The organism is Corynebacterium sp. HMSC075D04 (genome assembly GCF_001815635.1).
Lineage (GTDB): Bacteria > Actinomycetota > Actinomycetes > Mycobacteriales > Mycobacteriaceae > Corynebacterium > Corynebacterium coyleae.
Window position 1 is genome coordinate 1 of the sequence record NZ_KV821371.1, and the last position, 57,199, is coordinate 57,199.

Genomic DNA, 57,199 nt, shown 5'->3' on the forward strand with positions numbered 1-57,199 from the left:
CACCCCGTCAAATATGTCGTGACTTCGGACACTGTCGGGGACACGCTGTGTTATCTCGAGACATCGTTCCTTCGGTGTCTCGAGATTTTTGTTTGTGGGGTCGTTCCGGGAGTGCAATTCACAGCCCCCTCTTTTGTCGCGCCCGTTGACACGCGGGCGGTATTAGACTTTTTGTTGTCAGGAGGCTTCGGAATGGGCTCTCGGTTCGAAATGGGCTTTGGCGGCGCACTTGCCGCAAGAGAAGAGAATGGAGCGCCATGGGTTCCGCCATGGTGGCAGAGATTCGTGATCGTCCCCTTGGCCGTCCCCGCCATGTATATCGTGTTTCCTATTGACAGGGATAATTTCAACCTAAGCAACTTACTCAAACCGGCCGCGTGGACACTGGGGGTCTACTACATCGTCATTTTGCCAATCTTTGACCTCCGCAGGTATCGCTGGGATAAGAAACACGACGAGTAGCAATAAAGGTGACATCTTGAACGCTTCGACATCCATCGCCTACCACCTCCTCGGACGCGCGTATCGACGACCCGCCACACCGCCCAACACTGACAACCCCACTCCACCCCGGCCGGCATGGTGGCGTCCGTTGATTGAACTCGTCATCGCTCTGGTGCTTTTGGTCACGCTAACGAGCGCGGCGATCGGCCTGTTCTACCTGTACGAGAAGATCGCCCATCCTGAGGTCAGCGCGTTCGCGGAATACTCGTTTTTGGAGCATCCGTATCTCGCAGCTGCAACATTTATTGGGTGGGTGGCGATGATCCCCGCGGGGTTCATCGCTGCCCGAGTGACAGGCCGCGACCCCCGTGCGCTGTGGTCCAGGGAACTGCGCTTTAGGTGGCGCAACTTCGGGCTCGCCTTGCTACCCGCCCTGCTGTTCCTCGGCGCCGAGGGCATCTACGCGGTGGTTATCTCGGACCGGTCCCAGGCGACTTTTACTCCTATGAATGTCGCTGCACTGGCCGTCATCGTCGCGATGGCACCGCTCCAGTCGCTGTCCGAGGAACTCTTTTTCCGCGGCTCGCTTGTGCAGATCACCGGCCAGTGGTTCTCCCCCGCCGTGATTGCGTACTTGATTCCGCTGCTGTTTTTCTTGTCAGGCCACCACTACGAATGGCAAGGCATGGTCAGCGTTACCGTGTTCGCGCTGTGCGCCACCTTCCTCACTCACACAACCGGTGGTATTGAAGCGGCGGCTGCGGTGCACGCCGTTGGCAACACGTTCGCCTACGCGCCGGACGCATTCGGTGTGGACGGGGTTGACTTGGCGGTGTCGTCGTCAAGCGATCTTGCGATCTCTGTAGTGGCCACCGTGGCGGCGACCGCCGGAGCGTATCTGCTCATTAAGCGAGCTACTTCTCAACCAGCAAATTGCCGGTCAAACAATTGTTGACGTGTCACCATTACTCCGTTACAGTCGGCGCCACACGTAACGACATCGAATAAAGGAGACGCAATGACTAACCTGACCGGTACTTACAACCTCGACCCTGCCCACTCCACCATCGGCTTCACCGTGCGCCACGCGATGGTGACCAAAGTCCGCGGCGAGTTCACCGACTTCGATGCAACACTAACCATCGCCGAGAACCCGGCCGAGAGCACCGCGACGGGCACTGTGCGCACCGCGAGCGTCGATACGAACAACGCTGATCGTGATGAGCATGTGCGTGGCGACGACTTCTTCGCCGTCGACAAGCACCCGGAAATGACGTTCACCGCCACCGAGTTCAACATCGATGAGTCGGGAAACGGCTCCGTCACTGGCGACCTCACCATCAAGGGCACCACCAAGCCGATCACGTTTGACGTCGAGACGTTTGGCGTCGAAGAGGATCCGTTCGGCAACACACGCATCGGCTTCGAAGCTCGCACCACCATTAACCGCACGGACTTCGGCATCGACTTCCAGGCACCGCTGAACTCCGGCGGCATGCTGGTCAGCGAGAAGGTCGGCATCGAGATCGAAGGCTCCGGCATCAAGCAGTAGGCCTTATACTCGCCGCCATGGAGCGGAAAGTGTTTACCCGCCATCCAGGCGGTCTACCCGCGGCATTCGTCGCGGGTTTCGTCATTGTGGCAGTCGTCGTTGCAGCGTTGAGCGGCGAACTCTACGGTGCGCTGTTGTTTGGATTCGTGGTGGTGCTTTGGGGGCTCTGGATTTTCTCCCGCAAAGTGGCGCTGGTTCTTGACCACGACTCCCTCACCACCACCCTTGGCAGCCGATCCAGAACCATCTCATATTCGGACATCAAGGACGTGCGCCCCGGAGAAGAACCCAGCCTGATCCACTTCACCGGTATTGCCATGCTGACCGACCAGCCGGACCGCTACGCCGAAGCGGACGCGTTCACCCTCGGCGGGCCCACGGTGCGCATCTGTGTCCGCAATGCAGATGACTGCCTCGTTGCCGTGGCGGATCAAGACCACGTGCAGCGTGCAATTCGCGAAAGAATCGGCGCGTAGCGTGGCGATAGCTGACAACTCCGGTAGATTCGGTTAAGCGAAACCTTAGGTATGGAGAAAAGGAGCCTGGCTATGTTGAAGTCGGTCACGAGACGCGTCGTCAAGCGAAGTGCTGCAGCACTCGGCGCGCTGGCACTCACCTTGTCACCACTGACCGCAACCCCTGCTCACGCGCAGCCGACTTCCCCTGTCATTACGTGGGAGTCGTGCCCGTTCTACGTTGATGCCAAGGGCGCACAGTGCGGCCGCATTTTGGTGCCCATGCACTACGACAACCCCACGGCTGGCGACATTTCCGTTGGCTTTATCAAGATCCCGGCTCAAAATCCGGGTGCACGTCGTGGCGCGATCTTTGGCAACCCAGGTGGGCCAGGTGGCGATGCTTACAGCTTCTTCGGCATGAACGAAGGCATGAAGTGGCCGCAAGAGATGCGCAACGAGTGGGATCTCGTAGCGGTACAACCGCGTGGCCTGATTGGTTCTACTCAGTTGAAGTGCGCTGATCCTGCAATGAACGGCCCTGCCGACATAGCGAAGCTGACATGGGACGCCACGGTCACCCAAGGCGGACTCACCCGCGAACTGTGCGAGAAGCCTCGTCCGGGCTACACCAAGACGATCACCACCTACAACAACGCCCGTGACTGGGACATGGTCCGCTGGGCGCTTGGATACGACACCATCTCAATCATGGGCTTGTCGTACGGCACGTACTTGGGCTCGGCGTACGCGTCGATGTTCCCCAACCGCACCGACAAGGTCGTCCTCGACTCCGCGATGAACCCGAACGACCAGTGGTCGAAGATCCTGCTGGACCAAAAGGGCGGCTACGAACGTGCACTAAACGAGTACTTCGCGTGGGTCGCCGCAAACGACGCAAAGTACCGCATGGGCAATACCCCACTGAAGGCGTACCAGTACTGGTCGAACGTGGTCGTCGCACAGTCCGGCACTAACCCGACCGTGACCCCACCGCCAGCCCGTGTGGGCGACCTTCCGCCTGCACTCGCGTTTGCCGGCCAAGCGGGCGCAGACGCTATGTCGGCTGCCGGCAAGGCCCGTGTAGAGGGCGAAGGCATTATCTCCCGCATGCTCAACCCGGGTGCGAACCAGGTGTCATCACCGCTGCTGCTGGCCACTCGCAATGTGCTGCCCTCGCCTGCGGACTGGGACTCGCTTGCACGGCTCACCAATGGCTCGCTAAAGCAAGACCAGGCCAAGCCGGCGCCTGAGTTGATGAAGTTCCTCCAAGACGAGTCCATCGCCCGCAACGAGTTGCTCGCCGTGCAGACCTGCAACGAGAACATCGCTGCGCCGGACTACGGCCTTATTCCGGAAGCGTTTTGGGCCAACCAGACCGGCGAGGTCATCACCGCCCCTGCTCTGCAGTTCGGCTCTGGTGTGACCTGCAACGGCGCAGCGCCAGTCACGGGCAAGGTGGCGCTCAACGGTTCGAAGCTGAAGACTCGTCCACTGCAGATCAACGCCACGCGTGATCCGCAAACCATGTATGCGGGACGCTTCGGCATCGCCCAGCCGATGGGCTCGCACGTGGTGACGGTTCACGGCCCGGGCCACGGTCACGTCGGGCGCGGCAACCAGGCTGTCGACCGTCAGGTTGTCGAATACCTGCGCACCGGCAACCTTGGACCGGTTGATCAGCCGGGGTACTTCAACCAGGGATAGCCCCGCGCATAGGCGTCAGCCCGTGATGGAGTTCGTAGCGACGAACCACATCACGGGCTGCATTATTTTCTAAAACTCTGTGTTTTAGAACTCTGCCGGCATGATCATCCAAGCAACGATGTATGCCAACAGGCCCGGCATTACCCCGGCGAGTACCAGCAGGATGAAGACCACGCGAACGAGGGTGGAGTCCACCCCGAAGTATTTCGCGATGCCACCGCATACGCCCGCGATGTACTTATCAGTCATCGACCGTTCAAGTCGTTTCGGAGTGTTACTAAAGTTCTGGGAGCTATTCATATAAGACATGCCTCCATCAAACTCCGCTTCCCTCGCTCCGGCAATGGTTCTGGAAACATGTTGCGAGATTTTTACGAACCGTCAGGGGTACGTGGGTCGACTGCGATGACATCGTTCAGCCAGGTTTGAAGTACGTGCCTTTGTTCGTCTGTCAGTTGATCAAAGATCAGACGGCGGACGGTTTCGACGTGATCCGGCACTGCAGATTCCAGGCGTGTGAAGCCTTCATCGGTGATAGTCACCAATACGCCGCGCGCATCGCCCGGACACACCTTCTTCGACACCAATCCGCGCTTTTCCATGCGTGTGACCTGGTGCGACGCACGCGAGCGGTCCCATTGCAGCTCGGCACACAGTTCGCGCAGTCGCATTGTCCGTTCTGGGGCTTCGGAAAGCACCACCAGGATTGAGAACTCGGGAGCAGACATGGCTGCGGTTTCCTGCAGCCGCTCATCGATGGCGTTATTTACATTCTTCGAGGCAGCCAGGATCAGTCGCCAGAGGTGTTGCTCGTCCTCAGTAAGCCAGCGCGGTTGAGTAGCCATAACCGATGATGTTATCCAATCCCCTTATGAATCCCCTTTAAGTCATCCACTGCGTAGGTCCGTGCAGCCGATACGCGGTCGAATCGTTGCGGGAAACACGTGAGCACGAGCACCTGTGAGTGCTTGCCTACCTGGCTAAATAGCGAGTTCATGCGAGCGAGGCGCTCCGGGTCGGTCGCACCCAACGCGTCATCAACAACTACCGGCACAGGAGCACCTGTCCCCTCTCCGGACACCAGGTCTGCGATGGCAAAGCGGGTCAGGATTGCTAACTGCTCCTTGGTGCCTCCCGAGAGTTGATCGAGTGGCACCGTGACGCCATCGACGGTGCGGTCCGTAATCGTCAGGTCATCGCCATAGTTGAAATCTACGCTCGGGCCGAACAGGATTCGGGCACGCTCGCGCACTGCGGCATTAAACGGCGCCGCGTAGCGCGAACGGGCAACGTCGCGGTGGCGGTGCATAGTCTCGCGTAGGAGTTTCACCGCCTCTGCCCGTCGCGTTGCACGGTCAAGGGCGGCTTGGGCGATCTCGAGCTCCGCAGCAGCATGGTCGGCTTGCTCGGCAGTACCGGTGGCCATGTCGATGTATCCGGTGAGCTCGCGGATTCGGTTCTGTGCATCGTTCTTGCGCTTCTCCAGATTGCTCAGACGTGTGGTGGCTCCCTCCAGCAGGGATGCGGCGAATTCGGGATCCGCTTCCGCCAATTCCGCCTTTAGCGCGTCAACAACCTGTTGGGATTCGGTTTCGTCTTCACGCGCTTGCTGGAGAGTTTTGTCCAAATCTTCGGCACGTGTTGTTTCCTCCGCACGGGACAGTTCCGCGGCTGCTGCAGAGGCTTCTGCTGTTTTTGCCTCCAGACGGGTCTCCAGGACGGTCAGCGTGTGTGCTGCGGTTTTGTCTGCGTAGGGTTTCAGTGCGGCTTCGGCAGCGTCCACGTCACGTTCTGCGCTAGCGAGCGCCTTTTGCGCCTCGCGCAACGCTTCCTCTGCGTCTGCTTCGTCCACCTCCGCTACGGCATCGGATGCAGCAGTGTCTTTCAGCGCTGCCGCAAACTCTTCAGCCTGTGCCGACAGTTTGGTCCGCTCGGCACGCAGTTCGTCGGCGGATGCACCGGCGAGGGTGTCGTCGAGACGCTGGCGCGCCACCTTGAGCTCGGAGGCGTACTCCTGAGTGGCGTCGCGGGCGGCACGGGCCTCATCAACGCTGTCGCAACCGGTGGCGGCAAGTGCATCAGCAAATGCGCGTTCTGCCTTCTCTACGGCGCTTTGGGGATCTGCGGTGCCTTGGGCTGCGCGGAACACCACGCCGAATTCACCCAACTGCAACGTGGAGCCCTCGAAGACCGCGACGGTTTCCGTACCGTTGATGGGGCGATCATCGCCATCGACAGTGATCGTCGCATGATCTGCGGTGATCTCTAGTTTTGCCGAGGATGCGTCGCGCAGACGGCGCTGGAGTGTGACCTCGTTTTCTGCCTGTTCAAGGTCCCGAATGTGTTTGTCAGTGACGTCGCGCTCTGGCGCGTTGGAGAGCAGTTCTTTATACGCCTGCTCTACCGTGCCAATGCGTTCGAGCTGCTCGTCGATGGTCTTGAGGCGACGCTTCGCCCGTGCAAGATCCCGCAAGGTCTCTGCATGTTTGGATGCAGTGCGTGCGTCTGTAAGTCGTGTCTTCGCGCCCTCGACATCCGCAAGAAGGGTTGCTATCTTCTCCCCTTCCTCGTTACGGGCTTTTCGTGCAGGCTCAATCTCTTCACGGAGCTGAGCTTCCTCATGTTTGACCAACTCCACGCGCTTCTTCAGGGCGTTGCGGTCTGCTACATCCTGCTCAGCACGTTTGCGAGTGATCGTCGCTCGCTCGAGGCGCTCCTGGGCGGTAGCTGCCTTATCGCGGACCTGGTTCGCCGCAGCGCTTGCCTGCTCGCGCTCACGCAACTCTTGCTCGGCATCAGGCAGTTCCTTGTCGATGCTGTCGATCTCACTCTTGCGTCGCTCAACCTCATCGACGTACTGCGACAGCTGCTGCACTTCCGCTTCGTGTGTTCGCAGCTTCTCGCGGGCATCCTCTACGGCGGTAAACAACGCCGCATAGGGTGCTTTCTTCTTCGGTGGCTGCGCGTTGGTCCAATACTTTCCGTATTCGGCATCAATGGCGCGGGCGAGGTCTGAATCTTCCTCACCGGTTTCGCCTTCTCCGGCTTCCGCGTCAAGGGCACGAGAGATCGTCGGGATACCGGCAGCAGCGATCGCTGGATCGAGGTCCCCCTGGCGGAGAAACAGCGTCTGAGTAAGCGCTGTATCCAGGTGCTCGTCCAGGATCCGCAAAAGCTCATCGTCGGCTTCGCGGCCGGTGAAGTTAGCGCGGACCGGCGTGTGCACCGTCAGCTCTGATTTCTTTCCCTTGAGCCATCGCTTGCGCACGGTAAACGTGGTGCCGCCAATCGTGGCGTTGAGTTCTACCTCTGGTGATTCGTCACGTCCTGCGGGTGCAAGAGCGCGAATCTTCTTGCCGCCGCCAGTGTGACGCTCGTTGAGTACTGCATCAAGCGCGTCCAAGATGGTCGACTTGCCGGCCTCGTTGCGTCCGTGGACAACGATGACGCCTGTATCCGGCAGGTCACGCAGCTCCAGGTGCTCAATCGCACGAACATTGTCGAGGGTCAGCGAATGGATACGCATGATTAGTGGACCTCCTTAGACAGACGGAACAACAAGTTCACGGCATCGCGCGCTGTAGCCTCATCGCCAGCAACACCTATAAGCTCGCGCATCGCCTCCTTGGCGTAACCCGTCAGCGGCAAATTCTCTAGCTCTTCCTCGTCTGGCTCGAGGTGCAGGCTCATCAACCGCTCCCGCTCGTAGAGAGCGGCAAAGACCGGCTCTAACTCGTCTAACTCTCGTTGCAACGTACGGGTTGCTTCCAGGCCAAGCGTGCCGGAGAGCGCATACTTGATCACAGTCCGATCCTTCGCAGGATAGGCCTTCAGATCGTCGATAACCGCGGCAACATCGTCGGCATCGTTGACCTCCCAGAAGCGTGCTTCGAACGTCCAGGTGCCAACCGGAACCTTCTCAACCTCGACTGTGGAGGTCAGACTGTCCTTCTCCACGGTCACGACTAGCGCGTTGCCGGAATCCACTTCCCCGCCCTTCGCGCCAGGTGAACGGTCGAAGTAGTCGGTGGTTTCCGGGGAGCCGGAGAACCACACTCGACCTGAGTCCGACAGTGATTGCGTGGAGTGGGTATCTCCCAACGCCACGTAATCGATCACGCCGCGATCGATTGCCGCATCTAGTTTGGCAATGTCGATAAGCGCCGCCGTCTCCTCGGTGCCATAGCCTTCTGCCTGGCCGTGGCCGACCAAGATGCGCACGTTTTCTGTCGGCTCCAGATTCCGAATCGCCTTCGCGCACAAATCCTCGGAGGCATGCTTGGCCAGCAGTGGCGCACCGACAATCTCCACGCCTTCGCGGACCTCCACGGGCGTGGAGTCTCCCAAGACCGTCACCCCATCAATGTCTGAGGTGAAATTAAAGATGGAATCCGCCACCAACGGGTCGTGGTTTCCCGGCAATAGATACACCGGCACTGGGAGATGCCGCAATGCTTCGAGTGCGCGCCCGCGTGTTTCTTTTTTGAGCGAGTTGTGTTCAAACACGTCGCCTGCAACCACAATAAATTCGGCCCCGCGCTCTTCGGCGATCTCGCCGAGGCGCGTCACCGCGCGGAGCCGGGCTTCGTTGAAACGCGATTGGGCGTCGGCGGACAGGAACTTCCTTGTCATGCCCAACTGCAGGTCGGACGTGTGAATGAATGTCGTGCGCGTCATACCCACAACAACTACCACCCCACCACGACACAGCACACAATATATTCGAACATATGAACTATGAACGCGTGAGGTCGTCGTAAAGATCCTCGATATCTGCTACCGCGCGCAATTGGTCGATGTTGGTAAACGACACAGATTGCATCGCACGGTGCAGCAAGTGGATGTCCGAGTCCTCGATCATCGGCGCGATCTTCGGGCGTGGCAGATCGGGCAGGTCGTGGTCATCCCAGAAGTACGGCGAACCCGGCGCGGAGTTCTCGAGCGCCATGTTGTGTGATTCGCGCCGTTTGCGGTCTTCGAGCGCGTTAAGTGTGATGCCACGCATGGAGAGGATGAGGCTCGGGTCGTCGTCGATAAGTTCGGCAGCGCACTGTGCGAGCGCGACCGCGTGCTTGCAAACTTGGGCGTTGTCCGGGCAGTCGCAGTAAAACCGCACCTCGTCGGGTGAGGAGCAGAGCAGGATGTCAAGGACGTCGTCATTGAGTTCCCCGGCACGGAGGCGCTCGAGGGAACCTGCTTCGCGCACAAGCGAGCCGATGGCTGTTTCGATGTCTTCGCGGCTGCGGTGTGGCAGGACGAGTGTGGTGCGGAAGGGCTCGTTTTGGCTGCCAGCAACGTCTGCGTGCATGCCGTTGGTTACGGCGGTCAGCCCAAGGACGTGCCCGCCGTCGGCGTAGGTGCGGCCGCGTTTGGCGCGCGCGACGTCGGTTTGGCGCACTGCAGCGTTGAATATGCGCATCGCTGGTGCGGATAGCCTGTTGACGCGCGAGGGTTCGCTGGTCTGCGCCCCGGTTTCGGCTGGGCTGGAGACGCGTGTGCGTGCGCCGAAGTTGGCGTAGATGACGTTGTCTTCGCGTGGGCGTTTAGTCATTTTGCCCCCTGTAGCTGATCAGTTGTGCCAGATCATCGGTGTCCAGTTCGGTGATCCAGCCTTCGCCTTGGCCGACGACGGTGCCTGCGAGTTGGGTTTTGCCGTCGAGGATGTCTTGGATGGATTCTTCCATGGTGCCGCGGGTGATGATTTTGTACACGGTAACGTTTTTGTCTTGTCCGATGCGGAATGCGCGGTCGGTCGCCTGGTTTTCTACGGCTGGGTTCCACCAGCGGTCGAGGTGAATGACCATAGAGGCCGCAGTGAGGTTGAGTCCTGTGCCGCCGGCTTTCAGGCTCAGGATCATGGCGCGCGGGCCGTTATCAGTTTGGAAATCTTCCACCATCTTGTCGCGCGCGGTTTTGCCCACGCCGCCGTGGAGGAATGGGATCTTCCCGCCGAGGCGCTCCGAAAGGTACGGCTGGAGGATGTCGCCGAATGCCTTGTACTGGGTAAAGATCAGGACGCGCTGGTCGGTTTCGATAGCGTTGTCCAGCAGTTCCATGAGTTTTTGTACTTTGCCGGAGCGGTGGACGCCTTTGATGGTGACTGGGGAGCCATCGCCAAGAAAGTGCGCCGGGTGGTTACAAATCTGCTTGATGCGCGTGATGGTGGACAGCACCAGCCCCTTGCGCGCAATGCCTTTTCGGTTCTGCAGTTCTTCCTGCATTGTGTCCACGAGCGCCTTGTACAGTGCGGCTTGCTCGGCTGTCATGTCTACGGCGATGACATGTTCTGCCTTTTCGGGCAGGTCGCTGATAATCGCCGTGTCAGTTTTCAGCCGGCGCATGATAAACGGCGCGGTGAGACGCTGAAGCCGCTCGCTCATCTCGAGCGCGACAGGATCTTCGCTGCGGGCCTCGATGACCTTGGCAAAGTGGTTGCGGAAAAACGACTGGGAGCCAAGCATGCCGGGGTTAACAAAGTCGAGGATGCTACGCAGCTCCGACAGTTTGTTTTCAATCGGCGTGCCGGTCAGCGCGATGCGGTGGCGTGCTGGCAGGGCGCGCACGCTTTTCGACGCCTGCGTGCCCGAATTCTTAATCGCCTGCGCCTCATCCAGCACCACGTGATCCCAACGCACCTTGGCCAGGTCTTTCACGTCGCGGGCAACCGTGCCGTAGGAGGAAATGACAATGTCCGCTTCTTCGGCCGCAGCGAACAGCTCGTCGCCTTTGAGCCGTCCCGTGCCGTGGTGGACCCGCACCTTCATACCCGGCACGAAGCGGGCTGCTTCGCGCGCCCAGTTGCCCACTACTGAGGTCGGTGCGACCACAAGCGTTGGTCCGGTCTTCCTGCCGTTCGCCTCTTCCACCGCAAGCAGGGTCAGCAGTTGGAGAGTTTTGCCGAGCCCCATATCGTCTGCAAGCACAGCCCCTAGGTTGTTGCGGGACATGTAGTACAGCCAATCCACACCGCGGCGCTGGTACTCGCGCAGTTCGGCGTTGACAGTCTCAGGGACCTCTACGCGCTCAGGCGCGGGGCGGTCGGTGCCGCCGACAAGCGAGGTAAACCAGGGTGAGCCGGTAAACGCGATCGGGCTATCGTCGCCAGTTTCCAAGGCGAGCTGACGCAGCTCCGCAGCGGAAACCACGCCCTCGCCCTGCGCTTCTTTTAGCCGTTCGTACTCCGCGCGAGCCGCACGTGCGATCTCTGCAAGTTGTTCGGCATCTTCGCTGCCACCGGCTTCTGCAAGACGCGCGTGGATCTCGGCGGCTTCCGCCTCGGCGAGCGCGTTCTTCAGCGTGCTTTCCTTGAGCTTGTTCAGATACTTCGCGGACTTAGACAGATGCTTGGTATCGGCCAGCACCCACTCCCCGCGCAGTTTGATCAGCCCGGTTTTGGAGCGCGCAAGTTCCGCCATCTCATCGTCAGTCAATTCCACTCCGCCGATGGAAAGGCGCCAGTCGTACTTGACCAGCGTGTCAAAGCCCATGCGAGTGACCGTGGCGGAATCGTGCGGGTCCTCGTGACGGGCAAGTTTCAGTTGCGACGACGTCTCCGCCGTCGCCCACGTTCGCGGCAGCATGACGACGAAGCCTTCCGCACGCAACGCGGGCGCAACGTTTTGGACAAACTCGACGATCTGATCAGCCGTGAGCAGCACATCCCAATCACCGTCAGTACGCCCTTGGGCACCATGCAGTGAGGGATCGAGCAGCTCCGACACTGCGATCGCGGAGCGCAACTGGCCACGAAGGTGATCCGCCGACGCGCTATCAAAATCCGCCATGCGAACCGGGCGGGGTGAATCCGCCTGCGAGCGGACCTGGATCCGCACCGGCCACAACGGCTCCGCTGCAGCGGCGTCACTGTTGCTACTGCCGTCGCCGTCGCGGTTGGCGTCAAGATCTGTCAACGGCTCTTGCGGGTCTTCCGCAATGAAGACCAGCTGCAGATTCGCCGCGGTGATCGTGCCGTTCCAATCACCGATCTGCTGTGCCAGGCTCGGTCCGCCGCGACGAAGCGGGGTGTCGAACATCAGCGACAGCACAAAGTCGTGGCGCGGAAACGGACGGCCAGCTTCTGACGTCGCCGTATCACGCAGACGAGTCGAGGCAATCCAGTGCGTAAACGTCGTCGCACAATCCTCGCTTAACTTGTGGTTATTGGCCGTGAGCACGCCGGGGGCCGCGGCGATCATCTCCGCGAGCCAGCCACGCTCCTCAAGACCTGTGCCCAACTGCCACTGTGCAAACCACTGGTTCTGCCGGTACGGCACATGGATCGACACCCGCCCGGCGCGGATGAACTTGGTCAACCCCGCGTACATACGAATGAGCCAATACAGGTCAGGTGCGATCGATTGGCGCTGCGACGGGGTTGCTGCCGGTGATGGCCCGTCGAGATGCACGATGCTCTCCAAGAACCTGATCGCATCCTCGGGCGCGAACTTTGCCACCGGAGCACGCAGTGTTACTTGGCGGCCTTTCGGAGTTTGCAGGAGCAGGAGTTCCCGGTGACGGAACCGGGAATCGTCGAGAAGCGAATGCACAATTGGCGGAAAAGTCCCCTCCGGAATTTGGCCAATCGTCACAATTTTGTGGCCTTCTACCTGCTCAGCCCAAATGACAAGTCCAGCGTCGGACGTCCAGAGCCCGTGCAAAACGTATTTAGGCATACCCACCCTTATACCACCCAACCCGAAATTGACCCCTAAAAGTTTTTAAGGATTATGTGCAACGTAGAGCACCCTTGCGTTAAAGTGTGGCGAACGTTACAAGAAGATTGGAGAAACTATGTCAGAGAGTTTCTGGCTTGTCCTCGCGATCGTCCTCTACTTCGGTGTCATGGTAGCCATCGGATTCTACTCATGGCTACAGACCGAGAAGTACGACGACTACGTACTAGGCGACCGTGGCCTCAATCCGTTCGTCGCGGCGCTTTCTGCCGGTGCTTCGGACATGTCCGGCTGGCTGCTGATGGGCCTGCCCGGCGCGCTGTTCGTCTCCGGCCTCAGTGAGCTCTGGATCGCCATCGGCCTCTTCCTTGGCACGTGGGCGAACTGGAAGTGGGTCGCACCCCGCATGCGCGCCTACACGGAAGTGTCCAACGACTCGATCACGCTGCCGAGCTTCTTTGAAAACCGCACGCACGACCAGTCTCGCGCGCTGCGTTTCACCTCCGCAGTGATCATCATCGTTTTCTTCACGTTCTACGTCTCCTCCGGCATGGTCGCCGGTGGCCGTTACTACGAGTCCACCTTCGACGGTGACTACCTGACCGGTGTGTTGATCGTCGGTTCTGTCACCGTGCTGTACACCTTCATCGGTGGCTTCCTGGCTGTGAGCTACACCGATGCCGTGCAGGGCACCTTGATGTTCCTGGCTCTGCTGATTGTGCCGGTGCTCGCGCTGTTTGCACTCAATAGCCCGTCCGACGTCCTCACGTGGCCGACCTCCCAGCCGTACGGTCCGTGGGAGAACGGTAACCCGAACTACTTCAACATGGTCGCAGGTGTCTCCGCAGCAACGATTATCGGCAACTTGGCGTGGGGCCTTGGCTACTTCGGCCAGCCGCACATTGTCACCCGCTTCATGGCGCTGCGCTCCCCTGCACAAGCCAAGACCGCTCGCCGTACGGGCAGCATCTGGGTATTCATCTGCTTCGCCGGTGCAACACTCACCGCCCTGGTGGGCACCGCCTACTTCGGCCAGAAGTCCGCATCGGTGACCGACCAGTCCGGCTTTGAAACGGTCTTCCTCGACCTGGCTCGCATCATGTTCCACCCGCTGATCGCAGGTATCGTGCTCACCGCCGTGCTGGCGGCGATTATGTCCACGATGTCCTCGCAGCTGCTGGTCACCTCCTCGGCGCTGATCGAGGACCTCTACCGCATCTTTAAGAAGAACCCGAACCACACCACCCTGCTCGTGCTCTCGCGCACGATGGTGGTCGTCGTTGCCGCGATCGGCATGGTCATGGCGCTCAACCCGTCCGACACGATCCTGGGGCTCGTCGGCTTCGCCTGGGCCGGCTTCGGCGCCTCCTTCGGCCCGGTAATCCTGGCGTCGCTGTACTGGCGCAAGCTCACCGCGCCGGGCGCACTGGCCGGCATGATCGTCGGTGCTGTCACCGTGTTTGTGTGGGGTACCTACCTCAGCGACATCATCTACGAGATCGTCCCGGGCGTCGCCTTTGCCACCATCGCCATGGTCGGCGTGTCCCTGGCTACCCGCCCGAAGGAGGGCGTGGCAGAAGAGTTCGATGAGGCTATCGCTGCTACCGACTACGCCCTTGCACACCCGGACGCGACCTTCCAGGAGGCCCTTGAGGCAACCCGTGGGAACCAGGCAGGCTCAACCGCCGTCTAAGGAGGTATGCGTACCTACCTGACAATCCTGGTGATTCTCACCCTCGCGATCGTGCCGTTTCCCACGGCACGATCGCGTTTTTCTATCCCGACTCTCCCTCAGCGCGCGACCGTGCTGGGCTACGACCGCACCGCGTTTGGCCCCGGCTGGGCCATTGATGGCACCGGGTGCACGACACGCGAGCGCATCGTGGTCCGCGACCTTGACAACACGCAATGCGCACCGGACATGCTGCCCGTCGCCCAAGCGCGTGCCGGAGCCGCCGCTACCGGTGTCGACCCGTTTACCGGGGACGTGATGCGTCGCGAAGACATCGAGGTCGACCACATCCTCCCTGTTTCCGCCGCCTGGGACCTCGGCGCGCACCGTTGGGACGAAGCCATGCGCATCGCGTTCTACAACGATCCGCTCAACCTCATCGCCGTATCTTCCGCAGCGAACCAGGCCAAGTCCGACAAACTGCCTTCCGAGTGGATGCCGCCGAATCGCCGAGCCCGGTGCGCGTACGGCACCCGCATCGTGGAGGTGGCCACCCAATACCGCCTTCCGCTACCGGCAGAAGATGTGAAAGTGATCAAACGTGCATGTTCCGGCGTTATGGGACTCGTCGCCAATCAACAACTGTGAGGTAGAGTAGCGCCACATGAATACACTGCTTGTCTTCCTGCACGTGGCCTCTGCCATTTTGCTGCTCGGCCCAGTTGTCGTTTCCGCCTCCATGTTCCCCCGCCAGGCTGAAGAAGCCCGTAACGGTGGCGAAGAAGCGATGGGTCGCGCGTCGGTGCTTTACCGCATCACGAAGACCTACGGCTTGCTTTCCGCGCTTGTTCCGCTGCTCGGCGGTGTTGTCATGTTCGCAGATTGGGCGAGCTACAGCACCAACTACTGGCTGCACTCGGCCATTATCCTGTCCGTGATCGCATGGGCGATCCTGCTGGCTATGGTGATCCCGCAGCAGCGCAAGATGCTGGGCACGATCGGTGCGCTCTCTCCTGATGAGGCCGATCCGACTGATGTCACCGAGGACTTTGAGAAGTCCAAGGCAAAGGCGAACGCTGGTGCCGGCGTGTTCAACGTGCTGTGGGTTCTGGTGCTTGTCCTGATGTTCCTGCCGACGGATCTGTTCTAAACCTCCTCGACGCAAGCAGTTGCCCCGCATCCGCACCGCGCGGATCCGGGGCGATTTTCATGTGCGCAGGTTAGAGAAACTGCATCGCAACGGGGATGGCGGCGATCAAGATCGAGACGATGATGCCGATGATCTCACCGGTAGACAGCGAGCTACTGCTTGTCGACGACCCCTTCTCCCCCTGGACATCCTGCTGCGCCCCCGGCGGGGTGCCTGCCTGGTTGTCCTGTTGGGCGCCTGGATGCCCAGGCACTGGGGCCGGGGCTGGCTTCGTTGGCAGATTCGGCACAGCAATCGGCGGGCGTGTAGTGCCTGGTGTTCCGGGGGTGCCCTCAAACATACTGGTGTCCAGCCCGCCTGCCTTGGCAAAATCAATCTGGAACTGACGATCCGACAGCGTCTCGCCGTCGTGGATTGACGCGGCCCAGCCCACCGGTTTGCCCGTTTGCCTCTTCCCGCCAATCACGATCGAAGGTGCTTTGGCCTCTCCTAGTGCCGCAGCCGACATCACACCGAGGAAGCCCCGTCCCGGTACCCACACTGGTCCGCCGGAATCGCCCTGCTGCCAGCCTTCGAGCTGCACGCCAAAGGATTCCGCAGACCACCCGGCAAACGTGCCGCACAAGATGTTGCGTGTGCCCATGTGACTGGTTTCGCCGTGTGAGCAGACCTCGTCGCCGATCTTCACGTCGTCCTTGGCCAGCACCTTGTCGCCGGAATACGAGTTACCGGCAATTGCCACACCGGCGTCCCATTCGATCCAACCCCAGTCGTTGTAAGGCAGGCGGGTGAAGTTCTTTGATGGGTGGAACGTGCCCATCTCTTCGCTAAACTCCATTGTCGCGCGGTCCATTAGGGACACACGCGCGCCCTCGCTGCCGCAGTGTGCAGCGGTGTAGCTCTTTCGGTTTGCCACATCGTTATAGCCGATGGTGCAGGCCCCGTGGCCCTCGATGTAGATGGCCTTGCCTTGCTCGACAACGGACGGCGTTGCCGCGGTTGCAACCGCTGGGCTCAGCACCAGCGCGGCTGCACCAGCGGCGGCTACGAGGCTACGGACCTCGGTGTTCACCGTGGCGGCGAATCCCAATTTTCTCATTTGTATGACTTTCCTAGGGCACGGGTAACGCGCCTTAGATTACCTGCTCACACCGCAGCGCGCAGGCAAATTCCACGTTCAATCGCGCGGCGACACACCTAGCTGTAGTGCAGCGACGCAGGGCCATGGAAGCCAAGCCCGGTGAACAGGCGCAAGATGGCGTCGATAACTGCCCGGATCCCCTCAGCGACAGGACCAGTCAGCCCCGGCAGGAACGTGTTCTGCGCCCACAGTCCGACAAGGCGCGCATCTGGTACCGGCGGACCGTCCTGCGGCACGACCCCGACGACGAAGTTCTTGCCTTGCACGAGCGGCAACTGACGCGAGGTCCACATGCTGGAGATCACTCCAACGAAACCACGACCGGGCACCCACATCGGCCCGCCCGAATCACCGGGGCGAGTCAAAGGTGCGTTAAGGAGAAACGTGTTATCCGCCGACCCGCCAAAAGAACCGCAGGTGCGTCCACCACCCGCATGCGAGGTTCGGCCGAAGTAGCACACGGTCTCTCCCATTCGAATGTCGTTGGGGCGCACCCAGGCATCGCCTGTGATGCGGTTGCTGTCAAGGCGCACACCTGGATCCCACTGGATTGCAGCCCAGTCGTTGCCCAGGTGGCCGTCGTACGCCCGCGAACGGTACAAGGTGCCCACTGCCCCGCTGCGTGCATTGGTAGCGGGGTCTACGATTTCCACCCGTGCTCCGTTCCGTCCGCAGTGCGCCGCAACAAAACTGCGGTGACGTGCCGGATCGTTGTATCCCACCGTGCACACCCCGGTGCCATGCACCACGACAGATCCACCCTGCGTGACAGTGCGGGTTTGCGCTGACGCCTCCACTGGAAGCACCCCAACCCCAGCGACGAGCGCAATCACGAATGCAGCGATGGTGGACAACAAGCGCGGTTGAAGCATGAAGGCGTGCTCTCTTTACAAAACAAAAACGGGGCCACCCCGGCCGGGCAAATGCTTTCCACACTGTACCCGGTACCAAGGTGGCCCCGTGCCGTTGACGCGCTAAGAACTAGTCGCGATATCCACCGCGATCCCGGTCGCCACGGCCACGGCCGCCGTAACCGCGGTCATCACGGTCGCGCCCGCCACGGTATCCACCGCGGTCACGGTCACCGCGACCACGGCCGCCGTACCCACGATCGTCACGGTCGCGCCCACCGCGGTAGCCGCCACGGCCACGTCCGCCACGATCACGCGGCGGTGCACCATGGTCACGCTGGATGTTGATCAGCTGACCGGAAATGCGGGTGTCTTCCAGACGATCCAGCACAGCGCGGTCAAGGTTCTTCGGCAGTTCCACCAGGGTGAAGTCACCGCCGATGGTGATGCGACCGAAGTCCTTGGAGCTCAGGCCTCCCTCGTTGGCCAGGGCACCCACGATGGCACCCGGGCGCACGTGTTGGCGCTTCCCCACGTCGAGACGATAGGTATCAAAGTTCTCGCTGTCACCACGACGACCACGACCACCACGCTCGCCACGATCAAATCGGTCACGGCCACGACGGTCGTCGCGGTCGAAACGATCGCGGTCACGACGATCACGACGGTCACGCTTGTCGCGCGGCGGCTCCTTCATCAGGAACTCGTCGCCAGCCAACGCCTGGGTAGCAAGCGCTGCGGCAATGTCATCCATCGGCACGTTGTTGGCCGCGGAGTACTCGCGCACCATGGTCTTGAAGATCTGCAGCTCAGAAGCCTCAAGCGACTCGGTGATGGAGTCCATGAACTTGGTCTTGCGGCTCTCGTTGACCTCGTCGACAGTCGGAAGTTCCATCTCTTCGATGGTCGCGTTGGTCACGCGCTCAATCGAGCGCAGCATGCGGCGCTCACGCGGGGTGACAAACAGGATTGCCTCACCGGTACGGCCTGCACGGCCGGTGCGGCCGATGCGGTGGACGTACGACTCCGTACCGTTCGGGATGTCGTAGTTCAGCACGTGAGAGATGCGCTCGACGTCCAGGCCACGGGCTGCGACGTCGGTGGCCACGAGGATGTCCAGGCGGCCGTCGCGAAGCTGATCCACCGTGCGCTCACGCTGCTGCTGCGGAATATCGCCGTTAATGGCAGCGGCGGAGAAACCGCGTGCGCGCAGCTTCTCTGCAACGTCCTCGGTCTCGTTTTTGGTGCGAACGAACACGATCATCGCTTCAAACTCGGTCACCTCAAGAATGCGGGTGATCGCGTCGAGCTTGTTGCGGTGCGCCGTAAACAGGTAGCGCTGGGTGATGTTCGTGTTGGTGCGGGTCTCCGACTTAACGGTGACCTCTTCCGGATTGTTCAGGTAGTCGCGCGAAATCTTGCGGATCGCGTTCGGCATCGTCGCCGAGAACAGCGCAACCTGCTTCTCATCCGGGGTGTCCTCGAGGATGCGCTCGACATCCTCCTGGAAGCCCATGTTCAGCATCTCGTCTGCCTCGTCGAGCACGAGGAAGCGCAGGTTGGAGATGTCCAGCGAGCCCTTCTCCAGGTGGTCGATGACGCGACCCGGCGTACCGACGATCACCTGTGCGCCACGGCGCAGCCCCGAGAGCTGAATGCCGTAGGCCTGGCCGCCGTAGATCGGCAGCACGTTGATGCCGCCCAGGTGATCGGCAAACGATTGGAAGGAGTCCGACACCTGCAGTGCCAGCTCACGCGTCGGGGCGAGCACAAGTGCCTGCGGGTGACGCTTCTTGGGATCAATTTGGGACAGCACCGGCAGCGCGAATGCTGCGGTCTTACCCGTACCCGTCTGTGCCAGGCCGACGACGTCGCGGCCTTCCATCAGCAGCGGGATGGTCTGTGCCTGAATCGGCGAGGGCTGCTCGAAACCGACGCGCTTGACGGCCTCCACAACCTTGTCTGGCAGGCCGAGGGTTTCAAAGCCGTTCTCCGGCTTTACCTCTTCTGCCTTTTCCTCTGCGGTATCTGCAGCGTTATCGCCGTTGTCGGACTCTTCGTCCGCATCCGCGATCTTTACCACGTTGTCTTCAATTTCAATGGCCGCTTCTTCTTGTGCGGCGCCGGTTACCTCAGAAATCTCCGCATCCCTGGTGTCCTCTACTACGGCCTCAACAATCTCGGCCGCGACATCCTGCGGGTTTTCCTGATTTTCCGACACATTCATATCCGGCTCGTTCTCGCCGCCGGTGGCGTTTTCGGAAATGCTCATCGCCTGCCAACACTACGGCATTACCCCCTCAATCTGCTATTTCAACGGTTTTTAAAGAATCAAACCCGCTTTTTCTCAGCAATCATTTAGTATCCAGCCATGACTTCTCCCCTCGCACTGACAGTGCTTGGCCTTGCCATCATCGTGGTGACGGTCGGCCTGCTCCTCAAAGGCAAAACCCATCCGATCGTCGCAATGACGCTGATCCCGATCGTCGGTGCGATACTCACCGGCGCAGGCGTTGCAGAGATTTCGGACTTCTACCTCGACGGACTCGACAGAGTCATGAAGGTCGTGGTGATGTTCATCTTCGCCATCATCTACTTCGGCATTCTTTCGGACGTCGGCCTGTTCGAACCAGTGATTAAGGCGTTGATCCGCGCGACTCGCGGCAAGCCGATTTTGGTCACAATCGGCACTGCTGCCATCGCGATCGTCGCGCACTTGGACGGTTCAGGCTCCACAACATTCCTGCTCACCATCCCCGCGTTGCTGCCGCTCTACGAGGCGATGCGTATGTCGCGCTACGTCCTGCTCACGCTCGTCGCTCTGTCGGCGTCGGTGATGAACATGCTGCCGTGGGGTGGCCCGGTTGGCCGCGCAAGTTCCGTCATCGGCCCTTCCCCGAACGAGATCTGGACCCACCTCTTGCCGGTCCAGGGTGTGGCCATTGTCCTCGTGTTCGTCGTTGCCGCGATCTTCGGCATCATCGAACAGCGCCGTACTGCCAAGCAGGATGGTGATCACCAGTTGGTGGATGTTCACGCGGTTGCAGAAGACTTTTCTCGTCGTCAAGCAAAAGAGCGTGCAAAGTTGGAGTTCACCCAGCGCGGCGGCGCGTGGGTGACGTGGGCGAACACCCTGATCACGCTCGCACTCATCGGCGTGCTGGTGGCGGGTTTGGCCTCGCCGGCGCCCGCGTTCCTCGTCGGCACTGCGCTGCTCATGGCGCTAAACTTCCCGTCGCTCGACGATCAGAGCGATGCTTTACGACGACACGCCCCCACCGCCCTGTCCATGGCCGGCGTCATCCTCGCAGCCGCGATGTTCCTCGGCATCCTGGACGGCACCGGCATGCTGGAGCAGATCGCCCTGTCGCTGATCGCCATCCTGCCGGCGTCTGTCGGTCCGTACATCCACGTGATCATCGGCCTGCTCGGCGTGCCGCTGGATCTGGCAACGTCGACGGACGCGTACTACTTCTCTGTGCTGCCAATCGTGCAGCAAACCGCAGAGGCGTTCGGCGTTTCTGGCATGGGTGCAGCGTCCGCCATGATCGTGGGCAATGTCATCGGCACCTTCGTCAGCCCCTTCTCCCCTGCACTGTGGCTCGCGCTCGGCCTGGCGCGTGCGGAGATGGGCAAGTACCTGCGCATCGCCTTCCCGATCTGCTGGGTGTTCTCGGTGATTTTGGTGCTCGGTTCCTGGGCGGTGGGCGTCTTCGTCTAGAAGAGGCATGCGCCAAGCAACCGAAGCCGGCTCGAGATCTCCCCGCCGGCCAATGCTCTTTCGACCATTTCACACCAGCGCCGTAACCCGGACGCCCCTCAGTGGCTTTCCTAAACTGGGTGGCATGCATATTTCCCGCGCACGCCACACCACATCTTTCGCTGCTACAGCGCTTATTGTCGCCGCAACCTTGACCGGTTGCGGCGATAGCTCTGAGCAGGCCTTACCAGAGCCGACGGTTACAGGTTCAGCACAAAACTCAGACTCCTCTGAACCGACATCGGAAACTCCGGAATCCTCGACCGAGGAGACCACCGAGTCCAAGGCTGACAAGAAAAAGGACAAGAAAAAGGACGAATACACCGACGTTGACCCTTCACGGTTCGAGCACAACGTTGTTGGGCTGGAGTCTGGAGTATTCGGGTGTCGGATCGGCAGGAACCCTGACGACACCCCTGTTTTCTGCCAAGCCAAGTTTGTCGATCCGATCCCACCGGTAGAGCACACCGGTGGCGATCCGAACACCAAAATCCCCAATGTCATTTGGTACAAGCCGGACCGCGGTGGATTCATCACCGCAGTCTCTCCCGGCTCCCAGGGTTACGACATCCAGCCGAACCATCTCAACGAAGGCGAACGTGTCACGATCAATGACGTCGTGATCACCAACCTCAACGGTGGCGGTGTCCGCGTCGAGTATGGCAATGACACCTTCGAGGTCCACGATGGCGTGTACTCCCGCCCGGGCAAGACCCAGAGCATCACCGAAGAACACACGGTGGCAAAGGGCGAACAGTGCGGCACCTCCGACATTCTTGGCACTGAGATGGGCGTGTACGCCCTGGAGGACAACACCACGTGCGATGTCGCAATGATGACGCTTGAGGGATACAAGGAAGCCGCGAAGAACGGTGAGATCCAAGGCAGTGTGTCCGCATGGACGAATGAGAAGAACGGCTGGGGTTGCATTGGCCGTTACCGACTTGGCGACGACGAGGACCTTCCCGAAAACCGCAGAACCGCCTGCACAGATTCGCAGATGAACGGCGCTAAAGCGTTCGAGGGCTCAGGCGGCGTGATCCTGCTCGACCCCTCCGAAGCACACCGTCTGAAAAATTAATTTCGCATTTTCACCCCAAACTCAAGACAGCCGTGTTATGGTTCTCCCCGTGATGAACCGCAACGCATTTTCCGCCACGGCCGACCAGGCCGTCGCTTTCGCGTTGTCGAATACCCAGCCGGCCCGCCTGCATCATCATCTGTAGCGCGGTGTCGGCCGACTTTTCGCCCCTGCGCTAACTGCCCTTCGCAGCAAAGCGCGGGGGATTTTTCGTTAGCGTAAGCATTCGTCGGAACACGCCGCGCACCCGGAGACCCTCCCCCGCGGCGAGCCCCCAATCACTGTGCCACCGCCGGAAGGTCAAACCGGGAAGACGCAGCCCAGCCAGGGCATTGTCATCACCAATATTTTCCCGAAGCGATTCCATTCGCACATTGTCATTTGAAAGAGCACAGTTAATGTCCACCATGACTGCACCTACACAACAAGACACTCCCAAACCGAAACGGCCAGGTTTGACGGCCCGCCACATTCACTTCATCGCCTTGGGCTCCGCGATTGGTACCGGCCTGTTCTACGGCTCCGCCGGCGCAATCCAGGCGGCTGGTCCTTCTGTGCTCCTCGTCTACCTCCTGGGTGGCGCGGTGATGTACTTCATCCTCCGAGCTCTCGGCGAGATGAGTGTGCGTCACCCAGTGCGTGGCTCCTTCGCGGTGTACTGCCGCGAGTACCTGGGTGGCCTCGGTGGTTACATCACCGGTTGGATGTTCGCCTTCGAGATGATGATCGTGTGTCTGGCTGACTTAACGGCAATCACGATCTATATGAAGTTCTGGTTCCCCACAACACCAGCGTGGGTCTGGATCACCGTCACACTGCTGATCATCAGTGCAGCTAACCTTGCCGCTGTCCGTCTGTTTGGTGAGCTCGAGTTCATGCTCACCTTGATCAAGGTCGGCGCTGTGGTCGCCATGATCATCGGTGGCGCTGCAATCCTTATTTTCAACCTTGGCGAGTCCCCGGAGGCAATGGGTATTGACAACCTCTGGAACGACGGTGGTTTCTTCGCTAACGGCTTCTCCGGCATGGCAGCCTCGTTCATCCTCGTCCTCTTCGCTTTTGGTGGCACCGAGATCATCGGTGTCGCGGGCGCTGAGGCTGAGGATCCGGACCGCTCTATCCCGAAGGCAGTCAACACTGTCCCGATGCGCATCCTGATCTTCTACGTACTGTCCATCCTGGTCATCCTGATGATCAACCCGTGGCGCACGATTAACGGTGATGATTCCCCGTTCGTTCAGATCTTCGACACTCTCGGTGTGAGCTGGGCCGCAGCACTGCTGAACGTGGTTGTGCTCAGCGCTTCCCTGTCGGCGATTAACGCTGACTTGTTCTCCACCGGTCGTGTGCTCGCTGGCCTGGCCAAGGAGAACTTGGCCCCGAAGTCGATGGCGCGAACCTACCGTGATGTGCCAGTGATGACTGTGGCGATGCTCATCGTCTCCCTGATCGTCGGTGTGTACCTGAACCAGCGTTACCCGGACATCTTCGGCACTATTGCAGCACTTGCAACCTTTGCCACCATCTTCGTCTGGTTGATGATCCTGATCGCACACATCGCGTCCCGCCGCGAGATGACCGCCCAAGAGGTCAAGGCGTTGAAGTTCCCGGTTCCGTTCTGGCCGTACGGTCAGTGGTTCGCGGTGGCGTTTATCCTCTTCACCTTCGGCACCATGGTGTGGCTGCCTGAGTACCACGTAGCACTTGCAGTCGGTGTCGCCTTCCTCTTCGTAATGACCATCCTGTACTTCGTTACCGGTCGTCCACAGGCTGTCGCCGAAACTGAGTATGAGTACGAGGCGAAGTAGCAAGTACCTCGCCTCCGGCGGCTAGCCCCGCCTTGCCTTGATGGCCTCCCCGTGCGCGGGGAGGCCTTCTTCGTCTGCAAGGGTGATCACGGCATCCGCGACCTCTTCCAGTGCCTCAGCGGAGTACTCGACAATGTTCATCGGTTTGAGGAAGGTGTGCGTGCTCAACCCCGCGGCAAACCTTGCGGTACCTGACGTTGGCAGCACGTGGTTCGAACCTGCTGAGTAATCCCCCAGTGGCACCGGCGAGTACGGTCCGACGAAGATAGCGCCGGCATTGTTGATCTCGCGCGCCACAGCCTGCGCATTCGCGGTGTGGATCTCCAGGTGCTCGGGCGCGTAGACGTTGGTCACGTGCACGGCAGTCTCGATGTCGTCCACAATCAAAATCCCGGACTGCGGGCCTTCCAGCGCGTCGCGCACGCGGTCAGCGTTGAGCGTGATGCCGTAGCGATCAGCGATTTCTTTATCGACTGCCTTTGCCAGCTCCGGAGAATCCGTAATCAGAATCGACGCGGCCTGCTCGTCGTGCTCTGCTTGGGAGATCAGATCGTAGGCGAGATAGACGGGGTCGGCGGTGTCGTCGGCAATGATCGCAATTTCGCTGGGCCCCGCTTCCGCATCGATACCTACCACGCCGTTAACCAGGCGCTTCGACGCTGCGACGAACACGTTGCCCGGGCCGGTGATCATGTCCACCGGTTCGAGGTCGTCGTCACCGTAGGCCATGAGCGCCACTGCTTGTGCGCCACCGACGGCCCACACTTCATCGATGCCCAACAATGCACACGCGGCGAGGATCGTCGGGTGCGGCTGACCGTCAAAATCTGCTTGCGGCGGGGTGCACACCACCATGGACTCCACGCCCGCTTCCTGGGCCGGAATCACATTCATCAGCACACTCGACGGGTATACCGCCTTGCCGCCTGGCACGTACAGGCCTACGCGACGTACCGGACGGAACACTTCCGTGACTACGGCACCTGTTGCGAGTTCGGTCTTGCGCGTAGCTGGCTTTTGCTCAGCATGCACCTGTCGGATCCGGCGAATTGAGGTTTCCAGTGCAGCTCGAACATCAGCGTCCAAACCATCCAATGCAGCCCGCATGGCATCCGCAGAAACTCGAACCGCTTCCGGGCGTACGCCGTCAAAACGTTCCCCGTATTCGAGTGCTGCCTCGGCACCGCGGCTACGGACGTCGTCGACAATCGGCGCGACCTGTTCTGCTGCGGAGCCAACATCGGTGCCCGCACGAGGAAGAATTGCACGCAGTTCTCGTACCGAGGTCTCTCGCCCTCGCAGGTCTGTCACGTTTAGCATGATGCTCCTTTGATTGTCTTGGACATCAATAGATGTTATCCAGCATTCGCCCTTTAAAAAGCGGTTTACCGAAGTAACCTCGAAGCCACCAACCCACCCCGCTGCCCGTAATCAACACATGGAATAATGGTCATATGTTTGTCACTCAAGGTTCAAAAGTTGTCCTTATCGGCGCCGGCGCTGTCGGAACCGCGTACGCCTACGCCATCTTGAACCAGGGTCTGGCAGACCACCTGGCCATTATCGACCTCAACGAGGATCTTGCATGGGCAGAGGTAGAAGACCTCAATCACGCGATCCCGTTTTCTGGCCACCACATGGATGTCACGGTTGGCACGTATGAGGACTGCAAGGATGCGGCACTCGTGGTCAATTGCGCGGGTGTTGCGCAGCGCGATGGCGAGACGCGTCTGGATCTTGTGGCGCGCAATGTGAAGATTTTCGATTCAATCAACAAACAAGTCATGGCCGCCGGCTTCAACGGCATTTACGTCGTGGCCACCAACCCGGTCGATGTGTTGACGTACGTGACCTGGAAGCAGACCGGGCTGCCATCGAATCAGGTCATCGGCGCAGGCACCGTGCTGGATACGGCACGCTGGCGCCACAACCTGGGCCAGTACTTCGACATCGCTCCCTCTGCGGTGCACACCCACATCATCGGCGAGCACGGCGACACCGAACTGCCGGTGTTGTCCTCCGGCTCCATCGGTGGCGTTCCCCTCCCCGCGCTGCTCGAGGCGGAAGCCACCCGCAATCCGGATATTTACACACAGATCGACGAGATGTTTGTGCGGACCCGCGACGCCGCCTACGACATCATCAAACGCAAAGGCAACACGTCCTTCGGCGTCGGCAACGCGCTCGCCCGCATCACCCGCGCAATCCTGCGCAACGAAGACGTTGTCCTACCAGTCTCTGCGCTTCTCGAGGGCGAGTACGGCCTCAACGACATCTACATCGGCACCCCAACCGTGCTCAACCGCGGTGGCGTGCGCAACGTCGTCGAACTTCGTCTCAACGACGACGAAACCGCCAAGTTCCACCACTCCGCCCAAACCCTGCGCGACGTGATCGACAAGGCAGAGATCTAGGAGCATTTGCGTATCGACGACCCCACGCCGACACTCTGTTTAAACTGACCTCATGGTGAAAACGATCGAGGTCGTCGGTGCGGTCATCATCCAAGATGGCCGCATTTTCGCTGCCAAGCGCGGAAAAGGTAAATCCATGGCGGGTTTCTGGGAGTTTCCTGGCGGCAAGATTGAGCCCGGCGAGAGCCCTCAAGCAGCACTTGCACGCGAACTTAAGGAAGAGCTCCGGATCGAAGCGGAAGTCGGCGAGTTTGTTGTGACTACCAGGCATGACACTGGTGATGTTGTTGTGGAACTGTCTACCTACATCTGCGAGCTGGTCTCCGGAACACCCATACTCACCGACCACGAAGAGGTCCGCTGGGTTGCGGCCAACAAGCTCTCAGACCTCACCTGGGCGCCTGCAGACATTCCAACTGTCGAGCTACTGGCAGAAAGGTTTGGGTAGAGCACCAATGCCTATCGACGACGCCTCGCTTCCCCTCGGCGCATATGAGACCCCCGTAACCAAGCGCATTCTTGAGCGGCTCGCTGCTACGGAAGCAGAACATGGTTTTCAGCGCCCCGCATTGGAGGACGCCACAGATCAGCACCGCGAACGCTATACCGACGCCATCACTCGGGTTCTCGCAGATCATCTGACACAGAAGCTTTTGAATACTCGCGAGCCGCTGCAACGCGTCGAACTGATTAACACGCTTGCGGAACTCATCGACCCCGATGATGCGATTGAGTCAGAGACACTGCTCCACGCGGTGTACGAGGCGTCGCTCGGTGAGCCTCCGCGCTTCCAACCAACATCACTGACAGGTGCTTCTCTGCTCACGAACGCCAGTAGTGATCTCAGCATGGCGGCAGAAATTAAACGCGAGATCCGAACCGCCGACAGCGTCGACCTACTCTGCGCGTTTATCAAAAACTCCGGCATCGCAGTCATCCGTGACCAGCTCGAGTATCTCCGCGACAACAACATTCCGTTGCGCGTGATCACATCGACCTACTGCGGCGCATCCGATATCGAGGCGATTAACCGGCTTGTCGAAGAGTTCGGTGCCGAAGTCAAGGTGGGCTATGAGTCACGCGATACGCGACTGCATGCCAAGGCCTGGTTGTTCAGTCGTAATTCAGGCTTCGACACCGCATATATCGGCAGCTCAAACCTGTCCAACTCTGCGCTCATCGATGGCGTGGAGTGGAACGTCCGCGCATCGCGAACCTCCACGCCTGAGATCCTGCGCAAGTTCGAGGCAGTCTTTGAGACGTATTGGAACGACAAGCACTACGCAACCTACGAACCGAAGGCTGACCACGACCGGCTTTTCGAAGCCCTCAAGCGCGAACGTTTTGGCACTACCCCATCCGACCGCATTGAGCTCTCCGGCCTTGAGGTGCAGCCTTGGCCGTACCAACAGGCAATGCTTGAGGCACTGGAGGCAGAGCGCGACGTACATGACCGTCACCGAAACCTTCTCATCGCAGCAACTGGCACTGGAAAGACCGTTGTTGCGGCGTTGGATTACAAGGGGTTGGCTGCGGCGTCGAAAAGCAAGCCTTCGCTCCTTTTCGTCGCGCATCAGCGCGAATTGTTACGACAGGCGATGCGCACGTACCGGGAGGTACTTCGCGACAATAACTTTGGCGAACTGTTTGATGGAACGCACACGCCACGGCAGGGCACACACATCTTTGCCACTATCCAAACGCTGCATAAACACGTGGAAAGCTTCCCTCCTGAGAAGTTCGACGTGGTGGCTATCGACGAGTTCCACCACGCCGAAGCCTCCACATACAAAAAGGTGCTCGACTACCTCAAGCCGAAGGAACTCCTCGGTCTTACCGCCACACCCGAGCGCGGCGACGGCGTCAACGTCCAGCGTTTCTTCGACTATCGCGTCGCCTACGAACTGCGTCTCTGGGATGCACTGCAACTCGGCCTCGTGGCACCAATGCACTACTTCGGCATCAACGACGAGACGGACCTCCGAAGCGTGAAATGGTCGCGCTCAAGCCGCGCTTACGACACCGCTTCACTGAGCGAGTTTTACGTTCGGCTTGGAGATTCCCGCGTAAAACTCATCCTCAGCGAACTCCAAAAACGTGTGTTCGACCTCGCGGAGCTCAAGGCTCTCGGCTTCTGCGTCAGCATCGATCACGCACGATTCATGGCGGAACGGTTTAACCATTTTGGTATTCCGGCTGCAGCCGTTACTTCAAAGACACCACAAATTGACCGTGACCAGGCTATCCAACGCCTCCGCGACGGCGAGCTCAAAGTGCTGTTCACCGTCGACCTGTTTAACGAGGGTGTCGACATCCCCGAGCTCAACACCTTGTTGCTGCTGCGCCCGACTGAGAGCCCGATCATCTTCCTCCAACAGCTCGGCCGCGGCTTGCGCAAGATGCCAGGCAAGGTGTGTACCGTCCTGGACTTCATCGGCGAACAACACACAAACTTCGACTTTGAACGCAGGTATGCAGCGCTCACCGGTCGGCGTGGCAAACGCTTAAAGACGGAGATTGAGCAAGAGTTTCCCTCCCTTCCTGGTGGCACCCATATTCAACTCGACCGAGTCACACAAGAACGGGTACTTCAAAACGTCAAGCGTGTTGCAGGCAATTCAATCGTCAAGATCCGTGAGCTTGTACAGCAAGAAGCGACGACGGATCTTTCGTCATTCCTAGCTAACACTGGTCTTTCACTCGAAGATCTCTACCGCAACCGGGCCGACGGTGGATGGACACGGTTGTTGCGAAGCCAAGATCTTCTCCCTGTCCCCGAAACAGTTTCCGAGCGCGAAGAATTTTTCCTCACTCGGATTCGCTCAATGTTGCACGTCAACGACCCGCTTCGAGCAGAACGATACCTTGCCATTGTGGATGCGAACGGGCCGACGTACGACGCAATGTCGCCTGAGGACCAGACGTTTACCCGCATGTTGGTCACGATGATTTGGGCAAACCAATCGGGAGTCCAACCACCGGAGACTTTCGACGACGCACTGTCAGCTATCCGAAGCGTCCCTTCCTTTAGGAATGAACTTCAGCAGATTTTCGACTACCGCCTTGACCAATCACGCGTGACTCCAAAACCCGTTACTGGCCCCGGCGCACCTGTGCTGTTCACCCACGCGGACTACTCCACCGCTGAGCTGACTGCTGCTGTACGTACCGCTCCCCTGAAGAAGCTTCTCCATTTGCCGCGCGAAGGTGTGTACCACGCCACCGAATCCGATCTGGACCTGTTCTTCGTCACTCTTTCCAAGAACGAAGCGGACTTCTCCGAAACCACCCGCTACGCCGACTACCCAATATCTCCTGATCTGTTCCAGTGGGAATCACAATCGACAACCAAGTTGGATTCCAAAGCTGGCCAGCGATACATCCACCACTTGGAGAACAACCACTCGATCTATTTGTGTGTACGCAACACCCGACTCGATGCTGCTGGAGTTGCACGTGCATTCACGCTCCTTGGCGACGTGTCACACGTACGCCACTCCGGCGAAAAACCGATTCGCTTCGAATGGCAGCTACACAGGCCGATGCCTGCAGAGCTGTATGAACAAGGACGCGCAGTGGTGTAAAAGGCACCCGCATTAGTGCCATAATCGAGATCATGTCTCTGCACTTGATGCGCACAGCCACGATTATCACTTCGCTAGGCCTGGCCCTAACCGCTTGTTCGAGCGAGCCGGAGGACCTTCCCGAGCCTTCCGTTTCTGCTTCAAATTCAGCGGTGGAAAATACCTCACCTGAGGCAGAAGCAGAACAGACCTACACGGATGTACCGGCTGAGACATTCAAGGTGGACCCCCTCGCGTATGCCTTCTTCGGTGCGGCCTCCTCCGAACGTGGATGTGTAGTTCCGACCCGCGAAGAAGCCCAAAACGGGCCAGTCTTCGAATGTAAGATTCGACTCGACGCATCTGAACCTGCATTAGCTGACCTCGGCAATCCCGAGGAAGGCAATATCGCCACCTCAGTGCGCTACGACCCGGTAATCGGCTTCTACACGTTTAGCTCGAAAACAGATCCGTTCGCGATGGACGCTCCCCAGCTCAACCCTGGTGAGCGCGTCACACTTACCGGGTTCACCTTCACTCGCGTGGATGAAGAAACGCTCATCGTGGAACGCGGTCTGAGCAAGATCACTATCAAAGACGGTGAGATCGTCCAGGCTAACCCCGACCCGGACCGCGAGGACTCCACTGATACTTCCGCTGCTGAAGGCACCCGGTGTGGAACCGTAACCGGTACCGAAGGTCCCGACCGTGCTGTCATCGCGCTAAAACAGGACACCGATTGCGTGGCGGCAATGGAAGTAGTCAACGACTACACATCGCCGAACCCAACAGGAGGCGGAGCAACAAGCACCAGTCTTGATTGGACCGCCCCAAACGGATGGGAGTGCGCCCGTGGACACCACCCGCCAGGGCAGCCGTGGAATAACATCAACACCCGTCCGGTGTGCAAGGGAGAAAGCGGCTCCGTTGTGATCATCGAAGAAGACTTGCTCTAACCACCGCATACTCCCCCACCTCCGCGGCGAAGCTGGTGTCGTGGCAGGTGAAGATCACCGCCTGACCGCGTGCCAGGCCCGCTGCGATGAGGGCGTGGGCGCGTTCGCGGGAGGGGATGTCGAGGCCGACGTCGGGCTCGTCGAGAAGAACAAGGTCGCGCCCCTGGGCGAACACCTGGGCAAGCTGTGCGAGCCGGAAGTGCGCTGACGGCAGGTCCAGCGGGTGGGCGTCTGCGTCGAGGCATAACGCGGCGACGGCCTCGTCGTCGCCGATAAACCGGCCCACGGTAGATTCGGCGAGCTGGTCTGCTGCGCGCTGTAGTGCCAGCGACACCGTCACGCCGCGGGTTTGCTCCAAGCCTAGGTTGTCGTCGAGGCCAGCCATCGCGCGGAGGAGCGTTGTCTTGCCAGCGCCGTTGTCGCCACGCAGCCACATAGCCTCACCGGGGCGCACAGTCAGTTGCACCGGTCCGGCGGTGAACGATGGCTCTGACGAGGTGCGGAACTGCCACCACTTGCGCTGTATTTGCCCGCGGACGGCGGAGACCTCGCCAAGGTCGATCGGTTCATCAGTTGCTGTGACGCGGTCAGGCAACTGCAGATTCGGGTTGGGTGGGACGTCCGGCTGGAGAACGCCACCGACAAGTCCGAGTGCGGCCGAGTCGATGTCGCGGAGCCGAGTGCCCAGGATGACCACCTTCGACGGCAGCGAAGCCAGCAGTTCGGTGACGCGGGTGCAGGAGGTTGGGTCGAGGCCGGCGAAGGGGTCGTCGAGAAGCAAGGTGCCCGGCTCAAGCACCGCAACAGCTGCGATGGCGAGGCGTCGCGTTTGGCCACCGGAGAGTTGCGCTGGGTTGCGCTCGGCGAGATCGCTCAGCCCTGCAGCGTGGAGGATTGCCTGGCAACGCTGACGCATCTCGTCGGCGGGTACGCCGCGCTGTTCGAGACCGAGGGCAACTTCCTCGATGACCGTGTCGCGAAGATACGACACGTGCGCAGTGGCGTCCTGCTGGACTACTGCGGCGTGGTCCCACTCGTGGTGCACCTGCGCTGCCAACGTGGTCAGGCCAGCGCCGGAGTTCCCGACCACCTGCACCGCGCGGTGCTCGTTGAGCGTCTGTGTGAGCAATGTCAGATCCACAACACAACCCCCAAACACGCAAGCGGGATGAGGATGCGGGCGACGCGCTGGATGCGGCTGTCGTGGACAGGGCGCAGCACGGTGCGAGGGCCGGTGAGGTCGTAACCTGCGGTCTCTAAGGCTTGGCCGCGAGCACCGGCTTGGGTGAGCAGCTCGGTAAGCACCGGCATGATCAGGTTCGGGACCACGGTTTTTACGGTGATGCGCTCGCCTTTGAGGTGGTTGGCGTCGCGGACGATCCGTGCGCGGTGTGCACCTTGGGGGCCGAGTTGCAGTGTCGTGCCGGCGATGTATCCGATCCTGTTGCCACCCGGTGCTGCCTGCAGCGCCTTGGCCAGATCCGGGGTACGCGACCATGCGACGGCCGCGAGCAGGCTGGCAATCAGTGCGGTGAAGCGTGCGGCTAACTCCCCTGCTGTGGCAAGTCCGTCGCTAGTAAGCAGCGGCGCGATGCGATGCTCACCGTAGGGCGCGTGGATGAGCACCATGGATGCCGCGACCGGAGCTGCAAGTAACGCGGTGGCCGCGATGAGGGCGACGTTGCGGGTCCGCCACGTGCCCAGCACCACCGCCATGGCCAGCACTGCGAGTGAAACTTCTGGCCGGTTCAACCCAAGGACCAGAATCCAGCCCGACGCCCCGATGGCCAAAGCGGTCAACGGGTTGATACGGGTTGAAGAACTCAGCCGGGCTGCCACGGAAGTGCTTTACGCCTCAGGTGTCGATGCTGGCGCGACGGGTTCCTGCGGTGCGAACGCAGCCACAGTGCGCTTCGGCAGCGCCTTGACCGTGGCATAGGCGATGAACAGGACGATGAGCTTATCCACCGGGTCAGAGATGAACGCCTGGGTGGTTACCGATGCGATCAGGGACCCACCCATCTCGCGGAACAGGCTCACCAGCGCACCGGTGCCCACACCGGCGGTACCGCCGTAGACATATGCGGCAACCGGGGCTGCAACCATGCCGCCCACCACGCCGAGCACAAGGCCAAAGCCAACCACGGTGCCAGGGTTACGGAACGCGTTGAAGCGGTGAATGAACACACCCGCCAACCAGCCGACCAAGGCCGCACCGGCGGCGAACGGCAGAGCGGCCGGGTTGACCAGACCCCACACCACGTTGTTCAGCGCACCGGTGGCCATGCCCGCAACCGGGCCGGCCAGGGCTGCGACCAGCACGGTACCCACGGAGTCGAGGTACAGCGGCAGACCAATCGAGCCGACGATCTCGCCGATGACGGAGTTGATGATGATCGCAATCGGAATCAGCCCAAGCGTGCGCGCCGGCAACACCGGGACGATGGCCACGAGTAGCAGCAGGGTGCCCACGCCGTAGCCCGCCAGCAACGTGATGCCAGGACCGGAGCCAGTGACCTGATCCCAGTCAGCGGGGCGGACAAGAACGAAGTAGAGCCAGGTCGCCGCGATAATCAGCGCGCCAAGGGCAACGAGAACGCGACGCAGCGGGGTCCACTGCGCCTTCTGCGAGTTTTGAGAAGTGGTGTGTGACATGGAACTTTCCGTAATTCTCACGGGCAAATGAACAATTGCGCCCCTGCCTATGTCACCTCGGCAGGAACGTTCAGATCAGGCAGTGTAGCAGTTAGTCGTCCGCTTTGAGGTGGCGCAGTTCCATAAGACTCGCATCACCCGCCACCACACGTGCATGGATCTCACAGGCCCATTCGAAGGACTCCCACGCGGCCTCAATGTCCGCGTCGGTGACTAAGCGTGCGTTGGGTTCGCGCTCCCAAATGCCACGCAGATCTGCCACTGAGGTGCCGCGGGTGAGGTCGGAATCGGCCTCGACGGCGATCGTCGTCAAGCAATGCTCGTAGTCCACCGCACCAAGCGCGATGAGCACCGTGAGCAAGTCGTGGATCTGCGCACGATAGCCCTCCCCGACCTCCTCGTGGAACTCGAAGTAGAACCGCACAATGTCACCCACATGCTGGGCAATCGGGCTCGCGCCTAGCTTTGCGACGACCCCCTCCAACCGCTCAGGCTCAAGCACCATCTTCTCCGTCACACCAAGTGAACACAGCGTGATCGGGGTCGGTGTCATGTCGAAGACGTCGGCGGCGGCGTGCGGGTCGACCCAAAAGTTCCACTCCGCCGTCGGCGTGGTGTTGCCCGGGTAGTTCACCGCACCACCCATCACCGTGATGTGCTTCAGGCGCGCAAAGTGCTGCGGGTGGGCGTGGGCGAAAAACGCCAAGTTGGTCATGGGACCAGTGACGATGAGGTGAAGATCGTCTGTGCCACGCTCAATCGCGTCGATCCACAGCGCCTCCCAGTCGTGTTCGACGTGACGCTGCGGCGCGGTGGCATAGCCAAGCCCCGTATCGCCGTGGGTTTCCGGCGTGGTAGTCAGCTCCACCTCAAGCGGCGCCGGTACTCCAGCGGCGAGAGAGATAATCGGCAAACCACACAACGACAGGATCCATGCGGCGTTCTTGGCACACTGGTCGGCGTCGACGTTGCCGGCAGTCGTGGTCACGCACTCAAGCTCATGGATGCCTGCCTGCGTGGCCGCGGTCAGCCAGATGAGGGCTAAGGTGTCGTCGATACCCGGGTCGCAGTCCAGAATTACTCTCATCGTGGCTCCTTCACCATCGTTTCCTTACCGATGATCAGCCACACCACAGCCGCCACCGCACACATTGCACCGCATACGCCGAACGCGGCAGTAAAGCCTGCGGTCTGCGCAATCGCACCGACAACCACAGGTGCGAAAATCTGGCCCGCATCCTGCGTCATCTGGAATGTGGATAACACCTTACCGCCGGAGCGTTCATTGCCAATAATGTCCGCCAACGCTGCCTGAATGGACGGGCTCATCGTGCCGGAAGCCACGCCGGCCAGCACCGACCAGATCATGAGCGGCCAGAAACTCGTCGCCGTGCCAAGCACCGCTGTAAACACCGCAGACATTGCCATGCCCGCGAAGATCATCGGGCGCCGACCGAAGTGATCCGACATGCGCCCGGAGAACTGCAACATGATTGCCATACCGAGCGCGAACGCCGTAAGCGCGAAACCAGCCGCTGCCCCGCCTTGCTCAAACACCGCGGCGGCAAAGAGCGGCAACACCGCCACGCGCGCACCCATATTCACAAACCCATTGGTAAACGCCGCGACCAGCAATCCCCTGTAGGTGGGCACCTTCCAGGCGCTACGCAACCGCATTGCTGGCTTCGCCTTCGGCAACGCCTTCGCACCTGGACGCGGCTGTGTAAGCCACGCGACGAGGCCGGCCGCAATCGCGACCGCCACGCCGTAAATGGCAAATGGGATACGGAAACCCAAATACGACAACGCTGCGCCCACGATTGGGCCGAACACATTGCCCACAAGAAACGCCGAGGCGTACAACGCGTTCGCGCGGCCACGGATCGAAGGATGCGTCACCCGCACAATCAACGCCTGCGCCGACAACGTAAACATCGTCGAGCCGAAACCCGCGATGAACCGCAACGCAAGAATCTGCCAATACGCCTGGGCAAACGCCACGAAGAACGTGGAGACAGCCACGATGCTCAAGCCTGTGAGGTAGATCGGGCGCGAGCCCAGTTTGTCCACCAACACACCCGCGCCGGGCGCACCAAGCAACCTGGCGAGAGCAAACACAGACACGACCGCACCTGCTGCGGCCATGGATACGTTGAAACTTCCCGCAAACTGCGGGAGAACCGGAGCGATTAACCCGTACCCGAGCGCAACAATGAAGGCGGCGCCCGTGAGCACCCAAATGGTGCGGGGTATCGACGGTTTCACCACCTTATTCGCACTCATAAACAGCAAGGTTACACAACGCGTCAAATAGCCGTATCGCCCATATGTTCGAATATGTACCGGGTGGTGTCGGAGCGACTTTTAGTGTTTGAGCCATGAAGTTGAACGCAAAGAATGCCCTGTCCATGTTCCGCACCTCCCCCACTGTGGATGCCGATGCATACGCCAGTGCCGATTCCTTGGCTGCTGAAATCCGAGACCTCTTCCCCGAGAAGCTGCACGCCATCAACGCGATGATCCACCACCCGCGCTCGCTGTCTCGCCCGGCTGCGACCTGGCGGCCACCGGTGATATCGCTACCCCGGATAGACAACGGTCCGACGCTGTCGTTGGCGGTTACGCGGCGGCGTGTTGGCCCGCGCGCCCGCGCTCGTATTCAGGGATACGGGCAGCGCCACATTCCGGCCTACTTGATCGAACTGCGCGTGACCGATGCCGCGGGGGTTCCCGTGGACACGTTGCTTGCCGAGTCCTGGGTGCGCGCGGTCATCCCCGATGATGCTGCCCACACCGTCCACGAAATTCCGGGGGCGAAGGCAGCAAGTTACGTCTGGCTCGTCGACGGGGCGTTCACCCCGATCGAGTCGCCCTCCTCCATGTTCGAAGGACTCAGCGCGGCTTAGTCCTCGTCGTCCTCGTCGAAGTCTTCGTCGTCGAGATCCTCATCATCCTCATCATCGAGGTCCTCGTCGTAGTCTTCGTCGTCTTGGCCGAAGATGTCGTAGACGTCCGGCTCGTCAATCTCGTCGTCGACTGGAAGCAGCTGCGCCTCCCATTCCTCTGCCTGGTCGGCGGCGAGCGACAGCACGTCAAAGAGGCGGTCGAAGTCGGTGAAGCTGCCCAGCTCGAGCTTCTCAGCGTCGGCAACTGCCTCATCATGGATGACGTCAAACAGACGTGCGCGGTCCTCCTCAGACAGTTCCGCATCGCCGTCGGACTCCCACAACTCGCCCTCGGCGTCCTCGATGACATCGTCGTAGTCATCCGGGAGTGCAACGAAGGTCACTGTGGCGCTCGGCACGCCGTTGACGGCTTCGACGACGACCTGCAACTCGGCATTCGCGCCCACTTCGGCGCGCACCTGCTGCGGGTTGACGTGGTCCTGGAAGAACTCGAGATCCCCAATGCGCTCGTCCGTGCTTTCCAGCAGGTCGCGCAGCACTGTTACCACCTGGTCGGTCGCCATGTGCTCAGCAACAGCAGTCACCGCTGCCTCCACGGAGAACACCACAGCGACTAAGACGGCCTCAAACTCTTCGTCGTCCTCGTCCACGTCAGCGGCGGCGATGTACACGTTCGCCGCTGGCAGGTGCGGATCAATTTCCACAAACTGCAATTCCAACGCCGCGGACATGGGGACAAACATCGTGTCCCCGCCTACGCGCGACTCAATACCGTCGCGGTCCAACGCGGCCGCGATGTCCTCGAAAAAGCTCATGACAGTGGGTTCCTTCCGCATTGACCTTCAGACTGGCTTCAGCCTAGCCACGTTCGCTGACGCGTGCCTGGAATTATCATCGCGGATGTCACAAATCCGTCCGGCTAATTCCCCACTCGCGCATGTCAAACGACTCCCACGCGGTGCGTTGCTCCGCTTTCGGGTCGTATTCCACACGTATGCCGTACTCAAACACCGCAGTCGCACGCCCCGGGTCGTCGCCACGCTTAAACCCATAGCTGGGCCACTCCGTACCAGGTGTGCCGGTGTGGAAGAACTCGCCCCAGTGGTACTGCATGAGCCGGCTGATCTCTTGGAACGTGTCTCGCGGCCCGAAGCGATCCAGTTTGGAGGTCACTGTGGCAAAGGGATCGCCATAGACCGCAACCAGGTCAGCTGCATGAATCGCGCCGAGGCCCAACTTGCGCATCGCGGCAGATGCGTAGGCGAAGCGATACATATAGGTCGGCGCGACCATGCGGTGCGCGGTGGCCAGGATGACACTCGGGGCCCAGAACACGGCGTCTGCCATCAACTCCGCAAAGTCGCCGCGTGCGCCGACATCGTCGTACGCCTCGATGACATCCAGCGCATTGTCCGGGTCAAACACGTTCAACGCCCGGCGCGCAGCACGTTGGCGCTGGCGGGAGGTTTGGTAGATGGCTTTGGTGAAACTGGCTTCGTCGGAGTTGGTTCCCACGATCAGTGGCACGCGGGCTTGCTCGCCAGCGTTGAACGTGTCAATGGGGTGTTGGGGCAGGCTGGCACTGTCCAGGGTGGGCATGAAGCTGATGTTGAATTGCAGCGCTTCCTTGCTGTTAAACATCAGTGATTGCCCGGCGCGCACGAGGGTTTCTGCGGGGATGTCGCGCAGCTGGTCAAGGGTGGTGTCTGGTGCGAGCCCGAGTTTCCTGATGAGGGCTTGGACCCACCTGGCGGCTTGGCGCCTCGAGTGGACGCTGGCCGGTGGCGGGGACTGCGCGATTGCGCGGTGGAACAGGCCGCGGGCATCGGGTGCGCACATGAGATGCAGCACGGCAGCACCGCCTGCGGATTCGCCCATGATGGTCACAGCATCTGGGTCGCCGCCGAAGGCTGCGATGTTGTCCCGGATCCACCGCAGGGCGAGGATCTGGTCGCGGATAGCGGGGTTGGCCACGCAGTCGTCGCCAAGCGATCGCACATCGAGGTAGCCGAGCACGCCGAGGCGGAAGTTTAAGGAGACGTAGACAATGTTCGTCGCGGCGGTGAGGCGATGACCTTGGAGGACTTTTTCGTGGCTGGCGCCGGTGACAAAAGTGCCGCCGTGGAAACAGACAACGACAGGCAAGACCTCATCAGTGTCGGGCCTGACGATGTCTAAGTTGAGGCAGTCCTCCGAACCAAGCACCGTGCCACGGATGCCGAAGGTGCCTTGCATGGCGGGTGGGCCGAAGCGTGTGCAGTCGCGCACCCCAGGCCAGGGTTGGACGGGTTTCGGTTCGCGGAACCGGTGAGTACCAGCGGTGTTGGCGCCGAATGGCACGCCACGCCAGGTGCGCATTCCGGTGTGCGGGTCGACTTGACCGCGCACGGCTCCGGCCGTTGTCTGTACGACTGGTTGGCGGCGCGCATTCATGCGTTCAAGCCTAGAGCGTTTCCGCCCGGTCTTCCCGGGATATGAAGTCGTTCTATGCTGTACCAATTACCCATCGCCAGTTCACGGCAGGAGGATAAACGTGTTCGGTAAGAAGAAATCAACGCAGATCGACGAGACGGAGCTCCGCAAGGAAATCAAGGTCGCGCTGCAGGAAAATTCAGCGCAGCTGGAAAAGGACGCGGGCAAACTCGGTCGTGTTTTCATCGGCGCGGTGGACAAGGCCGTGCGACTGCAGACCTCTGTGATCCGCGGGTATGTGGATTGGTTGCGTCGCGACAATCCGGATAAGTCCCCGGCTGAAATCCAGGCGATTATGGATAAGCATCTGAAAAACACCGTCACGGGCACCGGTGCCGGTGTGGGTGCCGCTGCGGCAGTACCAGGCGTTGGCCTGTTCACAGGTGCTGCTGCTGTGGCCGGCGAGTCCGCCCTCTTTCTGGATCTCGCGGCGTTTTACGCCATGTCATCGGCATATTTGCGTGGCGACGACATCTCCGACCCCGAGCACCGCCGCGCCATCGTGCTGACCACGCTGATGGGTACGAAGGGTCTAGCAATCGTGGATACGCTGCTCGGCGAAAACTCCCGCAAGCTGCCTGGCAAGGCCACCCTGTCGCGCTTTTCTGGCCCGACGCTCAATGAGACCAACAACGTGCTGCAGCGCATGGCTATGCGTTCGCTGCGTCGTTCCATGCGTCGCGCCTGGCTGGGCAAGATGCTGCCGCTCGGCCTGGGTGCGATTGCCGGTACGACGGTGAACCGCAAGCTGGCCGGCAACATCATCGATAACATTCAGCAGGCCCTCGGCCCGGTGCCGCTGCAGTTTGCCACCCCGCTCGAGCCCGAAGACACGGCCGATGAGACCGGTCGCATCAAGGGTGGCTTCAACCCGAAGGAATTCGCTGCATGGATTTTGAAGATCTTCCGCGACGGTAAGGACAGTAGCGGGAAGGACAGCAACGACAAGGAACATGAGGACCACTAGCCCACTTCTTACCCAATCGCTCAAGGCGAACCGCGCGCCTGCCGCCGTCGCGTTCGCCGCTGCCATCTTGGCGGCGCTCACCCGCGTGGCCGAGCCCGCTCTTACTGGCCAAGCGATTGATATTGCCACCGGGAATGCGGACGGTTCCGTTGCCCGCGTGGCGTGGCTGATGGTGGCAGTCGCAGCGGCCACCTACGTCCTGAGCATCATCCGGCGCACCACCTCCGGTCGCCTTGCAACGACCTCGCAACACTGGTTGCGCACCAAGATCCTGCGCACACTGCACCGCCTGGACGGGCCGGGACAGGACAAGATCGTGACCGGCCAGATTGTCTCGCGCTCGATCTCGGATCTGAACATGTACCAGACGGTGCTGGACACTCTGGCGATGATGCTCACGCGCATCGTGCAACTGGTAGCCACCTTGATCGTCATGCTGAGCATGGACGTCGCACTGACCGCGATGTCGCTGGCACTGTTGCCTGTGCTCCTTTGGGAGGCCAACCGGTCGCGCAAAACGCTCTACGCAGCAACGTGGGTCAACCAGCACGCCACCGCAGAACTTGCAGAGCACGTCGAACAAACCGTCTCCGGCGTGCGTGTGGTCAAGGCGTTCGGGCAGGAACAGCGCGAGATCGACCAGCTCGACAACCTTGGCCGCCACCTTTACGCGGTAAAAATGCGGGCGGCGAAACTCACCGCACGCTTCCAGCCGATGCTCTCCCAACTGCCCAAGGTGGCGCTGGTGGTCACCATCATCGCCGGTGGCATGCTCGCCATCCACGGAAGGATCTCCATCGGCCAGTTCGTCGCATTCACCGCGTACCTGACCACGATGACGTCCACCCTGTCGATGCTGACCAACCAGTACGTCCGCATGCAGATGGGTATGAGCTCCTTCGACAGGCTCGCGGACGTGCTGGCACTCGCACCTGAAGAGTCCACCGCAAACTCCACCGTGAATTCCACCGCGAATTCCACCGAAAACTTGCCTGCCGAACCCGGCCTGCACTTTAGCGACGTGCACTTTTCCACCGGCGGCCACAACGTCTTAAACGGCTTCACCCTTTCGGTCGCGCCGGGCGAGACCGTTGCAATGGTCGGCCCGCCCGGCGCGGGTAAAACCATGGCGGTGCAGCTAGCTGGCGGGTTCTACACCCCGGATACGGGCACGGTCACCGGTGGCGATGTGGTCTGTGTTTTCGACGACGCCTTCCTTTTCTCTTCCTCCGTGCGCGACAACATCGCCATGGGGGCTGCCGATTACATGTCGCCGGACGAACTTGATGTCGCGGTGCGTGAGGCGGCACGTCTCGCCCTGGCAGACGAGTTCATCGAGCGCCTCCCCGACGGCTACGACACCCAGGTCGGTGAGCGTGGCCTCACGCTTTCCGGCGGCCAGCGCCAGCGCATCGCACTCGCCCGCGCGCTCATGTCGACACCGAAGGTGCTCGTGCTTGACGACGCCACCAGCGCCATCGACTCCATCAACGAAGCCCACATCTTGGCCAACCTGCGCGAGGCACTCAGCGACATCGCAGTGCTGACCGTGGCCCACCGCCAGTCCACGGTGGATCATGCGGATCGGGTAGCGGTGGTGCGCGGTGGGGTCGTCGTCAAGCAAGGGCCCCGCGACGAGGTCATGGCAACCGACGAGTACCGCGCCTCCATGGACCCCGAGTCCGAGACGCTGTACGAGGAGATTGGCGACCTGTGGCCCGAAGTGGACACCGAACCGCAGGAGCGCGTGATCGTGCCGACGAGCGGGCGCGCCTCCACCATCAACGCCACCCCGGAACTGCTCGCACGCGTGGAGCGCCTCCCGGAAGCGCGCGAACTGCCAGATCTGGCCGAGCAGACACTGACCCGCCTGCGCACCCCGTCGAGCGAATTCCACATCCGCGACATGTTCAAGGCCGTGCGCTGGCTCATCGCTGGCACCGTCGCCCTGCTGATTGTGGGCGTGCTGGCGGACTTGGCCTTCCCCACCATCGTGCGCGCCGCCGTGGACCGCGGCATTACCCCAAGTAACCAGGAGAACCTGATCAACGCGGGGCTCATTGCGCTCGGTGTGGTCGCGATCGCCTGGGCCTCGGATGCACTCATGACTGTTTTGTCGTCGCGCTCCGGCGAACGCCTCCTCTACGGGCTGCGCCTGCGCTCCTACGCGCACCTGCAGCAACTGGGGTTGAGTTACTTCGAATCGCGACTGTCCGGCAAGATCATGACGCGCATGACCACGGACATCGACACCTTGTCGAGCTTCCTACAAACCGGGCTTGCCCAGGCGATTGTCGCCGTCGGCTCTCTCGTGGGCGTGATCGTTATGCTCGTTGCCACAGACGGCGAACTCACCCTCATCGCGCTGACCGCCGTCCCGGTGATTGTCGTCGCTACCTGGGCGTTCAGAGTCTTCTCCAAGCGCTACTACCAGGCCTCACGCGAACAGATCTCCACGGTCAACGGCGAGTTCGCGGAACTCATCGGCGGCATCCGCACCACCCAAACCCACCGCGCGCAGACCCACTTCGAAGCGCACTTCACCGCCCTAAGCGACGAATACCGCCACCTGCGCATGCGCTCCGTCACCCTGGTCGCGCTGTACTTCCCAGGCATGCACTTCATCTCCCAAACCATGACCGCCGTCATCGTCGGCTTTGGTGCGGGACGCATCGCCGACGGATCGCTGTCCGTCGGTGTGCTCGTCGCATTCACCATGTACCTCGGCCAGCTCTACGGCCCTATCCAGCAGCTTGGCCAAATCTTCGACTCCTGGCAGCAAGCCACCGTCAGCTTCGACCGCATCCGCGCACTCCTTGCCCAGCGCACCACCGTCCCCGACACCGGCACCAACCCGGGTGCTCACAGCGCCGCAAGTGGGCCATTGCTTTTCGACGACACCACCTTCTCCTATTCAGCCTCCACCGATACAGACGCCTCCCCCGTGATTGACCACATGGACCTGACCATCGAGCCAGGTACCACCGTGGCACTCGTCGGCCCAACAGGTGCGGGCAAATCCACCGTGGTCAAACTGCTCGCCCGGTTCTACGATCCCACCTCCGGCGAGGTGCGCGCTTCCGGCACAAACATTGCGGAGTTCCCGCTTGCAGACTGGCGCCGCGCACTCGCCCAGGTCCCACAGGAGTCCTACCTCTTCCCTGGCACCGTCGCAGACAACATCGCCTACGGCGCGCCGGGCGCGACCCCAGAGGAGATCGAGGCGGCGGTGAACCGCATTGGCGCGCTCGGTGTCGTCGATACGATCCCCGGCGGCTTCAACGCGCGCGTCGGTGAACGCGGCCGAGGCTTGAGTTCCGGGCAGCGCCAGATCATCGCACTCGCACGCGCGGAGATGCTCTCCCCTGCCGTGCTGCTTCTCGACGAAGCCACCGCCACCCTTGATCCCGCAACCGAACGCGCGGTGCTCGACGCCGCCGACCGTGCAACCTCGGGGCGCACGTCAGTGGTCGTCGCACACCGCCTCGCAACCGCTGCGAGGGCCGACCGAATACTCGTCATCGACGAAGGACGTATCATTGAGGACGGTTGCCACGAGGACCTCCTCACCGCCGGCGGTAGGTATGCCCAAATGTGGGCTGCCAACCGCTAACGGGGGTGAAAGACGGAAACCCCGTGGACAGGAACAACCCAAGTTCGCGCCATATCAGCGCGGACGATTACAGTCAAAGAAACGTTCCGCGAAATCGAAACAGAAGGAAGGCGAGAACCTGCCGTGAGCAGCGAAAACACGTTCGGCCAGAACAGCTGGCTGGTTGACGAGATGTTCCAGCAGTACAAGGACGACCCGAACTCGGTCGACGCCGAATGGCGTGAACTGTTTGAGAAAAAGGGTGCACCGAAGACCGCTAATGGCACGTCCAACGTCACCCCTTCGCAGGCAGGTGCAAGCCAGGCGAAGACCGACCCGAAGGTTGCCCGTTCCACCGGCGCACCTTCGCAGGATGGTCGCGAGACCAAGGTCGACGAGGCCGCAGCAAAGGTCTCTAACCGCCCGAAGCGCACCCTGCCGAAGCCGAAGGCCTCCCCGCTGGACAAGATCGCACAGGTCGAGGTCGAGCCGGGCGAGTTCCAGCTCAAGGGCGCATTCCGTGCGATTGCGAAGAACATGAACGAGTCGCTCGAGGTGCCGACGGCGACGACCGTGCGAGACATGCCGGTCAAGCTCATGTTTGAGAACCGCGCGCTGATTAACGACCATCTCAAGCGCACCCGTGGCGGCAAGGTCTCCTTCACCCACATCCTGGGCTACGCCATCGTCCTGGCGACGAAGCTGCACCCGGACATGAACAAGAACTACAAGGAGGACGGCAACAAGTCCTTCGCCATCCAGCCGGAGAACATCAACCTCGGCCTGGCTATCGACCTTCCGGGCAAGAACGGTTCCCGCTCCCTCGTCGTCGCTGCGATCAAGGAGTGCGAGAAGAAGTCCTTCTCCGAGTTCGTTGACGCATACGAGGACATCGTCGCTCGTGCACGCGACGGCAAGCTGACCATGGATGACTTCTCCGGTGTCACCATCCAGCTCACCAACCCGGGCGGCATCGGCACCCGCCACTCCATCCCGCGCCTGACCAAGGGCCAGGGCACCATCGTCGGCGTTGGCGCTATGGACTACCCGGCAGAGTTCGCCGGCGCGTCCGAGGACCGCCTCGCTGAGCTCGGCGTTGGCAAGCTGGTCACGCTGACCTCCACCTACGACCACCGCGTCATCCAGGGTGCAGAGTCCGGCGAGTTCCTGCGCGACATTTCGCAGCTGCTTATCGACGACAAGTTCTGGGACGAAATCTTCCAGTCCATGCAGATCCCGTACTCCCCGCTTCGCTGGGCACAGGATCTTCCGAACACGGGCATTAACAAGGACACCCGTGTCATGCAGCTCATCGAGGCATACCGCTCCCGCGGCCACCTCATCGCTGACACCAACCCGCTGCAGTGGCACCAGCCTGGTCTGGCGAAGCCGGATTCCCGTGACCTGCTCATGGAAACCCACGGCCTGACCCTGTGGGACCTGGACCGCACCTTCCACGTCGGTGGCTTTGGCGGTAAGGAGCAGATGACCCTGCGCGAGGTTATGGCGCGCCTGCGCTCCTCCTACACCCTCAAGGTCGGCTCCGAGTACTCCCACATCTTGGACCGCGACGAGCGCGAATGGCTGCGCGACCGCGTCGAAGCAGGCATGCCGAAGCCGACCGGTGCAGAGCAGAAGTACATCCTGCAGAAGCTCAACGCCGCTGAGGCCTTTGAGAACTTCCTGCAGACGAAGTACCTCGGCCAGAAGCGCTTCTCCCTCGAGGGCGCAGAGACCCTCATCCCGCTGATGGACGCCATCATCGACACCGCTGCAGGCCAGGGCCTGGAAGAGGTTGTCATCGGCATGCCGCACCGTGGCCGCCTGAACGTCCTGTTCAACATCGTGGGCAAGCCAGTTGCAACGATCTTCAACGAGTTCGAAGGCAACATGCGCGCAGCCCAGCAGGGTGGCTCCGGCGACGTGAAGTACCACCTCGGCTTCGAGGGCGAGCACATCCAGATGTTCGGCGACGGCGAGATCAAGGTCTCCCTGGCTGCGAACCCGTCCCACCTTGAGGCAGTCGACCCGGTGCTCGTCGGTATGGCGCGCGCCAAGGAAGACCAGATCAAGGCTGCCAAGGGCCGCGAGGACCACCCGGTGGTTCCGCTCATGCTCCACGGCGACGCATCGTTCACCGGCCTGGGCATCGTCCAGGAGACCCTGAACCTGTCCCGCCTGCCGGGCTACACCGTCGGCGGCACCATCCACATCGTGGTGAACAACCAGATCGGCTTCACCACCACCCCGGATTCCGGCCGTTCCTCCTACTACGCCACCGACCTGGCCAAGGGCTTCGACTGCCCGGTGTTCCACGTCAACGGCGACGACCCGGAGGCAGCCGCATGGGTTGCGCAGCTCGCTACCGAGTACCGCCGCGAGTTTGGCAAGGACGTCTTCATCGACCTCATCTGCTACCGCCTGCGCGGCCACAACGAGGCTGATGACCCGACCGTGACCCAGCCGGTCATGTACGAGCGCATCAACAACCACCCGTCGGTGCGTACCCGCTACACCCAGGACCTCATCGGTCGTGGCGACATCACCCAGGAAGACGCAGAGAAGGCCGCACAGGACTTCCACGACCAGCTCGACGCCGTCTTCACCGACGTGAAGTCCGAGAAGGGCCAGCCGAGCGAGCAGACCGGTATTACCGATTCCCAGAAGCTCACCCGCGGCCTGGACACGAACATCTCCGAAGAGCAGTTCAAGCGCCTCGCAGACGCGTACGCCAACCTGCCGGAGGACTTCACCCCGAACAAGCGTCTCAAGTCCGTCCTGTCCAAGCGCGGCGGCTCGTTCACCGACGGCGACATCGACTGGGGCTGGGGCGAACTGCTCGCCTTCGGTTCCCTGGCTGAGCAGGGCAAGTTCGTCCGCCTCGCCGGTGAGGACTGCCAGCGCGGTACCTTCACCCAGCGCCACGCTGTGCTGTACAACCCGGACAACGCCGAGCCGTTCAACCCGCTCGACCACAACGCGCAGGAAGCCGGCAACGGCGGCCAGTTCCAGGTCTACAACTCCGCACTGACCGAGTACGCAGGCATGGGCTTCGAGTACGGCTACACCCTTGGCAACAAGGACGCCGTTGTCGCTTGGGAAGCACAGTTCGGTGACTTTGCCAACGGCGCCCAGACGATTATCGACGAGTACCTGTCCTCCTCCGAGACCAAGTGGGGCGAGGTTTCCTCCCTGATCTCCCTGCTGCCGCACGGCTACGAGGGTCAGGGTCCGGACCACTCGTCGGCACGCATCGAGCGCTACCTGCAGCTCGTCGCGGAAGGCTCCATGACCATCGCGCAGCCGTCCACCCCGGCGAACCACTTCCACCTGCTGCGCCGCCAGGCTCTCGGCGAGATGAAGCGTCCGCTGGTCGTCTTCAGCCCGAAGTCCATGCTGCGCAACAAGGCTGCAGTGTCCCAGCCGTCTGACTTCATCGAGGTCAACCGCTTCCAGTCCGTCATCGACGACCCGAACTTCGTCGAGCGTGGCAACAAGAAGATCGCCGACACCGACAAGGTGAAGACCATCATGCTGTGCTCCGGCAAGATCTACTGGGAGCTGGATAAGAAGCGTCAGAAGGACGGCCGCGACGACGTTGCGATCATCCGCGTGGAGATGCTCCACCCGATCCCGTTCAACCGCCTGTCGGATGCGTTCAAGAACTACCCGAACGCCAAGGAGATCCGCTGGGTGCAGGACGAGCCGGCAAACCAGGGCGCATGGCCGTTCTACAACGAGCACCTGCGCACCCTGATCCCGGACATGCCGGAGATGGTCCGCGTGTCCCGTCGTGCACAGTCCACCACCGCAACCGGTGTGGCCAAGGTGCACCAGCAGGAAGAAAAGCAGCTGCTTGAGGAAGCATTCGCTGACTAACCTGCACACCTAAAAACTCCGGCCCGGCTTGTGAAAAGCCGGGCCGGAGTTTTTGTTATTCGGTTATTTGGACGCAGAGTCCGGGTCGATCACATCCTCTGGGTCTGCCGGCGTGTCGTGGTGGACGTCGATTTGGGCGTATTCGATCATCCACTCCGCAATCGCATCCTCCACCGTGGCCCCCTTGTCCACTTCTTCCGCCATCTCCTCGAGACGGTCAGTGGACAGCACGCGGGTGATGAAGTTCAGGCGGTTGATCTCACCGCGGTCGAAGGTGCCTTTATGGAACACCGGGATGACGTTTTGCGACAGTTCGCTCTCTCCGCACGCTTGGGCGGGTGACGGGTCGACGGTGCGCATATCCCCCGGCATGGCGGCGACAGCGGCCCCATAGACCTCGTCAGTATATGCGCCATCGGTCACATCGCCGCCTGCTAGCTCCTTGGCGGCCTTAGGGTCCGACTCTTCGAGCAGACGCCCAGTGCACGTGACGACGAAGTCAATCGGCTGCTCACGCAACACCTCAAGCGTCGGCGCGTCATCCAGCCCCGTCACTGAGGTCACGCTCGTCGGCCGGCCTTGGCCCTTAAGTACGCGGCTGTAGATCTCCCCAAGTACGACTTGTTCGTTGGAGGCGCCGTCGATGGCGATGGCGATATCGGCCTTCTCCGGCCGCGCCTGAGTGTAGATGTTGTCCTCCGACGCGCACCCGGACAATACGAGCGCAGCCGAGCCCAAAACGGCGGCTACGGCAGTGTGGTGGTGTGCCTTCATGGTGGTTTACTCGCCGATGACGTTTTCAGAGGCGGGAATGCGGCCACCTGCTTGTGCGATCATGTCGCGGGCCTGCGGGGCGGCATCGGGCTCGCACAGCACGTCGTAGCGGCCAGCCACGATCGTGGTTGCAGACGCGAAGTCGCGCTTGCCGCCGGTGAACGCGTAGGCCACAGCGGAGGCCACCGTGCCGAAGATCGCACCGATAACAACCGCCCACACGAACATGGTCAGGCCAGCACCCGGAACCGAGATGAGGGAAAGCAGCAGGCCGAAAAACAGGCCCATCCACAAACCCGACAGCGCGCCGGTGCCCAGCACCTTCGGCCATGTAAGCCGGCCGGTAATCTTTTCCACCTGCATCAAGTCCACACCGACAATGGAAAGCTTCTCTACAGGAAACTCTCTATCGGACAGGTTGTCCACGGCGCGTTGCGCCTCCGCATAGGTGGAAAAGCTGCCCACGGGCCAGCCGGTGGGCACCTCTGTGACACCAATACGCTTATTCAACGATGGGTTCATAGGTTCAGTCATGCTGGGTAGTCTATCGGGATTCCAAAATCCCCCAGGAACGGCCGTATAATCGCGTGGCAATGGCTACTGAACATCAGATTTTGGAAAGCGATGTCCACGAAGCGCTTTCGCGCGTTGATGACCCGGAGATCGGCAAACCGATCACGGAGCTCAACATGGTGGAATCGGTCACCATCGACGGCAACAATGTTGCGGTCGGTATTTATCTCACAATCGCAGGCTGTCCGATGCGCGACACCATCGAGTCAAATGTGCGCGCTGTAGTCGAGGAGCTCGACGGCGTGGGCGACGTGAGCATCACGCTGCACACGATGAGCGACGAGCAGCGCCGTGCGCTTGCCCAGAAACTCCGCGGCGAGCAGACCGGCCCGGCGATCCCATTTGCGGATCCGGATACGCGCACACGTGTTATCGCGGTGGCCTCCGGTAAGGGTGGTGTGGGTAAGTCCTCGATGACCGTGAACCTGGCCACCGCTATGGCCGCCCAGGGCCTGACGGTGGGCATTGTTGATGCCGATATCTACGGCCACTCGGTGCCGGGATTGATGGGTTCTGAGGACCAGGGCCCCACGCTTGTCGACGAAATGATCATGCCCCCTATCGCCCACGGCGTCCGTCACATCTCGGTGGGGCAATTCGTGGAAGGCAACGCCCCTATCGTGTGGCGTGGTCCGATGCTCACCCGTGCGATCCAGCAGTTCTTGGGTGACGTGTACTGGGGCGACCTGGACGTGCTGTTTATGGATTTGCCGCCGGGAACGGGTGATGTGGCGATCACCGTCGCACAGTTGGTGCCAAACGCGGAGCTGCTGATCATCACCACCCCTCAGGCTGCGGCAGCCGAAGTCGCGGAGCGCGCCGGCACGATTGCCCAGCAGACTGATCAGAAGATCGCCGGCGTAATCGAGAACATGTCGGGCATGACCATGCCGGACGGCACGGTACTCAACATCTTCGGCGAGGGCGGCGGCGACCACGTCGCCGAGCGCCTGACCCAGCTCACCGATTCGGACGTGAAACTGCTCGGCTCCGTGCCCCTGGACCCGAAGATGCGTGAACACGGCGATACTGGCACCCCGGTTGTCATCTCAGACCCAGATTCGCCGGCGGCCAAGGCGGTGCTTGAGATCGTCGACAAGCTAAAGGTGCGCCCGAACTCACTGGCAGGCAAGAGCCTGAACCCGCAGGTTAAATAACGTCCTCCCAGGAAAAGCCTTTGCGCTCCGGCTGCGAATCCCGCGGCTCGGGGCGCATTTGTTGTTGCGGCGGCGCCTGTGGTGGTGTCTTCGGCGCTGGAGGCTCGCTGGGGTCGTCGTCTTCGAACAACACCTTCGCCATCGCACGCTTCGGCCCCATCGCCGCATAGCGCGAGACAGTATCGATCGGCTTCTTAAACTCCTCGAACTCCCCCAGTTCACCATTGAGTTCCGCCTTGGCGTTGTTGATCGCCTTCTTCGCAGCGTAAATCGCCGCGCGCACATCCTCGACGACAGAAGGCAGGCGTTCGGGCCCGATCACGATCAACCCGATGATCAGGATGAAGAAAATCTCGCCCCAACCGATGCTAGAAAACACCTAACTCACCTTACTCACGGTGCGTCAGCGAGCGAATCGCAGACTCCACTCGGCTCCGGATCCCCTTGGGGGTTTCGGGGGTGTCGGTCACGTCTTCGTCGCAAAGCATCGCCAGTCGCTCCACAAGCGACGCCGGGGCGTGCATGTCGGAGGAATTACACACCTGCAGACGCTGCGACGTCCCCCGCTGCGCCTGAACTTCCTCACAACACTCCCCACACAACCGCAGGTGCCGCTCGGCGCGCACGGTGGCAGCCTTGGACAACTCGCCGTCCACATAGGCGGCAATCGCCTCCGGATTGAGATGATCGGTGGAGTTAAACCTAGTCACGGCGCCGACTCCTTCCCTGCTACCGGGCGCGGATAAGTTCCTTCGCGGCGGCGCTGTGGAGGGCTTGCTTCTCCAACGACTCGCGCATCTGCGCGCGACCACGGTGGATACGCGATCGTACAGTACCCATCTTCACTCCGAGGGTTTCAGCGATCTCCTCGTAGCTCATCCCCACCACATCACACAGGACCACGGCCACGCGGAACTCCGCCTTCAAATCGTCCAACGCCTTCTGCAACGCAGGGTCCAGGTTGGTCACGGAGTACGCATCTTCCGGGGTCATGTCGGTGCCGGGCACGCGCTCGTAATCCTCGGGCAGGGCCTCCATGCGGATCTTCGCGCGGCGACGCACCATGTCCAAAAACAGGTTCGTGGTGATGCGATGCAGCCAGCCTTCGAACGTTCCAGGCTGGTACTGCTTCACGTTGCGGAACACACGCATGAACGTCTCTTGCGTAAGATCTTCCGCGTCGTGCTGATTACCGGAGAGGCGAAACGCCAGGCGGTAGACACTGTCGGCATGTTCTTTCACCAGTTCAGACCAGGTCGGCATTGCTGCCTGGCCTGCGTCAAACGCTGCGGTACCGGTGAGTGGAACGTCAGTGCTCATGCGCAACAGTTTCGCAGACTCACTGCCCCAAAGCCAGCCAACCAGTTAACAGAATCCTGTGAACGCAACACGGCTATGATGTGGCGTGTGAGTGAGACCGCATTTACCCAGATGAACTCGTACCTCGCCGCCCGTTCCACCGAAGGCGGCCACCTTTCCAACCAGGTTGCGGAAGCTTTGCGCGCAGCGCGCGAGGACGCTGCCGAAAACGGCACCCCGGCACCCAGCCCGGTGGTCGGCGACCTGTTGACGGTGCTCGCGGCGGCAACCCCGAACGCATCCCAGGGTGCGGTTGCGGTGACCCCGGCCGCCGGTGTTGTGGGCTTGCACCTGCTCGCAGGCCTGCCGGAGAAGGCCACCATGACCTGCATCGAGCCGGAAGCCGCACTGCAGGCCGGCGCGAAGGAAGCGGTGCGCAACGCAGGGTTTAGCCCGTCGCGTGTGCGTTTCCTCACCGCACGTCCCCTCGAAGTAATGGGGCGCTTGGCTAACGACGCCTACCAGATCGTCTACGCAGACGTCTCCCCCGTCGAACTGCGCCCGCTCATCGAGGCCGCCTGGCCGTTGCTGGCCCCGGGCGGCACGTTGGTGCTTGCAGGTTCGCTTCTCGACGGCACCGTGGCCGACCCCACCCGCCGCGACCGCGAAACAGAGGCCGCCCGTGAGGCGGATGAGTTCGTCGATACGCTGACAGCCGAGCGCGGCGCCGCGGTGGCGCGTCTGCCGCTTGACGGCGGCCTGACGCTGATCACCAAAATCGGCTAAACAACTTCGCTCTTACCGACGACGACAACACCGCCGTCGGACACCGTGAACCGCTCGCGGTCGCGCTCCGTATTCACACCGACCGTCTCCCCATCGGAGACGTAAACGTTCTTGTCCAGGATGCAGTGGCGCACCACCGCGCCCTTGCCCACGCGCACACCCGGCATGAGCACAGAGCCCTCCACCGTCGCGCCTTCTTCGATGCGCACGTCGGTGGACAGCACCGAGTTACGCACCGTCGCACCGGAAATGATCGAGCCGGACGCCACAATGGACTCCTGCGCAATACCACCGAGGACGAACTTTGCCGGGGGCAGGTTGTCGTCGTCAGTCGCGTGGATCGGCCACGCCTTGTTGTACAGGTTGAACACCGGGTGCGAGGAAATCAGATCCATGTGGGCCTCGTAGAACGAATCAATCGTGCCCACATCACGCCAGTAACCCCGGTCGCGGTCCGTGGCACCCGGCACCCCGTTGTTGGAAAAGTCGTACACATTCGCCTCGCCCTGCGCGACGAAGTACGGGATGATGTCGCCGCCCATGTCGTGGCTGGAATCCTCGTTCTGCTCGTCCTCCAGCAGCGCCTGGATTAGCGCCTCGGTAGAGAAGCAATAGTTGCCCATCGATGCGAACGTCATCTCCGGATCGTCCGGGGTACCCGGTGGGTCTGCTGGCTTTTCCAAAAACTCGGTGATCGTGCCGTCATCGTCGGCCTGGATGCAACCGAACGCGCTCGCCTCCGCACGCGGCACGCGAATGCCTGCCACGGTGGCGGCCTTGCCCGACGCAATGTGATCTTCGACCATCTGCGACGGATCCATCCGGTAGACGTGGTCCGCGCCAAAGACCAAGACGTAGTCAGGCATGTCGTCGTAAATGAGATTCAGCGACTGCACAATCGCATCCGCCGACCCGTTGTACCAACGCTTGCCGCGACGCTGCTGCGCCGGAACCGACGCGATGTACTGCTGCGTTGGCCCCGAAATGTTCCACGCCGTAGCCACATGGCGGTCCAGCGAGTGCGACTTGTACTGCGTCAACACCGCAATACGCATGTAGCCGGCGTTGACCAAATTCGACAGCACAAAATCGATCAAACGGTAGTTGCCGCCGAACGGAACGGCGGGTTTGGCACGGTCAGCCGTCAGGGGAAACAGGCGCTTGCCTTCCCCGCCGGCCAGGACAATGGCGAGAACTCGAGGCTGGCTTTTCATAACCGCAAGGCTAATGCCAATTCAAGGCTCGTGCAGGGATTCCGCAACGTCAGTAGGCTCGGCGGACATGAAGGTAGGAATGCTCACGCGCGAATACCCGCCGGAGGTCTACGGCGGCGCCGGGGTGCACGTCACAGAACTCACGCGGTTCATGCGCGAATTCGCCGACGTCGACGTCCACTGCATGGGCGCCCCACGCGACGCCGCAGGTGTATACGTCCACGGCGTCGACCCCGCACTCGAGGGGGCCAATAGCGCGATCAAAACCCTGTCCACAGGCCTGCGCATGGCCGATGCCGCAGCCGGGCTCGACGTGGTGCACTCGCACACGTGGTACGCGGGCCTCGGCGGCCACCTCGCCGGGCTGCTCCACGAGATCCCCCACGTGGTCACCGCCCACTCGCTCGAGCCGGACCGCCCGTGGAAGCGCGAACAGCTCGGCGGCGGCTACAACGTGTCGTCCTGGTCGGAGAAAAACGCGATGGAAAACGCCGACGCGGTCATCGCCGTATCTGCCGGAATGAAAGATGCCATTTTGCGCGCCTACCCGCGTATCGACGACTCCCGCGTCCACGTCGTCCTCAACGGCATCGACCCCGCCAACTGGTACCCGGACACCGGCACCATCGCCGACGAACTCGGCATCGACACCACACGCCCAGTCGTCGCGTTTGTCGGGCGCATCACCCGCCAAAAAGGTGTCGCCCACCTGCTCAAAGCAGCGCAGCTTTTCGACGACGACGTCCAGCTCATCCTCTGCGCCGGCGCCCCCGACACCGAGGAGATTGCTGCTGAGACGCGTGGGCTCGTCGAAAAGCTACAAGCGCAGCGTGACGGCGTGTTCTGGGTCCAAGACATGCTGCCCGCCGAAAAAGTACGCCAGGTCTACACCATCGCCGACGTCTTCGTCTGCCCATCCGTCTACGAACCGCTGGGCATCGTGAACCTGGAGGCCATGGCGTGCGGCACCGCGGTGGTAGCCTCGCGCGTCGGCGGCATCCCCGAAGTCGTCGTCGACGGCGAAACCGGCGTGCTTGTGGACTACACGCCCGACGACACCACCGACTTCGAACAACGCCTCGCCGAGGCGGTCAACGCTGTCGCCGGCGACAAAAACCGCGCCGCCGCCATGGGCAGCGCCGGACTCACCCGAGCCAAAGAATCCTTCTCCTGGCGCACAATCGCGAAACAAACCGTAGACATCTACAAGGGGTTGATCTGATGACGGTCTACCGTCCCGAACTACACGTCACCGCAGAACGCGGCATTCTCGAAGGCCCAGCTGGCGTATTCCGCATCGGCAGCCGCGAGAACCGCCTGTGGCACATGTTCTACCAGTACCGCCCAACCCCCGACACCCCGAGCCGCTGGGGCCACGAAGTCAGCGAAGACGACGCATTCAACTGGCTCGACTGCAACGACGTCATCGTCCCCTCCGGCGACGAAACCAACATCCGTGCAGGCTCCGTCACCTCCGCGGGCGACGGCGTCAACCTGTACTTCTCCTCCGAAACCCCGGCAGGAAACACCATCCAGATCGCCCACGTTGCGCACGTGGACAGGCTTTACGACGACCTCGACGCCGACGACGCTGACGCTGACGACACTGACGTCTCCGATGCCGCCGAGCGCACCGGCACCGCAGTCGACGACACCGCCGGCGACACCAATTTCCGCTCGCCTTGCGTCGTACCCGCCTGGGACACGGAAACCGACCGCGACCAAGGCCACGACGGCTGGCTTATGCTCGCCGTGACCGGGCCTGTCACCGACCCCAAGCCGGTCGTCCTCACCTCCCCCGACGGCCGAGACTGGGAGTTGCAAGGCCCGCTCGAGTTCAATGGCGACACCGGCATCACCCTCGATGCCTCCCTCGTCGCCCCACGCATCGTGCGCCTGCGCGACGAAGTCGACGGCGAAATCCGCGACGTCCTGTTCATCACCCTCGAACGCGACGGCAAAGACACCGCCGTCTACGCCGTGGGCCGGCTGCGGGGCAACGTCTTCGACATCACCACGCCGTTTACGCTTCTCGACTACGGCCACGACTTCACTCGCCCACGCAACACCAACTACCCGCTGGACGAAACCACTGCGGAAAACCGCTACGAGCGCGCCTACCTGCTCGGGTTCATGACCAACACCGACCGCGCCGGCGACCCCACCCTCGAACCCAACTGGGCCACCGAAGGCTGGGCCAACGCCCTCACCCTCCCGCGCCGCGCCACCCTGCAAGGTGGCCGCCTCTTCCAAGTGCCCGCACCAGGCCTGCCAGACGCCGTCAGCGCCACCGACCGCGCGCGCATGTGGGCCGGCCTGTGCGAAATCCCGGCCGGCTCCCAGGTCACCCTCGAGGTGCTCGACGGCAACAACGAACCTGCTGCGGTGATCACCCACGACGGCGAACACATCACCCTCGACCGCTTCGACGGCACCCCCGCCACCGCACCGCTTCACGACGACGACGAAGACAACGTCACCGTCATCGTCGACGGCTGCACCCTCGAGGTCTACGCCGGCGGCGGCAGCGTTGTCATGTCGTCGCGCATCTGGCCCGAAGGCGGCTGCAACGGCATCCGCAGCCGCGCCACCGGCGAAGCATCCATCAGCGGCGAGTGGCGCCGCGGATACCCCGCCCGCTTCTAAGCCAGCCGGCGCGTGTGCCGGCACATGAGCCAGGCACAGCAAGAAGGCCCGCATCACGCGGGCCTTCTCCGTTTCTTTAGCGCGTCGTGAGCGAAGCGCCGGCGCGCTACTTCTTGCGCAGGCGGATCAACTGGGCGCGGGCGGTGACCTCCATCTGCTCCGGGAGGTCCTCGAGTCGCGCGTGCAGCACGTCCTTATCCAGGTGACGCGCCGACGGGCTCATACCCACCTGCGCGGCGATCGCGTCACGGCCCAGATTCATCGGGAACGAAATCAACTCCGGATCGGCCACAGGGGTCAGCCACTGCGCCGACTGCTCGATCAGTCGCGCCACCTTGCCGTCCTCCACCCCGAGGATGCCGAGCGGCTCGCGCAGCTCATCGAGGTGGCCTTGGTCGGCGACGAGGATGACGGCCTCGCCGTCGTCGCTAAGCACACGCGCAAACTCCGCAGGATTGCGCGGCGCGAACACCACGGTCACCACATCAACCACTCCCGTACGGATAGGCAGCTGCTCCCACACATCCGCCACAATCGCACCCAAACGCGGATGCGCCTTAGCCAAATGCTTCGCAGCAGGCACCGAAATATCCAACCCCACGCCACGCGCGCCATCAATTAGGTCCAGCGTGTGCGCGAGGTAGTAGCCGGTTCCGGCACCGGCCTCCAGAATCACCGGATCCCGATCGCCCGCGGAATGCTCCACAACATCCGCCACACGATCCGACACCGCCTCCACAAACGGCGCGAAATGGCCATTCGACAGGAACGTTTCGCGAGAGTTGATCATCTCCAGCGAATCGCCCTCATGATTCAGCCCGCGCCCCGACGCGAGCGTGACATAACCCTGCTTGGCTACGTCATAAGAATGCCCCGATTCGGAGACGAGGCGACCAAAATCGTCCTCGCCCCGAAGCGGGGTCAGGTCTACCGGGTCCGCGAGTACATCCACGATCTCGTTGAGCATGTGGTGATACTACCGCGTTTGGCCGGAACTACTCTCCAGCAGCCTCCGTGAGCAAGCGGCCAAGTTCGCCAGCCTCTTCCTTGCTC

48 protein-coding genes (1 of these 48 cut by a window edge) are annotated in these 57,199 nt (G+C 61.4%); 23 read left to right on the forward strand and 25 right to left on the reverse strand.

What is annotated here, in order from left to right:
* From HMPREF3048_RS12445 to HMPREF3048_RS11055, 5 genes are all read left to right on the forward strand, one after another.
* A partial coding sequence (locus tag HMPREF3048_RS12445) for a hypothetical protein (RefSeq protein WP_070772315.1) occupies positions 1 to 462 on the forward strand: 462 nt, incomplete at its 5' end.
* A 16-nt stretch (positions 463 to 478) separates the two neighbouring features.
* A complete protein-coding gene (locus HMPREF3048_RS11040; RefSeq protein WP_141743323.1) occupies positions 479 to 1,399 on the forward strand; it encodes a CPBP family intramembrane glutamic endopeptidase in 921 nt (306 codons plus the stop codon).
* A gap of 63 nt (positions 1,400 to 1,462) precedes the next feature.
* Positions 1,463 to 1,996: a YceI family protein gene (locus tag HMPREF3048_RS11045; RefSeq protein WP_070421828.1), complete on the forward strand. Its 534-nt coding sequence runs from the start codon at positions 1,463 to 1,465 to the stop codon at positions 1,994 to 1,996.
* A 17-nt stretch (positions 1,997 to 2,013) separates the two neighbouring features.
* Positions 2,014 to 2,472, forward strand: a complete 459-nt coding sequence (locus HMPREF3048_RS11050) for a hypothetical protein (protein WP_070772317.1) — start codon at positions 2,014 to 2,016, stop codon at positions 2,470 to 2,472.
* A 72-nt stretch (positions 2,473 to 2,544) separates the two neighbouring features.
* Complete coding sequence (locus HMPREF3048_RS11055; RefSeq protein ID WP_070421826.1) at positions 2,545 to 4,158, forward strand: alpha/beta fold hydrolase; 1,614 nt, start codon at positions 2,545 to 2,547, stop codon at positions 4,156 to 4,158.
* 84 nt (positions 4,159 to 4,242) lie between these two features.
* Here HMPREF3048_RS11055 and HMPREF3048_RS11060 read toward each other — a convergent pair whose 3' ends face one another.
* The 6 genes from HMPREF3048_RS11060 to HMPREF3048_RS11085 form a co-directional block, all read right to left on the reverse strand.
* Complete coding sequence (locus HMPREF3048_RS11060; protein WP_070569869.1) at positions 4,243 to 4,467, reverse strand: PspC domain-containing protein; 225 nt, start codon at positions 4,465 to 4,467, stop codon at positions 4,243 to 4,245.
* A 62-nt stretch (positions 4,468 to 4,529) separates the two neighbouring features.
* Positions 4,530 to 5,003: a MarR family winged helix-turn-helix transcriptional regulator gene (locus HMPREF3048_RS11065; RefSeq protein ID WP_070772318.1), complete on the reverse strand. Its 474-nt coding sequence runs from the start codon at positions 5,001 to 5,003 to the stop codon at positions 4,530 to 4,532.
* 11 nt (positions 5,004 to 5,014) lie between these two features.
* Positions 5,015 to 7,684: an AAA family ATPase gene (locus tag HMPREF3048_RS11070; RefSeq protein WP_070772319.1), complete on the reverse strand. Its 2,670-nt coding sequence runs from the start codon at positions 7,682 to 7,684 to the stop codon at positions 5,015 to 5,017.
* A gap of 2 nt (positions 7,685 to 7,686) precedes the next feature.
* Positions 7,687 to 8,835, reverse strand: a complete 1,149-nt coding sequence (locus HMPREF3048_RS11075) for a metallophosphoesterase family protein (protein ID WP_070772320.1) — start codon at positions 8,833 to 8,835, stop codon at positions 7,687 to 7,689.
* A gap of 58 nt (positions 8,836 to 8,893) precedes the next feature.
* A complete protein-coding gene (locus tag HMPREF3048_RS11080; RefSeq protein WP_070772321.1) occupies positions 8,894 to 9,709 on the reverse strand; it encodes an SWIM zinc finger family protein in 816 nt (271 codons plus the stop codon).
* Complete coding sequence (locus tag HMPREF3048_RS11085; RefSeq protein WP_070772323.1) at positions 9,702 to 12,830, reverse strand: DEAD/DEAH box helicase; 3,129 nt, start codon at positions 12,828 to 12,830, stop codon at positions 9,702 to 9,704. The genes HMPREF3048_RS11080 and HMPREF3048_RS11085 overlap by 8 nt, the downstream gene beginning before the upstream one ends.
* Before the next feature lie 118 nt (positions 12,831 to 12,948).
* On the opposite strand from HMPREF3048_RS11085, the gene putP reads away from it, so the two are divergent.
* Genes putP through HMPREF3048_RS11100 form a run of 3 tightly spaced genes read left to right on the forward strand, consistent with a single transcriptional unit; the run spans position 12,949 to position 15,652 of the window.
* Positions 12,949 to 14,523 (forward strand): sodium/proline symporter PutP, encoded by a 1,575-nt coding sequence (gene putP / locus HMPREF3048_RS11090; protein ID WP_070772326.1) that lies wholly within the window; start codon positions 12,949 to 12,951, stop codon positions 14,521 to 14,523.
* 6 nt (positions 14,524 to 14,529) lie between these two features.
* Complete coding sequence (locus tag HMPREF3048_RS11095; protein ID WP_070772328.1) at positions 14,530 to 15,150, forward strand: HNH endonuclease family protein; 621 nt, start codon at positions 14,530 to 14,532, stop codon at positions 15,148 to 15,150.
* Positions 15,151 to 15,166: 16 nt separating this feature from the next.
* Positions 15,167 to 15,652, forward strand: coding sequence for a DUF2269 family protein (locus HMPREF3048_RS11100; protein ID WP_070421817.1), 486 nt, complete (start codon positions 15,167 to 15,169; stop codon positions 15,650 to 15,652).
* Between the two features lie 70 nt (positions 15,653 to 15,722).
* Here HMPREF3048_RS11100 and HMPREF3048_RS11105 read toward each other — a convergent pair whose 3' ends face one another.
* The 3 genes from HMPREF3048_RS11105 to HMPREF3048_RS11115 all read right to left on the reverse strand — a co-directional run bounded on the left by HMPREF3048_RS11105 (position 15,723) and on the right by HMPREF3048_RS11115 (position 19,916).
* Positions 15,723 to 16,751 carry a chymotrypsin family serine protease gene (locus HMPREF3048_RS11105; RefSeq protein ID WP_070772330.1) on the reverse strand — a complete coding sequence of 343 codons (1,029 nt, stop codon included), beginning with the start codon at positions 16,749 to 16,751 and terminating at the stop codon, positions 15,723 to 15,725.
* Between the two features lie 98 nt (positions 16,752 to 16,849).
* Positions 16,850 to 17,665, reverse strand: coding sequence for a chymotrypsin family serine protease (locus tag HMPREF3048_RS11110; protein WP_070772332.1), 816 nt, complete (start codon positions 17,663 to 17,665; stop codon positions 16,850 to 16,852).
* Between the two features lie 109 nt (positions 17,666 to 17,774).
* The gene (locus HMPREF3048_RS11115; RefSeq protein ID WP_070772335.1) at positions 17,775 to 19,916 is read right to left on the reverse strand and encodes a DEAD/DEAH box helicase; all 2,142 of its coding nucleotides are present in this window, start codon (positions 19,914 to 19,916) and stop codon (positions 17,775 to 17,777) included.
* 99 nt (positions 19,917 to 20,015) lie between these two features.
* Here HMPREF3048_RS11115 and HMPREF3048_RS11120 point away from each other — a divergent pair, with 99 nt between their 5' ends.
* The 3 genes from HMPREF3048_RS11120 to HMPREF3048_RS11130 all read left to right on the forward strand — a co-directional run bounded on the left by HMPREF3048_RS11120 (position 20,016) and on the right by HMPREF3048_RS11130 (position 24,293).
* Positions 20,016 to 21,365 (forward strand): CitMHS family transporter, encoded by a 1,350-nt coding sequence (locus tag HMPREF3048_RS11120; protein ID WP_070772337.1) that lies wholly within the window; start codon positions 20,016 to 20,018, stop codon positions 21,363 to 21,365.
* Between the two features lie 124 nt (positions 21,366 to 21,489).
* Positions 21,490 to 22,485 (forward strand): hypothetical protein, encoded by a 996-nt coding sequence (locus tag HMPREF3048_RS11125; RefSeq protein WP_070772340.1) that lies wholly within the window; start codon positions 21,490 to 21,492, stop codon positions 22,483 to 22,485.
* 407 nt (positions 22,486 to 22,892) lie between these two features.
* Positions 22,893 to 24,293, forward strand: coding sequence for an amino acid permease (locus HMPREF3048_RS11130; RefSeq protein WP_141758916.1), 1,401 nt, complete (start codon positions 22,893 to 22,895; stop codon positions 24,291 to 24,293).
* Between the two features lie 21 nt (positions 24,294 to 24,314).
* Here HMPREF3048_RS11130 and hisD read toward each other — a convergent pair whose 3' ends face one another.
* Positions 24,315 to 25,613, reverse strand: coding sequence for a histidinol dehydrogenase (gene hisD / locus HMPREF3048_RS11135; protein WP_070772343.1), 1,299 nt, complete (start codon positions 25,611 to 25,613; stop codon positions 24,315 to 24,317).
* Positions 25,614 to 25,747: 134 nt separating this feature from the next.
* Here hisD and HMPREF3048_RS11140 point away from each other — a divergent pair, with 134 nt between their 5' ends.
* From HMPREF3048_RS11140 to HMPREF3048_RS11155, 4 genes are read left to right on the forward strand one after another with little or no spacing between them, the layout of a single operon-like run.
* A complete protein-coding gene (locus HMPREF3048_RS11140; RefSeq protein WP_070772345.1) occupies positions 25,748 to 26,707 on the forward strand; it encodes an L-lactate dehydrogenase in 960 nt (319 codons plus the stop codon).
* A gap of 52 nt (positions 26,708 to 26,759) precedes the next feature.
* A complete protein-coding gene (locus tag HMPREF3048_RS11145; protein WP_070772347.1) occupies positions 26,760 to 27,155 on the forward strand; it encodes a (deoxy)nucleoside triphosphate pyrophosphohydrolase in 396 nt (131 codons plus the stop codon).
* A gap of 7 nt (positions 27,156 to 27,162) precedes the next feature.
* Entirely contained in the window at positions 27,163 to 30,291 is a 3,129-nt protein-coding gene (locus tag HMPREF3048_RS11150; RefSeq protein WP_070772349.1) for a DUF3427 domain-containing protein, read from the forward strand.
* 32 nt (positions 30,292 to 30,323) lie between these two features.
* The gene (locus tag HMPREF3048_RS11155) at positions 30,324 to 31,226 is read left to right on the forward strand and encodes a hypothetical protein (RefSeq protein WP_141758917.1); all 903 of its coding nucleotides are present in this window, start codon (positions 30,324 to 30,326) and stop codon (positions 31,224 to 31,226) included.
* On the opposite strand, the gene HMPREF3048_RS11160 is transcribed toward HMPREF3048_RS11155, so the two are convergent.
* The 5 genes from HMPREF3048_RS11160 to HMPREF3048_RS11180 all read right to left on the reverse strand — a co-directional run bounded on the left by HMPREF3048_RS11160 (position 31,204) and on the right by HMPREF3048_RS11180 (position 36,164).
* On the reverse strand, positions 31,204 to 32,367 hold the full coding sequence (locus HMPREF3048_RS11160; RefSeq protein ID WP_168167356.1) for an ATP-binding cassette domain-containing protein: 1,164 nt from the start codon (positions 32,365 to 32,367) through the stop codon (positions 31,204 to 31,206). The genes HMPREF3048_RS11155 and HMPREF3048_RS11160 overlap by 23 nt on opposite strands.
* A complete protein-coding gene (locus HMPREF3048_RS11165) occupies positions 32,358 to 33,065 on the reverse strand; it encodes an energy-coupling factor transporter transmembrane component T family protein (RefSeq protein WP_246818903.1) in 708 nt (235 codons plus the stop codon). The genes HMPREF3048_RS11160 and HMPREF3048_RS11165 overlap by 10 nt, the downstream gene beginning before the upstream one ends.
* Before the next feature lie 9 nt (positions 33,066 to 33,074).
* Entirely contained in the window at positions 33,075 to 33,881 is an 807-nt protein-coding gene (locus tag HMPREF3048_RS11170) for a glycosyl transferase family 9 (RefSeq protein WP_070421802.1), read from the reverse strand.
* Positions 33,882 to 33,972: 91 nt separating this feature from the next.
* On the reverse strand, positions 33,973 to 34,968 hold the full coding sequence (locus HMPREF3048_RS11175) for a nucleoside hydrolase (protein WP_070772353.1): 996 nt from the start codon (positions 34,966 to 34,968) through the stop codon (positions 33,973 to 33,975).
* The gene (locus HMPREF3048_RS11180) at positions 34,965 to 36,164 is read right to left on the reverse strand and encodes an MFS transporter (protein WP_070772356.1); all 1,200 of its coding nucleotides are present in this window, start codon (positions 36,162 to 36,164) and stop codon (positions 34,965 to 34,967) included. Before HMPREF3048_RS11180 ends, HMPREF3048_RS11175 begins: the two co-directional genes overlap by 4 nt.
* Before the next feature lie 95 nt (positions 36,165 to 36,259).
* Between HMPREF3048_RS11180 and HMPREF3048_RS12360 the strand changes: the two genes are divergently transcribed.
* Positions 36,260 to 36,787: a hypothetical protein gene (locus HMPREF3048_RS12360; RefSeq protein ID WP_168161869.1), complete on the forward strand. Its 528-nt coding sequence runs from the start codon at positions 36,260 to 36,262 to the stop codon at positions 36,785 to 36,787.
* On the opposite strand, the gene HMPREF3048_RS11190 is transcribed toward HMPREF3048_RS12360, so the two are convergent.
* Positions 36,784 to 37,602: a hypothetical protein gene (locus tag HMPREF3048_RS11190; protein WP_070569825.1), complete on the reverse strand. Its 819-nt coding sequence runs from the start codon at positions 37,600 to 37,602 to the stop codon at positions 36,784 to 36,786. The two genes, HMPREF3048_RS12360 and HMPREF3048_RS11190, sit on opposite strands and share 4 nt — an antisense overlap.
* Positions 37,603 to 37,690: 88 nt before the next feature.
* Complete coding sequence (locus tag HMPREF3048_RS11195; protein ID WP_070772358.1) at positions 37,691 to 39,220, reverse strand: carboxylesterase/lipase family protein; 1,530 nt, start codon at positions 39,218 to 39,220, stop codon at positions 37,691 to 37,693.
* 100 nt (positions 39,221 to 39,320) lie between these two features.
* Between HMPREF3048_RS11195 and HMPREF3048_RS11200 the strand changes: the two genes are divergently transcribed.
* From HMPREF3048_RS11200 to HMPREF3048_RS11210, 3 genes are all read left to right on the forward strand, one after another.
* The gene (locus tag HMPREF3048_RS11200) at positions 39,321 to 40,226 is read left to right on the forward strand and encodes a hypothetical protein (protein WP_070772360.1); all 906 of its coding nucleotides are present in this window, start codon (positions 39,321 to 39,323) and stop codon (positions 40,224 to 40,226) included.
* Positions 40,213 to 43,839: an ABC transporter ATP-binding protein gene (locus HMPREF3048_RS11205; RefSeq protein WP_070772363.1), complete on the forward strand. Its 3,627-nt coding sequence runs from the start codon at positions 40,213 to 40,215 to the stop codon at positions 43,837 to 43,839. The genes HMPREF3048_RS11200 and HMPREF3048_RS11205 overlap by 14 nt, the downstream gene beginning before the upstream one ends.
* Positions 43,840 to 43,962: 123 nt before the next feature.
* Positions 43,963 to 47,697 carry a multifunctional oxoglutarate decarboxylase/oxoglutarate dehydrogenase thiamine pyrophosphate-binding subunit/dihydrolipoyllysine-residue succinyltransferase subunit gene (locus HMPREF3048_RS11210; protein ID WP_070772365.1) on the forward strand — a complete coding sequence of 1,245 codons (3,735 nt, stop codon included), beginning with the start codon at positions 43,963 to 43,965 and terminating at the stop codon, positions 47,695 to 47,697.
* 63 nt (positions 47,698 to 47,760) lie between these two features.
* Here HMPREF3048_RS11210 and HMPREF3048_RS11215 read toward each other — a convergent pair whose 3' ends face one another.
* Both HMPREF3048_RS11215 and HMPREF3048_RS11220 read right to left on the reverse strand, forming a co-directional pair.
* Positions 47,761 to 48,471 (reverse strand): type 2 periplasmic-binding domain-containing protein, encoded by a 711-nt coding sequence (locus HMPREF3048_RS11215; protein WP_070453076.1) that lies wholly within the window; start codon positions 48,469 to 48,471, stop codon positions 47,761 to 47,763.
* 6 nt (positions 48,472 to 48,477) lie between these two features.
* Complete coding sequence (locus HMPREF3048_RS11220) at positions 48,478 to 49,005, reverse strand: YflT domain-containing protein (protein WP_070772366.1); 528 nt, start codon at positions 49,003 to 49,005, stop codon at positions 48,478 to 48,480.
* 59 nt (positions 49,006 to 49,064) lie between these two features.
* On the opposite strand from HMPREF3048_RS11220, the gene HMPREF3048_RS11225 reads away from it, so the two are divergent.
* Positions 49,065 to 50,201, forward strand: coding sequence for an Mrp/NBP35 family ATP-binding protein (locus HMPREF3048_RS11225; protein WP_070772368.1), 1,137 nt, complete (start codon positions 49,065 to 49,067; stop codon positions 50,199 to 50,201).
* Here HMPREF3048_RS11225 and tatB read toward each other — a convergent pair.
* The 3 genes from tatB to sigE are packed head-to-tail and all read right to left on the reverse strand — an operon-like array spanning position 50,194 to position 51,521.
* Entirely contained in the window at positions 50,194 to 50,580 is a 387-nt protein-coding gene (gene tatB / locus HMPREF3048_RS11230; protein ID WP_070421791.1) for a Sec-independent protein translocase protein TatB, read from the reverse strand. The genes HMPREF3048_RS11225 and tatB overlap by 8 nt on opposite strands.
* Positions 50,581 to 50,590: 10 nt before the next feature.
* Positions 50,591 to 50,911, reverse strand: coding sequence for an anti-sigma factor family protein (locus HMPREF3048_RS12660; protein ID WP_070453058.1), 321 nt, complete (start codon positions 50,909 to 50,911; stop codon positions 50,591 to 50,593).
* A 19-nt stretch (positions 50,912 to 50,930) separates the two neighbouring features.
* On the reverse strand, positions 50,931 to 51,521 hold the full coding sequence (gene sigE, locus HMPREF3048_RS11240) for an RNA polymerase sigma factor SigE (RefSeq protein ID WP_070453057.1): 591 nt from the start codon (positions 51,519 to 51,521) through the stop codon (positions 50,931 to 50,933).
* 111 nt (positions 51,522 to 51,632) lie between these two features.
* Between sigE and HMPREF3048_RS11245 the strand changes: the two genes are divergently transcribed.
* Positions 51,633 to 52,286: an O-methyltransferase gene (locus HMPREF3048_RS11245; RefSeq protein ID WP_070421859.1), complete on the forward strand. Its 654-nt coding sequence runs from the start codon at positions 51,633 to 51,635 to the stop codon at positions 52,284 to 52,286.
* On the opposite strand, the gene glgC is transcribed toward HMPREF3048_RS11245, so the two are convergent.
* Positions 52,283 to 53,500, reverse strand: coding sequence for a glucose-1-phosphate adenylyltransferase (gene glgC / locus HMPREF3048_RS11250; RefSeq protein WP_070421858.1), 1,218 nt, complete (start codon positions 53,498 to 53,500; stop codon positions 52,283 to 52,285). The genes HMPREF3048_RS11245 and glgC overlap by 4 nt on opposite strands.
* 67 nt (positions 53,501 to 53,567) lie before the next feature.
* On the opposite strand from glgC, the gene glgA reads away from it, so the two are divergent.
* On the forward strand, positions 53,568 to 54,722 hold the full coding sequence (gene glgA / locus HMPREF3048_RS11255; RefSeq protein WP_070772370.1) for a glycogen synthase: 1,155 nt from the start codon (positions 53,568 to 53,570) through the stop codon (positions 54,720 to 54,722).
* Positions 54,722 to 56,146 (forward strand): GH32 C-terminal domain-containing protein, encoded by a 1,425-nt coding sequence (locus HMPREF3048_RS11260; protein WP_070772372.1) that lies wholly within the window; start codon positions 54,722 to 54,724, stop codon positions 56,144 to 56,146. The genes glgA and HMPREF3048_RS11260 overlap by 1 nt, the downstream gene beginning before the upstream one ends.
* A 106-nt stretch (positions 56,147 to 56,252) precedes the next feature.
* Here the strand turns inward: HMPREF3048_RS11260 and HMPREF3048_RS11265 are convergent, their stop codons facing one another.
* Positions 56,253 to 57,113, reverse strand: a complete 861-nt coding sequence (locus tag HMPREF3048_RS11265) for a methyltransferase domain-containing protein (RefSeq protein WP_070772373.1) — start codon at positions 57,111 to 57,113, stop codon at positions 56,253 to 56,255.
* A gap of 28 nt (positions 57,114 to 57,141) precedes the next feature.
* Positions 57,142 to 57,199 carry the final stretch of a DUF3117 domain-containing protein gene (locus HMPREF3048_RS11270; protein WP_070421785.1) on the reverse strand. 113 nt of this gene lie beyond the right edge of the window, so only the last 58 of its 171 coding nucleotides appear in the window; its start codon lies beyond the right edge, outside the window — the gene reads right to left on this strand; it ends in the stop codon at positions 57,142 to 57,144.

What these genes read in the sequence shown, in the direction of transcription:
- HMPREF3048_RS11215 (WP_070453076.1), bottom strand. Translation starts at nt 48,471, where the DNA reads ATGAAGGCACACCACCACACTGCCGTAGCCGCCGTTTTGGGCTCGGCT.
- HMPREF3048_RS11080 (WP_070772321.1), bottom strand. Translation starts at nt 9,709, where the DNA reads ATGACTAAACGCCCACGCGAAGACAACGTCATCTACGCCAACTTCGGC.
- HMPREF3048_RS11260 (WP_070772372.1), top strand. Translation starts at nt 54,722, where the DNA reads ATGACGGTCTACCGTCCCGAACTACACGTCACCGCAGAACGCGGCATT.
- HMPREF3048_RS11155 (WP_141758917.1), top strand. Translation starts at nt 30,324, where the DNA reads ATGTCTCTGCACTTGATGCGCACAGCCACGATTATCACTTCGCTAGGC.
- HMPREF3048_RS11125 (WP_070772340.1), top strand. Translation starts at nt 21,490, where the DNA reads ATGCATATTTCCCGCGCACGCCACACCACATCTTTCGCTGCTACAGCG.
- HMPREF3048_RS11205 (WP_070772363.1), top strand. Translation starts at nt 40,213, where the DNA reads ATGAGGACCACTAGCCCACTTCTTACCCAATCGCTCAAGGCGAACCGC.
- HMPREF3048_RS11180 (WP_070772356.1), bottom strand. Translation starts at nt 36,164, where the DNA reads ATGAGTGCGAATAAGGTGGTGAAACCGTCGATACCCCGCACCATTTGG.
- HMPREF3048_RS11170 (WP_070421802.1), bottom strand. Translation starts at nt 33,881, where the DNA reads ATGTCACACACCACTTCTCAAAACTCGCAGAAGGCGCAGTGGACCCCG.
- HMPREF3048_RS11115 (WP_070772335.1), bottom strand. Translation starts at nt 19,916, where the DNA reads ATGAGCATTTCCGAAAACGCCACCGGCGGCGAGAACGAGCCGGATATG.
- HMPREF3048_RS11145 (WP_070772347.1), top strand. Translation starts at nt 26,760, where the DNA reads ATGGTGAAAACGATCGAGGTCGTCGGTGCGGTCATCATCCAAGATGGC.
- HMPREF3048_RS11055 (WP_070421826.1), top strand. Translation starts at nt 2,545, where the DNA reads ATGTTGAAGTCGGTCACGAGACGCGTCGTCAAGCGAAGTGCTGCAGCA.
- HMPREF3048_RS12360 (WP_168161869.1), top strand. Translation starts at nt 36,260, where the DNA reads ATGAAGTTGAACGCAAAGAATGCCCTGTCCATGTTCCGCACCTCCCCC.
- HMPREF3048_RS11120 (WP_070772337.1), top strand. Translation starts at nt 20,016, where the DNA reads ATGACTTCTCCCCTCGCACTGACAGTGCTTGGCCTTGCCATCATCGTG.
- HMPREF3048_RS11175 (WP_070772353.1), bottom strand. Translation starts at nt 34,968, where the DNA reads ATGAGAGTAATTCTGGACTGCGACCCGGGTATCGACGACACCTTAGCC.
- HMPREF3048_RS11195 (WP_070772358.1), bottom strand. Translation starts at nt 39,220, where the DNA reads ATGAATGCGCGCCGCCAACCAGTCGTACAGACAACGGCCGGAGCCGTG.
- HMPREF3048_RS11150 (WP_070772349.1), top strand. Translation starts at nt 27,163, where the DNA reads ATGCCTATCGACGACGCCTCGCTTCCCCTCGGCGCATATGAGACCCCC.
- HMPREF3048_RS11130 (WP_141758916.1), top strand. Translation starts at nt 22,893, where the DNA reads ATGACTGCACCTACACAACAAGACACTCCCAAACCGAAACGGCCAGGT.
- putP (WP_070772326.1), top strand. Translation starts at nt 12,949, where the DNA reads ATGTCAGAGAGTTTCTGGCTTGTCCTCGCGATCGTCCTCTACTTCGGT.
- HMPREF3048_RS11140 (WP_070772345.1), top strand. Translation starts at nt 25,748, where the DNA reads ATGTTTGTCACTCAAGGTTCAAAAGTTGTCCTTATCGGCGCCGGCGCT.
- glgC (WP_070421858.1), bottom strand. Translation starts at nt 53,500, where the DNA reads ATGAAAAGCCAGCCTCGAGTTCTCGCCATTGTCCTGGCCGGCGGGGAA.
- glgA (WP_070772370.1), top strand. Translation starts at nt 53,568, where the DNA reads ATGAAGGTAGGAATGCTCACGCGCGAATACCCGCCGGAGGTCTACGGC.
- HMPREF3048_RS11265 (WP_070772373.1), bottom strand. Translation starts at nt 57,113, where the DNA reads ATGCTCAACGAGATCGTGGATGTACTCGCGGACCCGGTAGACCTGACC.
- HMPREF3048_RS11220 (WP_070772366.1), bottom strand. Translation starts at nt 49,005, where the DNA reads ATGACTGAACCTATGAACCCATCGTTGAATAAGCGTATTGGTGTCACA.
- HMPREF3048_RS11060 (WP_070569869.1), bottom strand. Translation starts at nt 4,467, where the DNA reads ATGTCTTATATGAATAGCTCCCAGAACTTTAGTAACACTCCGAAACGA.
- HMPREF3048_RS11070 (WP_070772319.1), bottom strand. Translation starts at nt 7,684, where the DNA reads ATGCGTATCCATTCGCTGACCCTCGACAATGTTCGTGCGATTGAGCAC.
- HMPREF3048_RS11045 (WP_070421828.1), top strand. Translation starts at nt 1,463, where the DNA reads ATGACTAACCTGACCGGTACTTACAACCTCGACCCTGCCCACTCCACC.
- HMPREF3048_RS11190 (WP_070569825.1), bottom strand. Translation starts at nt 37,602, where the DNA reads ATGAGCTTTTTCGAGGACATCGCGGCCGCGTTGGACCGCGACGGTATT.
- sigE (WP_070453057.1), bottom strand. Translation starts at nt 51,521, where the DNA reads ATGAGCACTGACGTTCCACTCACCGGTACCGCAGCGTTTGACGCAGGC.
- HMPREF3048_RS11225 (WP_070772368.1), top strand. Translation starts at nt 49,065, where the DNA reads ATGGCTACTGAACATCAGATTTTGGAAAGCGATGTCCACGAAGCGCTT.
- HMPREF3048_RS11050 (WP_070772317.1), top strand. Translation starts at nt 2,014, where the DNA reads ATGGAGCGGAAAGTGTTTACCCGCCATCCAGGCGGTCTACCCGCGGCA.
- HMPREF3048_RS11065 (WP_070772318.1), bottom strand. Translation starts at nt 5,003, where the DNA reads ATGGCTACTCAACCGCGCTGGCTTACTGAGGACGAGCAACACCTCTGG.
- HMPREF3048_RS11085 (WP_070772323.1), bottom strand. Translation starts at nt 12,830, where the DNA reads ATGCCTAAATACGTTTTGCACGGGCTCTGGACGTCCGACGCTGGACTT.
- HMPREF3048_RS11110 (WP_070772332.1), bottom strand. Translation starts at nt 17,665, where the DNA reads ATGCTTCAACCGCGCTTGTTGTCCACCATCGCTGCATTCGTGATTGCG.
- HMPREF3048_RS11245 (WP_070421859.1), top strand. Translation starts at nt 51,633, where the DNA reads ATGAACTCGTACCTCGCCGCCCGTTCCACCGAAGGCGGCCACCTTTCC.
- hisD (WP_070772343.1), bottom strand. Translation starts at nt 25,613, where the DNA reads ATGCTAAACGTGACAGACCTGCGAGGGCGAGAGACCTCGGTACGAGAA.
- HMPREF3048_RS11105 (WP_070772330.1), bottom strand. Translation starts at nt 16,751, where the DNA reads ATGAGAAAATTGGGATTCGCCGCCACGGTGAACACCGAGGTCCGTAGC.
- HMPREF3048_RS11095 (WP_070772328.1), top strand. Translation starts at nt 14,530, where the DNA reads ATGCGTACCTACCTGACAATCCTGGTGATTCTCACCCTCGCGATCGTG.
- HMPREF3048_RS11075 (WP_070772320.1), bottom strand. Translation starts at nt 8,835, where the DNA reads ATGACGCGCACGACATTCATTCACACGTCCGACCTGCAGTTGGGCATG.
- HMPREF3048_RS11100 (WP_070421817.1), top strand. Translation starts at nt 15,167, where the DNA reads ATGAATACACTGCTTGTCTTCCTGCACGTGGCCTCTGCCATTTTGCTG.